Annotated in this window: 36 protein-coding genes (1 of these 36 running past the window's edge); 15 read left to right on the plus strand and 21 right to left on the minus strand. The window is 43.1% G+C overall.

The genetic code is table 11. The features are described from left to right. Positions 1 to 255: 255 nt before the first annotated feature. The 8 genes from BUC01_RS05130 to BUC01_RS05165 all read right to left on the minus strand — a co-directional run bounded on the left by BUC01_RS05130 (position 256) and on the right by BUC01_RS05165 (position 14,833). Positions 256 to 2,280, minus strand: a complete 2,025-nt coding sequence (locus BUC01_RS05130; protein WP_073312930.1) for a glycoside hydrolase family protein — start codon at positions 2,278 to 2,280, stop codon at positions 256 to 258. Between the two features lie 34 nt (positions 2,281 to 2,314). Then, on the minus strand, positions 2,315 to 4,249 hold the full coding sequence (locus tag BUC01_RS05135) for a glycoside hydrolase family 127 protein (protein ID WP_034524660.1): 1,935 nt from the start codon (positions 4,247 to 4,249) through the stop codon (positions 2,315 to 2,317). 12 nt (positions 4,250 to 4,261) lie between these two features. Then, the gene (locus tag BUC01_RS05140; protein ID WP_025834505.1) at positions 4,262 to 5,239 is read right to left on the minus strand and encodes a family 43 glycosylhydrolase; all 978 of its coding nucleotides are present in this window, start codon (positions 5,237 to 5,239) and stop codon (positions 4,262 to 4,264) included. A 4-nt stretch (positions 5,240 to 5,243) separates the two neighbouring features. After that, positions 5,244 to 6,542, minus strand: coding sequence for a glycosyltransferase WbsX family protein (locus BUC01_RS05145; protein ID WP_025834503.1), 1,299 nt, complete (start codon positions 6,540 to 6,542; stop codon positions 5,244 to 5,246). Between the two features lie 50 nt (positions 6,543 to 6,592). Then, positions 6,593 to 8,383, minus strand: coding sequence for a RagB/SusD family nutrient uptake outer membrane protein (locus tag BUC01_RS05150; protein ID WP_025834500.1), 1,791 nt, complete (start codon positions 8,381 to 8,383; stop codon positions 6,593 to 6,595). 74 nt (positions 8,384 to 8,457) lie between these two features. After that, the gene (locus tag BUC01_RS05155; RefSeq protein ID WP_025834498.1) at positions 8,458 to 9,930 is read right to left on the minus strand and encodes a sulfatase; all 1,473 of its coding nucleotides are present in this window, start codon (positions 9,928 to 9,930) and stop codon (positions 8,458 to 8,460) included. A 16-nt stretch (positions 9,931 to 9,946) separates the two neighbouring features. After that, positions 9,947 to 11,743, minus strand: coding sequence for a RagB/SusD family nutrient uptake outer membrane protein (locus BUC01_RS05160; protein WP_083595438.1), 1,797 nt, complete (start codon positions 11,741 to 11,743; stop codon positions 9,947 to 9,949). A 15-nt stretch (positions 11,744 to 11,758) separates the two neighbouring features. After that, a complete protein-coding gene (locus BUC01_RS05165) occupies positions 11,759 to 14,833 on the minus strand; it encodes a SusC/RagA family TonB-linked outer membrane protein (protein ID WP_244895731.1) in 3,075 nt (1,024 codons plus the stop codon). 406 nt (positions 14,834 to 15,239) lie between these two features. On the opposite strand from BUC01_RS05165, the gene BUC01_RS25410 reads away from it, so the two are divergent. Further along, positions 15,240 to 15,416, plus strand: coding sequence for a hypothetical protein (locus BUC01_RS25410; RefSeq protein ID WP_159106530.1), 177 nt, complete (start codon positions 15,240 to 15,242; stop codon positions 15,414 to 15,416). 216 nt (positions 15,417 to 15,632) lie between these two features. Here BUC01_RS25410 and BUC01_RS05170 read toward each other — a convergent pair whose 3' ends face one another. From BUC01_RS05170 to BUC01_RS05225, 12 genes are all read right to left on the minus strand, one after another. Then, positions 15,633 to 18,587: a glycosyl hydrolase 115 family protein gene (locus BUC01_RS05170; RefSeq protein ID WP_025834494.1), complete on the minus strand. Its 2,955-nt coding sequence runs from the start codon at positions 18,585 to 18,587 to the stop codon at positions 15,633 to 15,635. A 7-nt stretch (positions 18,588 to 18,594) separates the two neighbouring features. Beyond that, complete coding sequence (locus BUC01_RS05175) at positions 18,595 to 21,507, minus strand: glycosyl hydrolase 115 family protein (protein WP_073313034.1); 2,913 nt, start codon at positions 21,505 to 21,507, stop codon at positions 18,595 to 18,597. Positions 21,508 to 21,735: 228 nt separating this feature from the next. Next, complete coding sequence (locus BUC01_RS05180) at positions 21,736 to 23,160, minus strand: L-fucose/L-arabinose isomerase family protein (protein WP_025834493.1); 1,425 nt, start codon at positions 23,158 to 23,160, stop codon at positions 21,736 to 21,738. A 31-nt stretch (positions 23,161 to 23,191) separates the two neighbouring features. Next, positions 23,192 to 27,208 (minus strand): hybrid sensor histidine kinase/response regulator transcription factor, encoded by a 4,017-nt coding sequence (locus BUC01_RS05185; RefSeq protein ID WP_073312931.1) that lies wholly within the window; start codon positions 27,206 to 27,208, stop codon positions 23,192 to 23,194. A gap of 169 nt (positions 27,209 to 27,377) precedes the next feature. Next, positions 27,378 to 29,195, minus strand: a complete 1,818-nt coding sequence (locus BUC01_RS05190) for a glycoside hydrolase family 2 protein (RefSeq protein WP_073312933.1) — start codon at positions 29,193 to 29,195, stop codon at positions 27,378 to 27,380. A gap of 487 nt (positions 29,196 to 29,682) precedes the next feature. Continuing rightward, positions 29,683 to 30,051 (minus strand): DUF3244 domain-containing protein, encoded by a 369-nt coding sequence (locus tag BUC01_RS05195; protein ID WP_025834491.1) that lies wholly within the window; start codon positions 30,049 to 30,051, stop codon positions 29,683 to 29,685. A 148-nt stretch (positions 30,052 to 30,199) separates the two neighbouring features. Beyond that, positions 30,200 to 31,852, minus strand: a complete 1,653-nt coding sequence (locus BUC01_RS05200) for a hypothetical protein (protein ID WP_244895732.1) — start codon at positions 31,850 to 31,852, stop codon at positions 30,200 to 30,202. Between the two features lie 89 nt (positions 31,853 to 31,941). Further along, positions 31,942 to 32,715, minus strand: a complete 774-nt coding sequence (locus tag BUC01_RS05205; RefSeq protein ID WP_025834487.1) for a PP2C family protein-serine/threonine phosphatase — start codon at positions 32,713 to 32,715, stop codon at positions 31,942 to 31,944. Positions 32,716 to 33,117: 402 nt separating this feature from the next. Further along, a complete protein-coding gene (locus tag BUC01_RS05210; RefSeq protein ID WP_083595439.1) occupies positions 33,118 to 33,792 on the minus strand; it encodes a double zinc ribbon and FHA domain-containing protein in 675 nt (224 codons plus the stop codon). 78 nt (positions 33,793 to 33,870) lie between these two features. Next, complete coding sequence (locus BUC01_RS05215; RefSeq protein ID WP_025830858.1) at positions 33,871 to 37,203, minus strand: AAA family ATPase; 3,333 nt, start codon at positions 37,201 to 37,203, stop codon at positions 33,871 to 33,873. Between the two features lie 15 nt (positions 37,204 to 37,218). Beyond that, positions 37,219 to 40,626: a protein kinase domain-containing protein gene (locus BUC01_RS05220; RefSeq protein WP_073312937.1), complete on the minus strand. Its 3,408-nt coding sequence runs from the start codon at positions 40,624 to 40,626 to the stop codon at positions 37,219 to 37,221. 42 nt (positions 40,627 to 40,668) lie between these two features. Further along, positions 40,669 to 41,658 carry a zinc ribbon domain-containing protein gene (locus BUC01_RS05225; protein WP_081795747.1) on the minus strand — a complete coding sequence of 330 codons (990 nt, stop codon included), beginning with the start codon at positions 41,656 to 41,658 and terminating at the stop codon, positions 40,669 to 40,671. 149 nt (positions 41,659 to 41,807) lie between these two features. Between BUC01_RS05225 and mnmG the strand changes: the two genes are divergently transcribed. The 6 genes from mnmG (at position 41,808) to deoC (ending at position 48,126) form a co-directional block, all read left to right on the plus strand. Beyond that, positions 41,808 to 43,682: a tRNA uridine-5-carboxymethylaminomethyl(34) synthesis enzyme MnmG gene (mnmG, locus tag BUC01_RS05230; protein WP_073312939.1), complete on the plus strand. Its 1,875-nt coding sequence runs from the start codon at positions 41,808 to 41,810 to the stop codon at positions 43,680 to 43,682. Positions 43,683 to 43,739: 57 nt separating this feature from the next. Beyond that, positions 43,740 to 44,264 carry an adenine phosphoribosyltransferase gene (locus BUC01_RS05235; RefSeq protein WP_025830856.1) on the plus strand — a complete coding sequence of 175 codons (525 nt, stop codon included), beginning with the start codon at positions 43,740 to 43,742 and terminating at the stop codon, positions 44,262 to 44,264. Positions 44,265 to 44,298: 34 nt separating this feature from the next. After that, the gene (gene uvrC / locus BUC01_RS05240) at positions 44,299 to 46,128 is read left to right on the plus strand and encodes an excinuclease ABC subunit UvrC (protein ID WP_073312941.1); all 1,830 of its coding nucleotides are present in this window, start codon (positions 44,299 to 44,301) and stop codon (positions 46,126 to 46,128) included. A 318-nt stretch (positions 46,129 to 46,446) separates the two neighbouring features. After that, positions 46,447 to 46,899, plus strand: a complete 453-nt coding sequence (dtd, locus tag BUC01_RS05250; protein WP_025830854.1) for a D-aminoacyl-tRNA deacylase — start codon at positions 46,447 to 46,449, stop codon at positions 46,897 to 46,899. Beyond that, positions 46,899 to 47,237 (plus strand): nucleotide pyrophosphohydrolase, encoded by a 339-nt coding sequence (locus BUC01_RS05255; RefSeq protein ID WP_025830853.1) that lies wholly within the window; start codon positions 46,899 to 46,901, stop codon positions 47,235 to 47,237. The genes dtd and BUC01_RS05255 overlap by 1 nt, the downstream gene beginning before the upstream one ends. Further along, positions 47,224 to 48,126 carry a deoxyribose-phosphate aldolase gene (gene deoC / locus BUC01_RS05260; RefSeq protein WP_025830852.1) on the plus strand — a complete coding sequence of 301 codons (903 nt, stop codon included), beginning with the start codon at positions 47,224 to 47,226 and terminating at the stop codon, positions 48,124 to 48,126. The genes BUC01_RS05255 and deoC overlap by 14 nt, the downstream gene beginning before the upstream one ends. 97 nt (positions 48,127 to 48,223) lie before the next feature. Here deoC and BUC01_RS05265 read toward each other — a convergent pair whose 3' ends face one another. Beyond that, entirely contained in the window at positions 48,224 to 49,198 is a 975-nt protein-coding gene (locus BUC01_RS05265; protein ID WP_025830851.1) for a polyprenyl synthetase family protein, read from the minus strand. 86 nt (positions 49,199 to 49,284) lie between these two features. Between BUC01_RS05265 and polA the strand changes: the two genes are divergently transcribed. The 8 genes from polA to lgt all read left to right on the plus strand — a co-directional run. After that, positions 49,285 to 52,110 carry a DNA polymerase I gene (polA, locus tag BUC01_RS05270; protein ID WP_073312943.1) on the plus strand — a complete coding sequence of 942 codons (2,826 nt, stop codon included), beginning with the start codon at positions 49,285 to 49,287 and terminating at the stop codon, positions 52,108 to 52,110. A 279-nt stretch (positions 52,111 to 52,389) separates the two neighbouring features. After that, a complete protein-coding gene (locus BUC01_RS05275; RefSeq protein WP_025830850.1) occupies positions 52,390 to 52,782 on the plus strand; it encodes a DUF3836 domain-containing protein in 393 nt (130 codons plus the stop codon). Positions 52,783 to 52,962: 180 nt separating this feature from the next. Next, positions 52,963 to 53,991: a PDDEXK nuclease domain-containing protein gene (locus BUC01_RS05280; protein ID WP_025830849.1), complete on the plus strand. Its 1,029-nt coding sequence runs from the start codon at positions 52,963 to 52,965 to the stop codon at positions 53,989 to 53,991. A 10-nt stretch (positions 53,992 to 54,001) separates the two neighbouring features. Beyond that, positions 54,002 to 54,622, plus strand: coding sequence for an HD domain-containing protein (locus BUC01_RS05285; protein WP_025830848.1), 621 nt, complete (start codon positions 54,002 to 54,004; stop codon positions 54,620 to 54,622). Positions 54,623 to 55,009: 387 nt separating this feature from the next. Then, positions 55,010 to 56,113, plus strand: a complete 1,104-nt coding sequence (gene ychF, locus BUC01_RS05290; RefSeq protein WP_044534838.1) for a redox-regulated ATPase YchF — start codon at positions 55,010 to 55,012, stop codon at positions 56,111 to 56,113. A 73-nt stretch (positions 56,114 to 56,186) separates the two neighbouring features. After that, positions 56,187 to 56,348 (plus strand): hypothetical protein, encoded by a 162-nt coding sequence (locus BUC01_RS25070; RefSeq protein ID WP_243462307.1) that lies wholly within the window; start codon positions 56,187 to 56,189, stop codon positions 56,346 to 56,348. Positions 56,349 to 56,359: 11 nt separating this feature from the next. Continuing rightward, entirely contained in the window at positions 56,360 to 57,283 is a 924-nt protein-coding gene (locus BUC01_RS05295; RefSeq protein WP_025830847.1) for a ketopantoate reductase family protein, read from the plus strand. Positions 57,284 to 57,304: 21 nt separating this feature from the next. Then, positions 57,305 to 57,671, plus strand: the 5' end (the start) of a protein-coding gene (gene lgt, locus BUC01_RS05300; protein ID WP_025830846.1) for a prolipoprotein diacylglyceryl transferase. 476 nt of this gene lie beyond the right edge of the window; only the first 367 of its 843 coding nucleotides appear in the window; it begins with the start codon at positions 57,305 to 57,307; its stop codon lies off the right edge, out of view.

Genomic DNA, 57,671 nt, shown 5'->3' on the forward strand with positions numbered 1-57,671 from the left:
CGTTTTTTGGGGGGAATGCTTAAAGATACAAAAAAGGCAACTAACTCGCAATGAATTAGTTGCCTTAAATTTTATTATTTTAGGAATATCCCTATATAGATGGGACGCGCTGGATATATAGATGGGATACGCTGGAACTATATACCGGACATGCAGGATATATAGATGCAACGTGCATGAGTTATATCTCCTGCACGTTGCATTTTTAGTTCGTCTCCGCATGATTCCTCAAATGCAAAGATGCATAACCTCCCTTTATTTCTGCAAGAACTCTTCTGCCCGTCCCGGAGAAAAGAGTTCCCATAAAGAAGCGACCGTCCAGCCCGGAGCGAAGATATTATTATAATATCCTTTTCCATTGCGTCCATAGTCCCAGTTGGTGTGCTGCACTACTTCGGGATAATAACCCACTTTGGCAATGCCGCACATATGGCCTTCATAAGGCAACAACTGACGCATAGAAGTGGAAATCACCTTAGCAAAATCCGAGAAACGAGTCTCGTTATATTCTTTGGCAAGCCAGCGCAATACATCCGCAAATTCAAAAACAAACACGTCAATGTGATTATTCTCAACTGATACGTTACCCCAACCGCGAGTTTTCAAACCAATGTCACCCAACATTTGTCCTTCTGCAAAAGGAACGTCCCAAGTATAATACCAGGACAAAGCGAAATAAGCAGCTTTCTTTGCCAGCTTTGCATAATGGGCGCGTTCTGTTCCTTTAGTAACCAGAGCCAGATAATACGTAGCTGTAGCAGCATACAAAGAAGCCTCTTTATCTTCACAATTAGCGTCCAATGTTGAAGAGAAATAATCGGATTTGGTAATCAGTTCCTTCTCCAGATAGTCTACCGTGCGTTTTGCACTTGCCAGATAGCGCTTATCCTTAAAGTATTTGTAGGCCATTACCAAAGGCAGAGTAGCCGAAGGAGTGCTACCACCGCTCTCGTCTACGATAGAGAAATCGTCCTTGAATTTACGAGGGAAACTGCCGTCTGCATTCTGCAAACGCAGGAAACTGTCCAGCATACCTTTGATGCGTTTCTCCCATTCAGGATGTCTACGCTTTTGTTGCTTCTCGTAGTTCAAATAGTTCAGTACGGCATATACGCCTTCCGACTGACGACGGATGCTATGAACAGGATCTTTCGATTCACGGTTGTAGTGAACGACTTCGTTAATAAATCCGGCTTGGGAAAAACCATTCTGAAGATAAGTATCGAAAACACTATTGGCATTATCCACCAAATCCGAACGGTTTTGTTGCGCCCCATACTCCAAAGCGTTGAAAGCATTGAGCAATGTGCGTCCAACAAAGCCAACTTCGGCAACATCCGTACTGGCACAAGTGGCTGTTTCCAACTCTACACCGGAGTAATAGTGGGTAGATGTATTATCCACATAGCTTTCTACAAAAAAGTTGCTCATCACTTCTTTCATCCGATCTACCGTATAATGCGTATTGACAGGTTGCGGACGATTAGTATCATAGCTATACTCCCAAGTGCGCTGTACACATTCGGAGAAGTCAGCCACATTTATTTCCGCCAATTCCCAAGTCAATGAAATGCTATCGCCCTTGCGAAGCAACTGGAAAGCCTCAACAGCAGGAGCCAATGTCAGCTTGCGAATATAGGTCTTCGGAGCTTCCTTATATGGAAAGCCAAAAGAGAGCACGCTCACACCTCCGATATTCTCAAAACCCGTATAGCCAATAGAAGTTTCACCGGATACAATCACTTCACCTTCCTTATGAGTGACCAATGCGTCCTTATCGAACTTATCGATACGGATCACTGACATTGCTTTCCCGTTGACCGGGTTGAAAATAGCTGTCAACGGAGTACTTAAACGGTCCTCACGAACCAACCAACTATCAGAGGTATGGAATGAAGGCGCCTTTTCCGGAGAACGCAGATTACGGCGATACCAGAATCCCGGCATATAGAATTGGCAGTCGACATGTTTATAACCAGTCTTTACTTGCTCTCCATAATTGAAATACACATTCTCCAAAGCCTTAATCACAACATTGACACGTTGCTTTCCGTCTTTCCCTGTTACTTTACGGGTAATAAGCAAGGGCAATTCTTCATTTGCCTGGCAATTGTATGTGCTGCCATCTTGCATCTTCTGCAAAGTCAATGAATAGCGCTTAGCATTATTCCCCGGCACCTTTAGAGAAACAGAAATATTCTCCGAAACATAGTTTACCGCTCCTACTTGGACAATGCCCACTAAAAGCATTACGCCTAAAAACAATCTTTTTAACCTCATATTCAATCTTCTTTTTATTATAATTTAGAACGTTTCAACGTTCTGTCAACCAATAAATAATGTATCGTTCAAAATGAATCTTATAAAAAGGTTCAATCGTTATCTCCTTAGTTCCGTTCATTGGCAGAGAAAAACGCAGCGGGTTTCGGCTTATAACCTTTAAATTATCTGCAACCGCGTCCGCAACATATGCCAAAGACGGTATCTCTTTCAAGTCCAATTCCCTTCTTGCCGTATTGTTCATTGTACTCCAAAAACTATCGGGCAGATTTTTCTTCCCAAAACGTCCGGCCAAGACATAAGGACCATATAATAGTGCCACATATTTATCTGACTTTTTCAATCTCTCAATATAGGGCTTCATAGAATACTTCAAAACAATTTTATTATCATGTGCCCATACTCTGTCAAACAGGCAATAACCGGAACTATCCGTAACTAATTCTTCTTCTTTACCATTGATAATGAAAGTCGGATTCTTCATCCACTCAGGTTTCCGAATACGGAGCACGAAACGTTGCTCCCTCCTTGCCTTTAATCTAAACTCCACTTCGTCAGTTTCAAGAAGATTACAATGTTGCGTCAGCTCAACTCCTTTATCTTTCCATGAAAGAACCGATGGAATAAACAAATTGACTCTAACTCCGTCGCTATCATGGCTATAAATAAACTTCCCCAATTTAGCGGGACTTTCCAGTCCCGTATGTCCGCAACACCAGAACGAGCTGTCTCTGGAAGCGTATATCCGATAATGTCCCGGACGCATCGGGGTGAAGTAACAACACATACCTTTTTCAGGATCGTATGCAGATAGAATATGGTTAAAGAGCACCCGTTCATAATAAGCAGATTTCTCAGCGTCCGGGCGAAGACTGAAAAGGCTTTCTGTCAAACGTAACATATTGACGGAATTGCACGTTTCAGGTCCGCTAAGAAGTAGCATCTTCTTCTCAAACTCCTCTTCCGGAAAGAAATGTTCTCCTACACTATTTCCCCCTATCACCCAGGTATGATTATGAACCACGATATTCCAAAAGTTCATTGCGGCAGTCAAGAAGCGCTCGTCTCCCGTATACAAATAGTATTTCTGGAATCCGGTAAATTTAGGAATCTGAGTATTCGCATGCCATCCGAAAAGGATGTCCTTTCCTTGCGACAAAGGCATCCACATCGCTTTGTCATGCAGTCTGCCCGCCCAGTCGAGAAAACGTTTTTCACCCGTTAATGCGTAGACATCTGTAAATGATTCGTTAATAGAACCATGTTCGCAGACCAATAGTCGTTGTACCTGTTCGTCAGTTAATTTGTCCAATACCTGAAACCCAAACCAGTCTGCCAAGCGAATCAGCACGGACAGCGCTTCCTTACTGCCACACTGAGTATAAGCCGCAGAAAGACCAAGCATCATCTTATTTATTAGATAAACCGGTGCCCAAGCGCCATTAACAGTTGGATTATTAGTTTGTATCCTCCCAGAAGCCACTTCACTGAACAATTTCCGTCCATCCTTAATTCCTAAGATAAAACCGTCTTTCCCCGCCTTCTGGCAACGCGCCAACTCCTTTACCACATACTTCAACCTTCTCAGCAACTCTTTATCGCCCGTAGCTTGCCACATCATCGATGCCGACGAGAGATAAAAGCCCAAGAATCCTCCTCTGAGAGGTCCCGCTCCCCACACATCTTGCGACTCCCAGCCGGCATACGCCCCAGCTTTTGGCGGCAATCCCGCTTCAATCCGATAAAAATGAAGAAGAGAATCAGGATTTAACCAAAGAAGATACTCTTTCCCCTTTTGTTGAAGATCTAAAAAAGGACTATCAAGCAAACGGATATCTTTCAATGGGAAATAAACAGTTTCTTCAGGAACCGGTGCTGGAAGGGATTGAGAGAATGCAAATACACCTCCCGCACCCCATCCCGCCAACAAGAGCATCAATCTTTTTATAAATCGATTACAGGTCTCCATTATTCAAATTCTTTAAAATAAAGGTTTCTTTGCCTTTTTGGAAGCTGAATTCCCCTTGACTGTTGGCCAGCCTTCTTTCCAAATCACCTTGTCCAGCAATAAAACCCTACCGGAAGGATTGGCAACGCTGACTCCATGATACAAAACCCAGTCATCACCGTTTTTATCCGCCACGAGTTCCGCATTATGTCCGGTACCCACAAAATCCTTGTTCTTATGAATCAATATTTCATGATTATTTTCGAGCATTAGGTTACCCTTCTTATCCACATAAGGCCCCCATAGGTTATCAGAACGTCCTACGACTGTCTGGTATGTGCTCTTCAGCCCTTCACAGCATGTACCGGTAGAAGCAAACAGATAATAATAGCCGTTCCTTTTATGAATATAGGTTCCTTCATACGCTGTTCCGGCTATTTGTTTCTTTATCGCTCCCGGAGCTACGGCAAGTCCATCCTGACTCAATTCTATCCCGTAAATTCCCCGGAAACTTCCCCAAAACAAATATTTCTTCCCATTTTCTTCAATATAAAAAGGATCGATAGAATTTTGTACGCCAATATCACTACTACGGAACATCATTCCGTGATCAATAAAAGGACCTTCCGGCTTTTCTGCGGTAGCCACTCCAATGCCGCAAGTCCATTCTCCTCCCCAACGGGACATCGAATAATAGAGTATATATCTATTGCCTATTTTATTGATATCCGGAGCCCATAGTCCACCTTTAGGTTCAAAAGTAGGACGCGTTTCTTTGGTGAAAACCGTACCGACAGATTCCCAGTTTATCAGATCTTTTGAACGATGAATAGGCATGTTACGAATATCCTCAGTAGCATATAAATAAAAATATCCATCATCCCCCTTAATTACCGTAGGATCCGGAAGACTATAATCTACTACCGGATTCTTGTAGCTTTTGACCGGACCTCCTGCCATAAGCAATACGCTTATGGCAGGAAATACCAATGCCAGAAATAATCTTCTCATAGACCTATTTCCCATGTTTTTGATGATTACTTCCTTTACCCAACGCTTCTCCCAACGCATCAAGCATGCCATATCCAAAACGGTTGTCAGGCAGCAGATAATGGCCTTCGGACCACTCGTTGAAACAGGCAATAGTGAGAATACGGGGAACTTCAGGATGTTTATTCAGATATACAAACGAAGATTGGACAAAAGCTTTAAACGAAGCCGGATTCTCATTCTTAAAGATAGTGCATGCCGGCCATTGGCTGCGATTCGGTTTCTCCGGACGACTTTGCGGGGCGATGTAGCGCGGAGTAGAATCCCATCCCGGCGCCAAAGCAGGAATATAAGGAATGTCAAACTGGGCATGATGCTCGTCCCAAAGCTTGAATGCAACATCTGCAGCCACTGTTCCGTAATCAGGCAATTCGATTTCTTTCGGCTGGAAACGTCCGGCAATCCAGTCCATCGGATTATACGAACCAACTGTGCTGTATCCTTCTTCCTTCATATTCCCGCAACTGAAACCTGTGACGTGGAAATGAAGTCCTTTATGCCCTAACTTCTTCGCATATTCGGTCAGTTCCGCAAACAATTGCTTTACCCCCGCAATGCCTAATTTAGATTCCAGACGACGGGCATCCCAAATACATATAACCGGCTTACCGTCAATTTTCCAATAGTTTTCAAGATGGCAATATCTGGAAATCATGTATGAGAGACTCTTCCAGCACTCTTCCTTTGAGAAGTCGGGCGCATCATAACTTGGAGGATAGGCATTACTTCCATCGGTTCTTTTCGTCGGATATAATACATACCAGGGATGGTTGGTCCACATACAGGCGAACTTCACATCGTTCACATTGTTGGATTCCAAAAAGCCGTTCTCCAAAGCCTCATGAAGGCAGGGCTTGCCATCATACCAGTACCAGTCCCAAATCAGTACATCAATACCACTTTGCTTACAAAGCTTATTGTAAACTTCCCATGTGGAAGGTTTGCTTTCATCCAGTTCACCCAGCAAAGGAGTGCGCGGCTGTTGGTGACCATCAAACCAGGGACGTGCACTTCTGATCAGATTGTACTCCGTCCACCCTTGTGCATATAGTTTGTTATGCAAGGCCGAAGGATGATAATTCGGAAAAGCATAAGCGGCAACAGTCAGCCCCTCCGGCTTTTTCAGCAAGTCCGGATCTCCGGCAAGCGTTTCCAAGTCATCAGGGAGACGATAGACTTTTTCTTTCCCCTTTTTCTGTGCATAAGCAGGCATCAAACCTATTAATAAAAGACATATAATAAGTTTACCTACGCGATTTCTCATTTTTGCATTCATCGTTTTTACTATTTAATTGTTTTGATTGTTATTCAGACTTATTCCACCGGTACATTATCCTCAGCTCCAAAATAACCAATATTCTGGTTAATCCGTCCTTGGGTGTTTGAAGTTATAGCTGTCAGAGGCACCGGCCATAAAACATGGTAGGGTTTCATGACAAAGGCATTGGTAGAATAGAAGTACTGGGATGCAAAGAAATTGTTTTTCTCCATCACACGGTCATAATACCAATTCTTCTCTGAGAAATTTTGAAGAGAATATCCATCCTTACCCAATTGTGCCTTTAAGAAAGCGATACGGGTCAGTTCCACCTTGCGATGTTCTTCTATATAAAGCTCTCTTCCCCTTTCATCCAAAATATCATCCAATGATACGGTAGAAAGTTCCGGTGCCTTGGCACGCTTGCGTATCTCGTTAACGTCACTTGTCGCAGCTGGGATATTGCCCAACCAATAGTTAGCCTCAGCCCTCATCAGATAAGTTTCCGCCAGGCGGAATACGTATTGGTCGGTAAATCCACCGGCCGGAGCCTTCCCTTTATTCAGGTCATCCTTATAAATAAGCACTTTGACTGTCGGGAAAGAGAAATAGCAACGCATTGTATCTGAAACAAATTTACGTTCAACGGGCTTTCCAAAATAGGTTGCACTCCCTCCCTTGGAAGCCGGACGATTGTAAGTGAGCCGGGAAATATCATACCAATTGTTTTCATTATGACGCAAATCAGCACCACAATTTTTCCAAAGTGCATACTGTCCATAATTGGTCGGACGGATTTTAGCAATGCCTCTCCCCAATTCTTCCACCTGTTCATATCCGTCATAAGGTGCTGCATCATAAGTTGTTCCGTTTTTCCCATCAGGTGTCTTTACAGCAGCGCCATTGCTCCAATAAGGTACAAAATTGCGCATACGGTTCGAGCCTTTAGGAGCCACATTTCCTTCTATTCCGTATCTTTCCTGAACTACAAAAATGGCTTCCTTGTTTTCTATCGCACTGATATTATCCTCCTGAAACAAATCATTAAAAACATCCAGTTTCGGATTAGATGCATTTACTCCGAAACGTTCACGCATCAGATGCAGCCCATAATCATTGATGCATCGCGTCGTCGCTTCTACAGCCAGCTGAAAGTCACCGGTAGACAAATAAATCTTTGCCAACAAGTGTTCTCCGGCAGCTCTACTTACACATCCGCGTTCTACATTGACAGGCAACCATTTCACTGCGAATTCCATATCACTCTTCATCTGTTGCAGAATACTCATTCGCGAAGCCGAATTAAAATCAAGTTTAGGCTCGGCAACTTCCTCCAATATCAAAGGTACATCCCCCCACTGATGAACCAATAAATAATACCAATAGGCTCTGTGGAAATAACCTTCAGCCAAAAGCTGGTTTTTATCTTCCTCGTTAGTTATGCTAGACTTTGGAACACGACTAATGACAGTATTAGCATATTTTATCCCATTCCATGCCAGATCCCAGTATCGAAGATGCAAGGCCATATTGGTGGTTGGCGTAAGCTGAGTTTCTAGGTTATGTATTTCCTTTACTTCCGGTGCTCCTATCACTGAAAGGTCGGACCAAGCATATTCGTAAACAAGCGGTGTCTCACAATAACCTGCGTTAAAAGCATCACCAAACCACTCCCACTTGATTTGCTTTCGGGATGTGATAAGCAAAGCATCCAAACCTTCTTTATCCATAAAAGTATTCTCTGGAGCAAAAAAGGACAAAGGTTCCGGGTCAAGATCAACACATGACATCAAGCCTGTCAGCAAAAAGACCGGAATATACCGAGCCATTTTTTTTATCTTTCTCATATCAATAACTATTTCATAATTCATATACAATATTTTCAACTAACATATACTGTTCTAAATATATATTTTTACACTTAGAAGGCAGTATTCATACATCCTTCTTTCAATATCGGCAATAAAGACTTTACAATTTTACTTTTATTCTTACTTATATCCTTTCTTTCAAAAGTATCTTTGTTATACTGATAAAGCTCTAATACACTGTCATTATCATGCCAATATTGTATTAAACGATATTTAGGTACCCTAACGGAAACTGCATTATTAAAATAACTATAAGAGACATCTTTCCAATCCACATCTTTAGGGTCATTAAGTAGCTCTATCAGGCTGTTCCCATCTAACCTCTTGGGGCATTGTACCCCACACAAATCCATCAAGGTAGGATAGATATCAACTGAGTTCACAATTCTTTCATTTTTGACACCTTTTTTCATCATAGGCGCTTTTATAATAAGAGCACTACTAAGAGCGGTTTCATATAAAGTATGCTTTCCCCAGATTCTATGATCACCTAAATGCCAGCCATGATCACCCCATAACACAATGATGGTATTATCAAACTCTCCCGTATCTCTAAGCACATCTAATAATTTCCCAACTTGAGCATCAACATAACTGATACATGCATAATAAGCATGACGCAATTTACGAGCATATGCATCTGATACTCTTTGATTTAATGATGCCTTTTCTTCACCCAGTAAGTATCCATTAAATTCATCACTGTTGTGAAATCCTAGTTTAGAGCAACCATCTGGCAGATCAGGAATTGGCGATAATAGAAGTTTCTTTTCATCGTACATATCCCAATACTTTTGAGGAGCTGCGAAAGGAAGATGAGGTTTAAAAAAGCCTACCGCTAAGCAAAAAGGTTGTTCTCTATTCAAAAGCTCCTTAAGCTTACTAACAGCCAAATTAGCAGTCAATCCATCAGGGTATCCGTCGTCTGGCACATCTGCACATTCATAGGGTTTAACTTCCTTACTCCGACTTTGACGATTAGAGCCATCCGAATAACCAAAAAAAGCATTCCAACCGGTTCCCCATTTTCCCGCATCAAAGAGCATTTCACTCCAACTATAAGGCAATTCCAGTTTCTGACTCACCGGTTTTGAGTATCCATAAAGATAACCATCAGCATAGTGACTGATTTTACCAATGCCAACTGTGTAATAACCGTTTCTTTTTAATTGATGAAATAAAGTTTCCGGTTCATCTCCTTCCGCCTTACTCGAAAGCCTAATTTTGCAAGCTTCATTTGATAAATCATTTTTGTTCTTAGGCAAGCATCCTGTGAGCATACATGCTCTGGATGCACCACTCGTAGGAACCTGAGCATAATGATGAAGAAACAAACTTCCTTCTGCTGCTAATCCATCGATATTAGGAGTTATAACTTCCGAACCATATACCCCTAATTCACGGCGCAAATCATCAATACAGATAAAAAGAACATTAGGCCTTTTCCTCTGCTTGCATTGAGCATTGATGTGTAAGGCAGTAACTAACAAACAAGTATATAACAATAAATATTTTTTTCGCATAAGCCTATCTGTTTAACTATTCAACAGGGATATTATCCTCAGCTCCAAAATAGCCAATATTCTGATTAATTCGCCCTTGAGTATTTGAAGTTATTGCAGTCAAAGGTACTGGCCACAAGACATGGTATGGTTCCATTACATATGGATTACTTGAATAAAAATATTGGGTTGCATAAAAATTATTTTTTTTCATAATCCTATCGAAATACCAGTTCTTATTCGAGAAGTTATTCAAAGAATAACCTTCAAGCCCCATCTGCGCCTTTAAGAAAGCAATCCGCGTCAACTCCACCTTTCTATGCTCCTCAAGATATAACTCTCTTGCCCGTTCATCCAAAATATCATCTAATGAGACTGATGACAATTCAGGGGCATTAGCTCGTCTACGTATTTCATTTACATTATTCTTCGCTTCGGAAATATTACCTAACCAATAATAAGCTTCTGCCCGCATTAAATATGTCTCAGCCAACCGAAATACATATTGATCAGTAAAACCACCCGTAGGAGTTTTTCCTTTATTAAGATCATCCTTATAAATCAAGACCTTATTAATAGGAAAAGAAAAATAGCAACGCATCGTATCCTTGACAAATTCTCTTTGCACTTGCTTTCCAAACCATTTAGCACTTCCCCCTTTAGATGGAGGCCGATTATACCACAAACGAGAAATATCATACCAGTTATTACGATTATGTCTCATATCCTGCTTACAATTATTCCATATCTCATACTGTCCATAATTTGTAGGACGTATCTTCGCAATTCCCCGCCCTAAAGTATCGAGTAAAGAATATCCATCATAAGGTCCTGCATCATATGTCGTCCCGTTCTTCCCGTCCGGAGTCTTAACATCAGCCCCATTGCACCAATAAGGCACAAAATTACGCATCCTGTTAGAGCCCTTAGGTGCAACGTTACCCTCTACTCCGAAACGTTCCTGAACTACGAATATAGCTTCTTTATTTTCGCTGGAACTTATATTCTCTTCATTAAACAAATCATTTATCACATCTAACTCAGGGTTAGCCGCATTAATACCAAAACGTCCTGTCATTAAATGTAATCCATTCTCCTTTATGCAACGAGTGGCAGATTCAACGGCATCCTCAAAATCTCCCGTTGATAAATATATTTTTGTAAGCAAATGTTCACCTGCCGCTCTACTCACACATCCTGGTTTAACTTCTTTTGGAAGCCACTTTACTGCAAATTCCATATCAAGTTTCATCTGTTGCAGAATTTTCATCCTCGGAGTTGAGTAGAAATCAAGCTTAGGCTCTGATATCTCCTCCAATATAAGAGGTACATCCCCCCACTGATGAACCAACAAATAATACCAGTATGCTCTATGGAAGTAACCTTCAGCAAGAAGTTGATTTTTATCCTCCTCGCTTGTGATGTTTGATTTAGGGACACGAGTGATTACACAATTAGCATACTTAATCCCATTCCATGCTAAATCCCAGTAACGAAGATGCAATGCTGCATTCGTTGTTGGAGTCAACTGAGTTTTTAAATCATGTATCTCTTTTACAGGCGGAGAACCTATAACGGATAAATCAGAAAAAGCATATTCATAAACAATCGGAGTCTCACAATAACCAGCGTTAAAAGCATCACCAAACCATTCCCATTTAATTTGTTTACGCGATGTAACAAGTAAAGCATCCAACCCCTCTTTATCCATAAATGTATTCTCTGGGGCATAAAATGATAAAGGTTCCGGAGTAAGATCAACACAAGATGACGTACTACTTATTACCAACAAACTGGCAGTAATAAATCTAACAGTTATCTTTATTATTCTCATTTTATTATAAATTTATTATAAAGTCACATTCACTCCCAAAGTCCAAATACGAGGACAGGTTCCCATATTCTCCGGATCATAATAGTTCCACTTCGTCAAAACAAACGCATTATCGACATTCAAACTGACCTTCAGATTTTCAATTGCAAATTTCTTTAAGAGAGTTTTAGGGAATGTATATGCAAGTGAAATATTCTGCATACGAACAAAATCCCTCTTCTTAAATATCAGGACGGAAGGATTACCACAATTAGCTCCTAAACGAGCATACTCATTATTGGGATTCCAAGGTGTCCAATATTCAGTCATGATAGAGTTGGAACGATCAAAGAAACGATTATCCTCATTTCTTCTCAAGTTGTCCTCACCCAAGAAATTAAATTCTCCACGAAGAACAAAAGAAAAGTCCAAACAATCGAATAGATTCAAATCACTGCGTAACGACATACGATAACGAGGAGTCCGTGAACCTAACCACACTTTATCATCCTCCGTGATCTTACCATTCTGATCAACATCGAGAAGTTTAGGATCACCCGGTTGCTTTCCGTATTTTTTAGCCTCCTCTTCTTCGCCAAGCTGCCAAACCCCTGTCCATTTATAGTAATAAATATCTTTAATGCCATGACCTATATACCAGCCATTCTGTACGTCATCATCTTCACGCTCGCCAATCACATTGCCTTCCGCGTCTTTCACATCTACCATTTTCCCATACAAATGTTTAATCGTATTCTTGTTAGTAGAGTATATAAACGTAGTTGACCAATGCACTTTCTTGGGAATACTAACATTAACACTGGTGAGTGTCAGCTCCAAACCCTTATTATCAACCTGCCCAAGATTAGCAATAACACTACTAAAACCAGTTATCGTTGGCAATGAACGGTTAACAATCAAATCAGTCGTTTTATTATAATACATATCCAGTACACCGGATAAGCGGTTACCCAACAATCCAAAGTCCAATCCCAGATTCATGGCTCTGGTCCTTTCCCATTTCAACTTACCATTAGCCAAATTGTTAGTATATACACCTTTTATATTTTCTCCTCCAATGATAGCGTCTGTCACTTTCAGACGTGACAGAGCAGCATAACGACCGATGTCCCGATTACCATTTTCTCCCCAAGAAAAACGTAATTTCAGATTGTCCACAAATCCCAGTTTCTGAATAAAATCCTCTTCAGACATACGCCATCCAAATGCAAAAGCCGGATAAGTTCCATAAGGGTTTTCCAAACCAAAGGCAGAGAAGCCGTCCCGACGTACAGATGCGGTCAACAAATAACGGTCCATCAACGAATAATTTAAACGCGCCAACAAAGCATTGCCTGTTTGCGCTTCATCATTCGAAGACGTAACAGGATTAATCCCGGCATTCATATTATGAAATCCTAAAACTCCACTCGGGATAAAGCCCTCGTTGTTGGCAACCGTATTCCAGAATTGATATTTCTCCGCACTATACAAAAGAGTGACATCCAGATTATGGATCTTTGCAAGGGTATAATTCCATTTTAACATATTGTCAATCACCCACTCATAATCAGAGTATTCATCGCGACTCGCTTCACCTCCTTCTACAATACCAGGTTTAATGTCAGGTTTATAATAATACTGCTTTCTCCAGCCATAACGAGTATTAAAATTTGTCTGAAAACTCAGTCCATAAGGAAGAGTCAGTTTACCGTAAATTGTAGATGTCAAAGTTTGAGTTTTATAAAACTTTTGATCTACCTGATTGGACAATAACGGATTAACAATTCGAGCATCATCGGTCGGATATATCTTCAAACTACCATCCTCTTCATACATCGTACCATAAGGACTCATTACATCAGCATTACCCGTGTCAGCCACAACATCTTTATTACCTCTGTCTGCGAACTGGGCATTAACACCAACTTTCAACCATTTAGTTATTTCAGTATCCAAATTCACTCTGGCTCTAACTGTACGGAAACTATCTCCCACCTTATATCCTTCATTATTAGTATATCCCAGCGAAGTGTAATAATTAGTCCGAGACGATTTTCCCGAAGCAGACAAATTATAATCTTGACGGAATCCTGAACGATAGACGTGATCTCTCCAGTCGACAGTTTTTCCTGCCTTATAATTCTGAATTTCAATATTTGCCAATTGGAGACGGGTTAACCAAGTTTCAACGTAATCGCCTGAAAAGGACGGGTCATAAGCAGCCCATTGTTCCTGAGTCACTCCATCCGGAAGATTATTCGGGTCATCATAATATCCAAGTCCTTTCTGATCGGCAGAAGGTTTAAAATAGTCAATGGTTTTCCAGTAATCAGCGCGCCTTTGTATGTACTGCTGAGGGGTGGGAAGATCAGGAATATCCAGTAAAGTCGCAATACCGACCTTAGCGCTCAAATTGATAACCGGTTTCTCCGAAGTTCCTCTTTTTGTAGTAATCATCACTACACCTGCAGATCCCTTAGAGCCATAGACAGCCGTCGAGCTTGCATCTTTCAGTACATCCATACTTTCAATGTCGTTCGGATTGATATCACTGATATTACCATAATAGATGTTTCCATCCAAAACTATCAAAGGAGAAGTTGAAGCCGTCAAAGAAGCAGGACCACGCACTTGGATAGATCCTCCACCTGATGCATTATTATCTACACTAATATTAACACCAGCAATGTTACCCTTCAGGAAGTCAACTGCATTGGTAGCCACTTTAGTTTCCATTATTTCTTTACCAATATGAGAAACGGAACCTGTAACATCTTTTTTCTTCATCGTGCCATATCCGACCACAACAACCTCTTCCAGCAGCTCCGTATCTTCTTCCAAAATAACATCTAATTTAGCGATACCGGAGGGCACTGCTTTTTCTAACGTTTTATACCCAATAAATGAAAAGACAAGGATTCCTTTCTTATCAGGTATTTTAAGAGAGTAATTACCATCTATATCAGAGATAGTACCAACAGTAGCGTCGCCTTTGAGCACTACATTCACACCAATAATTGGTTCACCGGCAGCATCTTTTATTACACCGGAAACATTCTTCGCAATTTGCCCATAAGCATAAGCCGAAATTGCACATAGGAAAAACAAACATGACCAAAACCGGCCAACAAGTACTACTACTTTTTTTCTGTTTACCATAGCTTTTTAAAATAAAATTAACAAATTACTATATAATCACCAAATCCAGTTATATTATCTTATTCTTAAGACTTACTCCAACAATTTCGGAGTGATATCCTGATACAAAGGTAGCGAAATACACATTTGACAGATGTAACAAGTGTCCCATTAAATAGAAAAAGCGTCTCAATCGACCATTATATATACTAAAATCTGTTCAGAGTGAGATATCCGTCCTATACAAGTAATTTTTCAAGCGTAATGACACATAATGGCGTAGTTTTAAAGATTCGGACAGGAGGCAAAAATAGAAGCGCATGCGTTTTCAGGATGATTGCAAATCCTAATACACAATTCCGACGAGAGGTGATAAATGAAACGGTACTCTGCCGTTTCATCTACCACCTCCAAAATTGAAAAGCAGCGAACCATCCTTGCTAAGGCATTTAAGCAACTAACTGATTATCAGCAGATAGTATTTACACGCTATTTACCTTATAATGTAAAAGCATTTACCGCAGGATGTAACGACCTTTATCCTTTATTGTAACGGCCTTTACCCCTTATTGTAACGACCTTTACCTCGGCATGTAAATGAAGTGATCATTTGGGGTAAACAGAATTTTCACGAGAGGAAACAACCATGTACTTATAAGGTAAAGAAAGATGTTCACATCGGAAAGGAATGAAGCTACGGGCTACAAGTAGCTGCGCTATATTCCGAAAGGTACTTGTAGCCCATAGCTTGTAACTGATTTGATATGCACTATTTTGTTTTAGTTGGTCTGGGACCAAGGTATGAACGCTGCATACCCCCAAAATCTAATACAACTTTCTGTAGAACGGTGCCCGGATCTCCACACAACACTTTCACAGTATGTTTGCCCGGCTCATTAATATGCAATGTCGTTTTATTTATTCGACAATTCTTCAACACGCTCTCATACCATATTTGCGCATATTCAAAAGAAGAGGTGGAAGGATTCATCACCGGACCATCGTCAATGCAGACTCCATACTTTGTTTCAATATTTGTAGCCTCATGACCTGCATAATCCTTATCGGTGCTCAAAGTAAATGTAGGCAGCACATACGTATATACATCTACAGAACCTTGCCCAAAAGCATAAAAGTCATATTCAACACGCGGCACGGTGCTGTTGCCCGTTCTCTGTACCGGTGCTATGGGATTACCCAGTTGTACTGAAGCATCTTCAAAGCCTAAGTTCGGAATCAGTTTAATCTTAATATCCTCATTTTCAACTTTTCGATGATAATCAGCCGCATTAATGGAAACATATCCATTATGTTCCACGAACAAGGTATCCAGTTCTTGCAAAGAGGGAGAAGATGGATTGAAGACCGAAACATATATTTTATCTTTTCCGGCATTTCCGGCCATCACATCAATCACTCCTGACACGCGTTCTCCTACAGGTACCCGACTCCAGTCAACAGACACCCAAATACGTTCTTCCTGCTTTGTTACACCTTCTTTTCTATTAACAATAATCCAATCGTCAGAAACTTCAAGGTTCCACTCCAACGGGGCAAGGCCTTTATTAAATAAGTCAAAATAATAAGATTGACGGAAATATGTGTTGAAAGCAGGTAAAGTGCGAATACTGCTCTTTCCCCGAAGCACATCCTCTCCCTCAGTCAACACTCCCAAAGACGCAGCTGCAGGCAAACTGACATCCAACAGTTTCGGGAGTTCAAAATAGGAAGCCGCAAAACCCTGGCGTGTCGTCATTACCGGATTCCACTTCCCGTTCAACAGCGAATTGTATCCTTGGGTTATTATTTGCAAACTATCATAACAGGCTTTCGCCTCTTTAGCTATACTATCCGTAGCTGCCCTTCCCTGCAATGCGTACCAGCGGTTTTTCTGTCCGTAAAGCACCATTTTGTTTAAGTATTCACAACCTTTCACCGGATAATACAGGAGTTGATAGAACCCGGCTTTCTCACTTTCCGGCAATTGTTGCAAAATGGAATCCACTTTTGTTCCGATGCGGTCATATTCCGCCAAACGGGTATCTGCCTCACGATAGTTCGTGAACGAGAAATCGGTATCAGTATTTCGCTCCTTGCCATGCTTATTGGTGGACCACTGATATCCCCACCCCATGAGTTCGGGCTTACGGGAAAAGGATTGGTGGTAGAACGTGGTGGTTATATCCCGAAAATCTTCATAATACTCCTGTCCGAACATGTCGGCCAGCCAACGGGCCTGACAGGTAGATATATTATGATAACCGAACGCATTAATATCGTAAGCCATGGACAAAAACAGATTCATTGAGAACTCACAAGACTTTATATCACCTACATTCAAAAGCCATACGCGGTCTGCTGTCGCGTCGTACGCTTTACGGAGTTCCTCATACATCAATGCAGGGGATATGGTACTCATCCATAAGTAGTCATGCGGCTTTCCCAGATATGAAACATGGTAATAGACACCTGCACGACCGGAGCGTTTCTGTTCACGCGGACTGCTCAGGCGTTTCATATAACCGTAATTGTCATCAGGCCAAATAATCGTAACATCATCCGGCAACTCAAGCCCGGCATTGTATACATCCAACACCTCTTTATAAGGAGTAAAGGCTTGCGGGATTTCATTGGCTGGCTTCTTTATCACATCAACCAGCAATTGCCGTTGAGCATTCAACGCATCGCCCAGAAGTTTGACACGCTCCTTCATGTCACTGCTTCCGCCCATAGCCTTATCATGCAGACCACGTAAGGCCAGTGTATACACATTCTCATAAGGAGAATTATCTACGACCCTTTGCCTCAAAACCCTGTCAAGCATTTCTTTGTTATTCACATAGTCCCAGTCTCCCATGGTTTTCTTATCCCACTCACTGGCATTGTTGAACAATAACGGTTCACAGTGCACAGACCCCATCACAATGGCAAAGCTATCTGCTACCAATTTATTTTCAGGAATCTTATTGAAAGCTGTGGAGGCTTCATGCATTGCAGGACAAAGATAGTTCGCTTTCAACCGCAAAAGGAGTTCACAAACTTTGGCATAAGTTTTAGGACCAATATTACCACGCTCTTTCTCGAAATTTGTTTTAGCCCATCGGAGCAATCCCCAATCCTCATCATTTATAAATATGCCACGGTATTTTACTGTGGGTTCTTCGGAAGTCATCTTTTGAACTTTAAGACACAATTCTTTCCGTTTCGCTACGGGAGCATCCGCCCACCAGTACCACGGAGAAACGCCTATCGACTCTGAGATTGAGAATAAGCCATAGGCCGTCCCCCTGCGGTCACTTCCAACCACAACCAATGCTTTCTTTACTCCGGGGAAAGGGTTACGGACTACTTCTATATGGAAGCTCTCCCATTTGTCTTTCAAAGTGCTTACATCCAGTTTCTTTTTGAGAATAAGCTTGTCTATCAACTCATTATGTCCCAATGTACCCACAATTATACAATTCGAAGACATCTCTTCCACAGCCTCGCTAACTGCTATTTCGCGGTCGGTCACCAACCGTACGTCATTACTAAATAGATGAGCCGATTTCTTTATTACTTCAAAATCCCGGATATCGTAATAAAGCTTGGCTGCCTTCCCCGACTTTACCAATTCAAATTCATCAGCTCCACTTCCACCTTTCGTCAATGAAACTTGAGCCCAAACTGTTGATACACCTGACAGACATGCCACCAGGATTAAAATCACTTTTAATTTCGTCATATTCCTTTCAATTTATTCTTGTTGTTTCCGGTCCCATATAGGAACGTTTCAAGCCTCCGAAATCCACAACTATCTTTTGCAGCATCATTCCCGGATGGGCACAATAGATTTTTACGGTGTGCTTTCCCGGCTTATTAATGAAATGGGTAGTCTTATTGATTCTACAATTTCTCAACACACTCTGAATCCACGGAGTACTATAATATGTCGCCCCCGCTTCCGGCAAATATACCGGACTGTTATCTACCATCACTCCATAGCGTGAACCATGCTCATTATCTAACGGGAAGATAGGCATCATATAGGTATAAACATCTACCGGCCCCGTCTGAAAAGAATAGAAATCATACTCCAAAACCGGATATTTATCGCCACGCACCGGAGCTACATAGTTAGAAGTCAGTATCAGCCCATCCAGATAGGGCGTCTTTGCAAATGCATCTCCTAAACGCATCACTTTATTATCAAATCCCAATCCTTCGACCACGTCAAATTTTATATTCGCATCCTCACGCTTCCGGTGAAAACCTGTAGCGTCAATAGAAACATAACCATTATTTTCCACATATAGTCCTTTCAACTCTTCCACCGAAGGAGTTTCCGGATTAAAGACTGATACAAACACTGTCTGCTTTTCACCACTCCCTGAAGAAATATCAATAGATCCTGAAACAGACTCTCCAACAGGAACTTTGCTCCAATCTACAGATACATTGATACGCTCCTCTGAATATGTCGCCCCGCTCTTTTTATTAACCAATATCCATGGGTCAGAAGGAACAGCTTTCCACTTCAATTTTCCCATGCCGCTATTAAATACATCCACATAATAAGATTGGGGTAGATATTTATTAAAGCATGGTATCACATGCACATTGGAGACTCCTTTCATATTGTCCGCAGCTTCACAGGAGACTCCCAAAGTCGGTACCGGACTCAATGAAACGGAATCAGTCCGCGCACGCTCAAAGGAACGCGCTCCACCATGAATCAAGGACATCATTCCCTGCCATTTGCCATTCAACAAGGAGTTATATCGCTTCGTTATAATCTCCAGGCTATCGCCATAGGCTTTCACCCGACTCCGCAGTAAATTAGCCGCAGATCTTTTTTGCGAAGCATATAGCCTATTTTTCTGGGCATTAAGAGTCATTTGGTTAACTAATGCCGCTCCCTTCACATTGTAATATACCAACTGGAAAAATGCGGGTACGGCTTCTTTATCCAATTTATTCAAGATAGCCTCTGCCTTTGCTGATATACGCTCATAAGCTGCCAAACGCTTGTCCGCTTCCCGATAGTTCTGAATGGAAAACTCAGTATCTGTGCTTCGTTCCATATATTCCGGTTTGCGGGCAAATGCCAATTGGAAATAGGTCTGTTGGATATCTGACAAATCTTCTCTATACTCCTCTCCAAACATCCGACAAAGAAAATCTACACTGTGCGTATTTATATTATTGAAATTAAAACGCTCTATATCATAAGCCATATCCATAAACAAAGTGATGTGGTATTCCGCAGGCTTAATATCACCGACATTCACCACCCACAGCCTGTCGGCCGTGGCACGATACGCCTTTTCCAGTTCCTCATACATCAGCGCAGGAGGAGTAGTTGCTATCCATAAATAATGCTTCGGAGGTCCCCAATAAGAAACATGATAATAGACTCCGGAACGACCGGAACGCTTACGTTCTTCTGAGTTACTTAATCTTTTTATATATCCGAAATCATCTTCAGACCATACAATAGTCACGTCATCCGGCAAAACCATTCCGTGATCGTAGGTTTCCAAAACCTCCTTATAAGGGGTAAACGCTTGGGGTATCTGATTGGCCGGTTTCGAAATTTCACTTTCCAAAATATTCCGTTGGTCGTCAAAAGCCTTTTCAAGCACGCGCGCCTGCTCTTCCAACGACAAATTCCCTGCCATCACCGCATCATGAATGCCTCGCATTGCCAATGTATAAACATTCTCGAACTTTCCATTCTCCTGTACGCGTTTGCGCAATACCTTATTAATGCCATCACGGTTCTTTACGTAATTCCACTCGCCCATAGTACTTCTATCCCATTCACTTGCATTGTTAAATAACAGAGGCTCGCAATGTACCGACCCCATCACAATTGCAAAACTGTCCGCAACCAACTTATTCTTAGGATAATGATTGAAGGCTTTTGTGCAAGAGTGCATTGCAGGACACAAGTAATTTGCTTTCAGACGAAGCAACAACTCACAGATCTTAGCATACGTTTTAGGACCTATATCACCGGTTTCCGGTTCAAACACTTTTGAGGCCCAAGGTTTTAATCCCCAATCTTCATCATTAATAAAAATTCCTCTATATTTTACCGAAGGCTCTTTCGACACAATAGTATTTACTTGCAAACGCAGTTCTTTCTTTTTAACCACCGGAGCATCCGCCCACCAATACCACGGAGATACTCCAATGGCTTCTGAAACAGAGAAGAGACCATAAGAAGTTCCTCTACGGTCACATCCTGCTATCACCAACGCTTTTCCGACACCGGCAAACGGATTATTGATTATAGTAATTACATATTGTTCCCAACCATTTTTAATTGAGCTTATATCTAGTTTACCTTGGGCAACCAACTGATTGATATATTTATTTTTCCCTATCATCCCAACAAGTATGACATCCTTGCCGGAAGGCATTTTCTCCTTTAATTCCAACCGTTTCCCTGTAACGCGTTCAACATCTTCTACAAACAGCTTCACTGTTTTCTTTACCGATTCTTCATCCGACCTGTCATAGCATACTACCGATTTTGAGGCTGAAGTGACAACAGGAAAGACATCCTCCCCTTGTTGTTTATCTACTAAAACAAGCTGAGAATAACTACTCACAGTGAAACTGAATAATAACAATAATAATAAACTGATTTTCTTCATCATACTTAATAGTATTAGGGTTTGACTTATTCTCAGAAAGCATATAATACTATAAAAGGAATATGTTTTCATAGCATTAACTTAACTCTGAGACTCCATTAAATGGATGTGGCAAATTTAGGTCCTCTGCCTATTCAGTCATAAAAGAAATATCCCAATAAATAAAAGAAACGTCTCAAACTCTCAAAAACCACATTCATCGCATGAGAATATAATATTCGCCCATTTTTATTGAATAACCACAAGAGGAATTCCTAAGATAAAAGCAATTTTTTTCAACTCCTTTACTTTATGTCCTACGCCGATAGCACAATGGTGTGAAGGTCCTGCCTTACTCCACTGCTCCATAAAATGACGAGCTCCACAAGGAAAACGGTAACGACTATTAGTATTGCCAATGTGTAATGTTTCTCCCGGAACAGCTTCTCCTTCAGTTGCCAGTAAGAAAAATCCATCCACTCCTTCACAGACAGATAAAAGAGTTACTTTTCCTTGTTTCACACTCATCTGTATAGATAAGCCCTTTCCCGGTTTCCCATGATACAACGGAAGCGGAACCAACTTGACCTGACCTTCGGCAATAGCGAAATGAGCCGGACCATCATGTCCTAACAATATGACATCATCGTCAAAATCCATAGCATAGAATTCCGAAAAGGAACCTCCCGAACCTAACAACGATAATATTTTCATCGCTTGTGCATTTTTCACCTCGCACTCACCGGCAACGGGTATACCGTATCCAGTTAAAAGCGTATTGCCTGCTATAACCGAAGTCACAATATTCTCATAATCGTTCCCTTGAAATCCTTCATAATAATACGCCATCGCAGTCAATCGATGGGATTTTACCAGTTTATCCAACGCAACAGAAGTCTTAGCCGCCCTCGTCAGTTCGATAGATTCACACAATGAAGACACTTCAAACTTTTCATGAAACTCTTTTAATTTCTCATTCATTTCCATGTCAGTCACTTCGTCTCTCAAAGCCTTCAACTCACACATTTCCAACATTTCTATATGAGTGCCGAAAGTTGCGCTCAAACGCGTCACATCCGTATAAACGTCAAGCATTCCACAATAATAGTGGCCTAAAATGCCCAGTCTGTTATTACGCAATCCATAAACTACGCGAGACGCAGCAACCCAAGAGGTCACTTCCTCCCAAACCGATTCATCAGACAGATAGCCGGTGACAATGTCATACTTAATGCCAGCTCGGTTGAACACACTCGCAAATTCCGGAACAGAACATGCCTGACAATGCGCCAACCACTCACCGGTCATCTTCCCTCTGTCAGACATTGAATTTACAAAAGCATAATCAATAGCCGAAGTCGGCTGCACATTCAGCATCACAATAGGTTTGCCAACTACCTGTGCTACCGGCAATATTGTGGAAGACAGAGCATAAGTAGAAATAAACAAAAATACGACCTCGACATCCGCCTGTTTCAAAAACATTGCGCTCTGTCTTGCCTTCTCCGGTGTATCCACCATTCCTACATTTATAACTTCGGCATCCATTGCACCTATTTGGGAGGATATGCTGTCCTGATAACTCAACAAACGGGCAAGAAGCCCATCAAATTGCTTCCAATATGTATCCAGACCTACTCCTAAAAGACCAACTTTTACTTTCTCTCGTGTCATGATTCTTCTTTTTTATAATTAATTCATAAGTTTATCCCACAAAATCTTTCGGCAAAACACCGAATTGTTTCAAAAAGCACTTAGCAAAATAAGATGGCGAATTAAACCCAACGCGGTAGCAAACCTCATTAATACGGTTCTCACCTTCCTTAAGCAATTGAGCAGCCTGTTTCAGACGCTCCAACCGCAAATATTCATTCGGACTCAAATCCAGAATTCCCTTTATTTTCCGGTAGAAACTGGAACGGCTCATGTTTAGGATATCCGCGATATCATCCATGCCAAAATCCGGATTATGCAGATTGGCGAGAATTATCTCATTCAAGTGCTTGATAAACTCTTCATCCGCTTTCGTTAAAGCCATTGTATTAACCGCAACGAATGGAGACTTTGCAAATGTTTGACGCAATTTTTCCCGATTGGCTATCAGGCTGGAAATGCATGCATACAGGTATTCTACCGAAAAAGGCTTCTCTATATAGGCATCCGCACCCAGTTCCAGACCTTCGATTTTCGACTGGATATTCGTCTTCGCAGTAAGCAAAATAACCGGAATATGGCTATAATCAAGTTTTGACTTTATCGTCTTGCAAAGTTCGAAGCCATCCATTACCGGCATCAGTACATCACTTACTACCAGATTTACATAATTGTCATCCAAAGTCCGCAAGGCTTCTTCTCCGTTGGAGGCAGTCAAAACGGAATAATACCCTGATAACTGGCGAGTAATAAATGCCTGCATATCCGAGTTATCTTCTACTACTAAAATAGTAGCCTGATTACTCTTATTATTATCCAATACCCCTCTCTGTTGCTCCACGACTTTATCCGCATTGACCGACATTGTTTCATGCGCCAATGTAATTGCAGAATCTTGTATCATAGGTAAAGTTAAACAGAAACTATTCGTCAGTTCTCCCTTATCCATTTGCAAGGTACCTTGATGGAATTCAGCCAAAGAACGGGAAAGAGCAAGTCCGATTCCTGTGCCTGTAGCCACTTGCCGCTCTCCCTCTTCAGTAAAGCGTACAAAAGGCTGGAATATTTTTTCTTTCATAGCATCCGGAATAATTGCCCCGTCATTTACCGTACGAATCCGGAATACGTTCTTCTCAGCTCGCTGATCTACTTCGAGGGAAATTTGTACATAAGACTCAGAATACTTCACTGCATTATTCAACAAATTACTTATTATCTTCGTAAGGGCTTCTTTATTGACATGAGCCAACAAATCTCCTTCCGGCAATTGCAATTTGAAATCCAGCCCTTTCTGCTTTGCCAAAGAAGTAAAACGTAAATAGGTTTCGCGTAAAAGTTCTGTAATGTTACATTCGGCAAAATTCAAACGGAATCCCTGTGTTTCCGTCTTACGGAAGTCAAGTAGCTGATTTGTCAAGTTTAACAAACGTTCGGTATTCTGCTTCATAATGTTCAAGTCTTCCCTCGTTTCAGTATCGACTTGTTTTTTCAGAATAATATTTTCCAAAGGTCCCTTTATCAGAGTCAGCGGTGTACGTATTTCATGTGCCACATTAGTAAAGAAATCTATTTTTGCATTATAAACTTCACGTTCCTTTTTCTGTTCGAACTTCTCCATCTGTCGACGATGTTTACGATTGTTGCGGCGCTTAAAATAAAGAATAGCATAGACAGAGCAGCCTATAGCCAGCAATGCATACGCAAGATAAGCCCATATTGTGAGGTAAAAGGGGGGAAGAATATGAACTTCTACAGCAGCCTCTTCTTTATTCCAAAGTCCATTTCCATTAGAAGCTCTAACCCGAAATGTGTAGTCTCCATAAGTCAGGTTAGCATAAGTAGCCACCGGACTTTCACCTACGGGCAACCATTCTTTGTCAAAACCTTCTAACTTATACATAATTTTATTCATCCTCGGAGCTTGATAACTCAATGCAGCAACTCTGAAAGAAAAAGAATTCTGATTATGCTTCAACACTATTTTATCAGTAAAAGTGATGTTTTTGGTCAGCGGAGAATTTTGTTCGCCTGCCAATACTTCTTTTCCAAATAGAGAAAAATCAGTAATTACTGCCGGAGATAAGTATTTATTTTCTGTAAATGTAGTTGGTTTGAACGACACAAAACCTTCGATTCCTCCAAGATAAATCGTTCCAGACTCATCTTTATAACTGGACTGATAATTGAATTGGTCACAAAGTAACCCGTTAGCTGTAGTAAAAACTTTCATGTGTTCTGTAGTAGGGTCGAAGCAGACCAATCCAGCATTTGTAGTCAACCAGATCAATCCGGAATTATCTTCCACCATTTGGTAAACGACATCATTAGGTAACCCCTTGCGAGAATTGTAGCCAACAAAACTCTCGTCTTCACGATTAAATCGACAAAAACCACCCCCTTGAGTAGTCAGCCAAATTTGTCGGCGAGAATCTTCAAAAATGCTCGATACCTTATTATAAGACAAACTCTTTTTGTTTCCTTCATCGTGCAGATAGTTTTTCCATTTCTTCTGATTGACATCATAGCAGAACGCACCGTTTGCATAAGTAGCCAACCAAAGATTTCCGTAAGAGTCTTCCTTTACATCATATACAAAACAACCGTTCAATTCAGCGATTTGGTCAAAATCATCTGTTTGCAAATTATAATGTAATAATCCAAACATTGTGCCCAAATAAATTTCTCCTGCTGCCGTCCTGCAAATAGAAAAGACACTATTATCTATCAACGACCCCGAGCTACTGTCTTTCATATAGGTTTTCAGCACTCTACCTGTATGAGTATCTACGATATGTAAACCTTTCGAAAAGGTTCCTACCCACAACTTATCATCCACCAAACATAACCCGTGAATATTGGTAAACTCGGTACTAGGAGCAAAAAAATGAAACTCTTTAGTACGAGGATCAAAACGGTTTAATCCGCCATCTTCTGTCCCTATCCAAAGAATACCTTTGGTATCCATACAAAATTCACGTACCCGTTTCCCATGCATACCATTTTTATCATTTACGGGATAATATTTTTCAAAGTAAGTATAAGAACGAGGGTAATAATTTATCCCTCCAAAGTACGACCCAATCCAGACCCCACCTTCTTTATCTTTACACAAAGAATAAATGGCATTATCCGATAAAGAGTAAGGATCATAAGATGAACTACATAGATGAGTGTATTTATCAGTACGAAGATTATAAATATAAATACCGGATTCAGTGCCTAACCATAATTCATTATCCGACATCAACATCAAATTCCTACAATAAATAGCCTCTCCATTCTCATCTTCCGATAAAAGATTGCGCATCTTGCCGGAAGTCAGATTCAATTCTTTCAAACCTTCTTTAGCAGAACCTATATACAAACAGTTATAAGGTCCTGAAACGATATCAGAGACAACGTCATTTACATACTCAGAACCATCTTCCTGACCGCAATAAGGCAAAAGAGTCTTCAAATCATCTTTTGAATAAAACAACCCATCGCCATAGAAACCTATCCATAAGACACCACTATTATCAAACGTGAAGCTCTTTATATTTGTAGTTATATGAGGATAATCGCTTAATGGAAAATTAGATAAAGAATGGGTGTCCAAATTATAACAAAACATACCTTGCGCCTCAACCGCTATCCAAATCTGCCCGTCAGCATCACTTGAAATCATAGATATGGCTCTATCAATCCCTATATTTGTAGAAGTTTGTTCTACAAAGTGTTCAAAGACATCTCTATCCGGATAATAAATATAAAGCCCCACATCCGTACCAACCCAAATATTTCCTTTCTTGTCCTCATAAAGAGCTGTCACAAAATTATTACCGATACTTTTATTATTAAGTTCATCATACTTAAACTTGCGGAAAGAAAAACCATCATAGCGATTCAGACCATCTTTAGTACCGAACCACATAAAGCCTTTCCTATCTTGCAAAATAGAAGTAACAGAGTTTTGAGACAGCCCATTCTGAATATTAAGACTTCTAAAATAGTAATGCCCTTCGGCAGCTTGTAGGAAGTAAAATACACTTTCCAACAGACAGAACAAAAAAATAAATGCGTTTCTCATAAAAATAATTTTTCAATAAGCAGATAAACACACCTCAAAAATAGACAAAATCCAAACCCAACAATGAAAAATTCATCTCAATGAATAAAAATATCATCTCATTCTGTTTTAACAAGAAAATAATTATAATATAGGTAGCACCTCAATAATGCTACCTAAATCTGGAAGATTATTTTTTCAATGAATTGCAAATACGCGCATTTATCTCTTTGACACGCTTTTCATCCAGTTTTATCACCTTGCGGTCATAAGTTATCAGACCGTTCACTTCCACCTCTACGTCAGTGGTCTGTGTATAAACGGCTGCTGAAAATCCTCTGTCTATCATCTGATACAGCATATCCGCATACTTCACATATTCATCCGTAGCCTCTTTGGAAGAATTAAACTGAACATATCCCCAGTTACGGTTCGGTTCCCAAAGATGGTCTTTCAAAACGAGGCCGATGCCACCGTACTCACCCAAGACCGTCGCACGCTGCGCATCATACAGATACATCTCCGGCGCAGGATAATTATGAAGATCAAGCATATCTCCACAAGTGTAATGATTACCGCCGCTTGCCGGATTCACAAAACGGGTAGGATCATATTGTTTCGTCCATTCAGCTATCTCAACAGTCTTGAATTGTCCCCATGCCTCATTGAACGGCACCCAAGTGCCAATGCAGGGATAAGAATAAAGACAATCCATAATTTCTTTCCACTCTTTCCGATAATAATTCTCGGATTCCGCAGAACGTTTCATCTCAGTACCATCAAAATATTTGCGGTTCTGCCATTGCGGGCTACGGTCTCCACTCGGCATATCCTGCCATACAATGATTCCAAGCTGGTCGCAATACGTATACCAACGGGCAGGTTCCACCTTGATATGTTTACGAATCATGTTGAAACCAAAATCTTTCGTTTTCTGGATGTCATACAGCAATGCCTCATCCGTAGGAGCTGTATATAAGCCATCAGGCCACCATCCTTGGTCAAGAGGGCCAAACTGGAATAAAGCCTCATTGTTCAGTTCCAAACGTACAATACCATTGGCATCCCGACGGGTAGAATATTTACGCATGGCGGCATAACTATCCACTTTATCTACCACCTTTCCATCACTCTTCAAAGTCACCTTCAACGTATAAAGAAAGGGCGAATCAGGACTCCACAACTTAACAACCTCAGGCATGGCTACTTCTACAGCCTCTCCATTGATACTTTTACCCGTAGCCACCAGTTGCTTACCATCGTAAACATTCACCTCTACAAAATCAGACGCACAGTTTGCATTCAGTTCAGCCTTTACAGTCAGCTGGTTACGGTCAATATCGGGAGTGATACGAAGATTCTCAATATGTTTTCCGGCAACAGGTTCCAACCATACAGTTTGCCAGATTCCGGTTACAGGAGTATACCAAATGCCTGCCGGTTTGTTGACCTGTTTACCACGTGGTTGAGGTCCTTTGTCCGTAGGATCCCAGACTTTCACTACCAGGCTATTATTTCCTTTAGCGGTCAAAGCAGGGGTTATATCGAAAGAGAACGGGGTAAATCCTCCAGTATGGCTTCCAACCTTCACATCATTCACCCATACATCTGTTTTCCAATCGACAGCACCAAAATGCAACAAAATCCGCTTGCCTTTCCAACTTGATGGTATTTCAAAACTCCGTTGATAAATCACTTCCTGATTCTCTGTCACTCTCTTTGCTACTCCGGACAAGGAGGATTCCACTGCAAACGGAACAAGAATTTTACCCTCAAAATCAGTTGGAATGCTTCCACCTTTATCAATAATGGCATAATCCCACAAACCATTCAGGTTCTTCCAATCATTACGTTGCATGATGGGTCTTGGGTATTCCGGTAATACTTCGGATGGATTAATCTGTTCGGCCCAATTTGTCTTTATCCTATCACCGGCAGGTTTCCATTGAGCCAGACTCTCTAAAACAAAAAACGTTACTAATAATAATGAGATGAATAATCTTTTCATGGTATCTAACTATTTAAATGTTCGAAAGCAAAGCTAACCATAAATTCATTTTTCAAATAACGTAATTGACTCAATAAATGCAATTATCTTTTCATTTTAACGTGTTAATCAGAAAGAGGGGGAACTTTTTCATCGCAAATACACGGGATAGCCGCATTTTCCTCCACATTCCGCAAGGAGAATAAGTTCAATGTAGGGATTGATTGCGTCAATCTCCTATATTTTTTAAGTCTACTACCTATGTTTCTTATATTCGGAAAGCACAGGGCAGACGCATTTTAATGCGCCTACCCTGTGAGTGCAAAGATAAAGGAAAGCCTATGTAAAGGCAAAGAAAGTGCGATGTGTAGGTACACAAACGGTGACCATCTTCATATCCGATGGCCACCGTTGCGAAAGATTGCACAATTTAATTGTCTAAAGGAAAATTGCACATGAAAAAGAGGAAAGATGCTCTCTATAAAGAACAGATAGAAAGAACATTTGCTTATACGATTTCTACCGTATAAGATTCTCCCGGATTAGTTAAGTTTATTGTAAGAGTGGTACCGGTAAAAATGCCGGAATAGACGATTTCACCGGATTCGGTGTCTTTAACTATTAAATATTCATCTTCAACAGGTACCCGAAAACAAATGAAAAGTTGATTGTCCTCAATATAACCGGGGACTACGGGCAATATAGAGCGAGTGTTTGTTTCTCCCTTCAATAAATGAATATTGGCTGGCTTCCTGATTTTTTTCTTCTCAGTGGGAATAGATAAGATTTCAGTAACTATGGCTGATGCGTTTAAAGACAGTATAGTCGGTTGCAGTAAGAACAGACTTCCTAACAAAACAAATGATAATGCTTTCATGTATCTCGCGCATTTTAAAGGATTAATAATACGCCAAAGTTAGCCACATAATAGCAAGGAGAAGAATAAAAGCGATAACATTCGCTATTTACAAAAGACTGTAAATCAATATATTAAAATACACAACAATAACATTTTCATCTATAAATCACTGGGCCTCAGACTTTTGTTTTATTCGATGCCTTCTTTGGGCGACAATTTGCTTATTTACATTGCCAAAGCAAAAAGCGATGGTGAAATCATCCCAGCCACAAAGCGAAAGACACAGGAATATATAGTCGTTCTCGGTATATTTCGGATAGGTTTCACGCAAGTAAGCTATATAATCTTTATATATGTCCATAATGGTCAACCGAAGTTGTCTTTGTTCGTCTTCCAGCAAAATACGCAAATCCTGCTTCTTCTTCGTTTTTTCCTGGCGGCTCAGTTGCTCTACTTTCCTGTAAATAGGCGTTTTTTTGAAGATCATATTGCATAATTCCGCCTTTTCATCGGCCAATTTCCTTATTTCACGTTCTTTTTCCGATATCTTTGCTTTGTCTTGTTCCTGCTTCATACGTAATGAAGCTATATAATATTGAAGTCCTGCAATATCAGCTTTTAATGAAGCTACATCACGCTCATACTCTAATTGCAGGATTTTCTTACGGCGCCTTACCCGCTGAACATACCAAACGGCGAAGACAATCACGAGCAAACAGAAAATAATAAGAAAAAGATGTCTTCTTTCCATCTCTACTTTGTCCTTATAGAGCTTCATTTCCGCCTCATGCTCATAGATTTTCCGTTCTGTTTCAGAACTTTGTTTATGGAAATAGATAGAATCCATCGCAACCGAGTAATCTTCCAAGTATTCCAGTGCTTGCCGAAGTTCTCCTTCCATATCCATCACATCTTTCAAGCCATACAGGGCCAAAGCTCTTGTTTCAATCAGTGTATCACGCAAAGCCTGCCTGAAATAGTACTCCGCAGAATCGGGATGTTCTTGATTCAGGTATGCATACCCTATCATAATAGCGGATTTTGAGGCCAAACTTTTACTGAAAGCTAAAGACTGTTTTCCATAAAAGAGTATGGAATCCATATCTTCGTAGGAACAGCTCAGATTATGATAGATTGTCGCAATAATTGCGGAATCATTCTGTTCGAGAGCAAATTCCAGTCCCTTTTTCATGTGTTCGCGGGCAAGCGGAGCATTACCCTGCAACAAGTAATTCCAACCTGCATCATTAGCCACAGAAGCCAATCCCGCCTTGTATGCACACCGGGCAAAGCAATCCTCAGCTTTTTGAAACATTTCGGTCGACTTTGCAGTCAGCACCTGATCGGAGTACAGATTGCCCAAATCCTCATAAATCATCCCTTTTATCCGCAACTCTTCTTTGTCTGTTTCTCCAAGTTCCTTCAACGCCGCAAAGTAATTCTCCATAGCCTCTTTATGCATATTCATCCGGGATTGCAGACGCCCTTTATACATCAGAGCTTTCGCACGCTTCAGACCTCCGTTATAGTAACGGATAGCCTCGTTCAGCAATGAGTCACAGGGTAAAAGAGAAAGATACTTTTTATCTGTCGCCTCGGCTAAAAGCAATCCGTAATGCATCTGTTCTGACTTAGAAAGAGTTTCGGAAGAGACGGATCGGAGAATCCGGTAGCTGCTGTCGGGAGAAGAAGCCATTAAAGCTTCCGCACGAAGCAGTTGACCGTCTTCTACTTTTTTCTCATTGCAGGAGACAAAAATCAGAATGCCCCAAAAGCCATATAGTAGATTATTCAGCCGGTTAAACATAAAATAATTCATAATTAAGCGACAAAGGAAACAAAAAGGAAAAGATATAGCAACAAATAAGTTCAGAAAGTTCAGACTTATCTATGATGAAACACATTGAATCAGACTACTTCGGCTTCATCTGTTTGCTCCGTCACTTGCAGAAGCACAACACTTATGTTATCTCTGCCACCTGCCGCTTTTGCCGCTTCTATCAGATGGACGGCGGTAGGGGTATATTGAAGGAGCTCTTCTATCTGATCATCTGTAAGCATATCGCTTAACCCGTCAGAACAAAGCAGGAAGAGATCTTCGTCCAATAATTGTCCCGTCAGCTCGATGAAATCGGCAAAAGCGGACGTTCCGGCACCCAAAGAGTTATATATCATATTGGAGGGAGCAGACTCATCTCCTGTCAGTTCGCGCATGGAATGGTCTGCAGACAGTTGTTTTAAGATGCCGCTGCGATAACGATACAGGCGGCTGTCCCCGATATTCATCATATAAACCCTGCCTTCATAGCTGAACATACCGATAAAAGTAGTCCCCATACCCTCGTATTGCGGCAATTCAAGACCTTTGTTGACTATCAAGGCATGGGTTTCATCTACCCAGTTTTTTATTTCACGAGAAAGCGTTTCATGAGAAAGCCCGGAAGGGAGGTCGGTAATAAACCGATCGAAGGCCTGGGTAGCCAGTTCACTGGCAAATTCCCCCCCCTCATGTCCGCCCATACCATCCGCCACAAAAGTGGTGAAACGGGCCTGGGGAGCAAGTTCAAACTTCTGTTCGTACCTTTCGTCACGATAAAGCCCGCCGTTGAAGAGTATCATGTCTTCGTTGTTGGTACGCAGGCAACCCATGTCACAGGCAAGCTGGCATTTCAATAATAACATAAGGCTATTAGTTGTTAAATTTATTACTATCTTATGCGAATCAGTAGTTGAATTGGTGCATTATTATTAGGTTATGAATGAAACAGATGATTATTGCGCAGCTCAAGGCTGAAAGCCTTTCATCTTACAGCCCAGGGCGTTGCTCTGGGCTGTAAGTAATGTTTATCCCCGCGCCCTGTAAGGGCATAACAGCACACATCAGCTTTTGCCCTTACAGGGCGTAAGATTGTGGGGAACGATTCATTCCCAGGGCGTTGCCCTGGGCTGTAAGATGAAAGCCTTTCAGGCTTAGGCTGCGTTAAATTATCATTTGATTCCCTTTTTATCAGTTATGAACAATAAATTCAACTACTAATTCGCATTATTTACTATTAAAGCATTCTTATTTCATCCTATATTGCGTTATTCGACTTTGAAATCAAGATTTGCGATACGAACGATATCACCGACACCGAACGTAGCCGGAATATTAGGTGAAAGGCGATTCCCATTGATAAATGTCCCGTTGGTAGAATTCAAATCAGTGATTTCCCATTGGTTAGAGACATTCTTTTGCAACCGGGCATGAGTTCCCGACACATAGCCCTGAGAAGCAAAAGCTGATACGTAATCACCATGACGACGCCCGATAACTGCACCGTCACCTAACCCTAAACGTATCCCCGCAGCCGAACAAACCAGACGAACCGGCAACGGAGCCACAGGCGCTCCCGGACGCATGGTCTTTTCAGGTTCGGGAACCGGAGGTGTACTTGTAGATTTGGGGGTCGGAGGGGTCTTTTCCGCTTCAGGCATCGAAGATGCCACAATCTGTCTCAGAGGGTTCTGCACAGCAGGGTTGTATGACTCAGCAGGCTCAGGAGATGAAGGTTTTGCCGAAGAAACCGGGTGCACCGCGCCCTCTCCTGCCGCCTCTTTTGCAGAGACCAGCGGCTGGCCACATTGCGTGCACCTCTTTCCTTTACCAAACACATGACATTTTGGGCATATATACAGTTCAACGCCGCATTGGTCGCAATAGTAACTATCGCTTTCTATCTCTATCCTGCACTTGGGACAGTTGACTAATGTACTCATTTCTTTAATGATTAATATTAATGATTAACGGTCAATGATTAACACCCCCACCACCGTTTCCCTCTTAATTATCAATTGTCAATTATTCACGTCTTCCTGCAACAGTATGCCATAGCTTGCCGGATCAAAGTCAGGACGTTCCATCTCATGGCGGAGACGTGAACTCTGATTCTTCTTCACCCGGTCGAAATAGTTGTTTACTTCGCGGGCATTGGCAAAGTTGCGGTCACGACGATTATACAATTCTTCAAAATAAGCATGCATGGCATTCTCCGCTTCAGGGGTCAGGGTGAGTTTGTCCTTCTTTGCTTTCATCATGAAGATTTGCGCCAATTCATCGGGATTATAGTCCTCGAAATGGATCACTTTGGTGAAGCGTGACTCCAAACCGGAATTTGTATCAATCCACTGACGGATTTCACGCGGATAACCGGCTGCAATGCAAACCATCTTACCCTTATAATCAAGCATCATGGGCAAAATCGTATTGGTTGCTTCCTGGCCAAAATTATCTCCCATCAATGAGTAGGCTTCATCAATAAAAAGTACTCCACCCACCGCACGTTTCACCACGCGCGCCGTTTTTTTAGCGGTTTGTCCCACATAGCCTTCCACCAAATCTTTCCGCGTCACTTCGAGCAGGCGATTGCTGGGTAATACTCCCAAAGAATAGAATATATTCCCCATAATACGCGCCACAGTGGTCTTTCCCGTACCCGGATTTCCCACAAAGAGGTAATGGTCTACCACTCCCTGGAACTTCTTGCCCATCGCTTCAGCCTTCGCACGTTCCACTTTGATGTAATCGACAATTTCTTTCACCTCACGCTTCACACCCGTCAGCCCAATTAATTGGTTGAGTTCAGTCATACATTCTTCCTCGTCAATCATCTTCGGCGGATCATACGGAATATCTTCCGCCTCAATGGTCAGATACAGTTCACGGGTTAATGTCTGCCCGCCGGCATGCAACTGAGCCAAACGATTGGCACGACGGCTCTTGGTTTTCTCGAAAAGCTTCACCATTTCACCGGCATTTCCGAAATTCTCATCCTTGGACGCCAACATCTCATCCACCAGTTTCGTCAGCACCTCTTCGGCTTCAGGAGTTAGCGTATTGCCTTTCTTCCTGATAAGAGAACGATAGATAGCTATCAGCTGGTCCGCCGTATAGTCCTCTATATGCAGGAAGTTGCTGAAACGACGGCGGAAACCCGGATTAGCATTATTGATGAATTCCTCCATCTCAGTCCGGTAACCGGCACATATCACGACAAACTTTCCGGCATCTTTCACCATACGGGTCATCAGAGCCTCCACAGCCTCCACTCCCGTCTGATCCTTGCTGCCTCCGGCACTGATAGGCATCAGAACGTATGCTTCATCGATGAAAAGGATGCCTCCCATAGCTTCATCACAAGCCTTGTCCATCAGTTTGGCAGTCTCATTCTGATAGGTGCTTATCAGACTTTTCCGCTCCCGCTCTATCACTTTATCGGTAGGCAGCAAGCCGATAGCTTTGAAGATTTCACCCAGTTTACAGGCAATGGTCGTTTTGCCGGTCCCCGGATTACCTGTCAGAACGATATGTACGGGTGTTATTTCAGCATCGGCAATGCCCATCTCCATCATTTCCTTATCCATTGCTATCTTATTTGCCAATGCCCGTATTTCAGCTTTCACACTATCCATGCCGACAAATTCATCCAACTCGGCAAGTACAGCATCAAGGCTCTTTACATTCTTGCTTTCCTCACCTTCGATATCGGCACGCGTCAGCACGTGTACCATAGAAGTATCATAATCCGGCGTACCTTTCAGTTCCAGCAAACGCACTCCCTGGTTCTTGATGGCACGGTCCAGCGCATTCCTCATTTCACGGGCATTACCGAAATTGCGTGTACGTGTCAGATACATCTTCGAGAAGTAATTACGGATAAATACCTCAGCCTCTTCATCCAGCGTCAGATGCTCCTTTTTCACCTGCCGACGGAAGATTTCCGCCAATTCATCGGCTTTATAATCGCGGAAGTTCACTGTTTCATTGAATCGGGAAGCCATACCGGAATTGGAGCTCAGGAACTCTCCCATCTCCTTCGTATATCCGGCGGCAATGGCAACGAATTGCCCGCGCCTGTCTTCCACCAGTTTCAGCAATGTATCAATCGCTTCCTGCCCAAACTGGTCATTATCTCCCTGTTTCAACGTATAGGCTTCATCAATAAAGAGCACACCGCCCATAGCCATATCTACATATTTCTCCACAGCCAAAGCTGTCTGTCCTACGTATCCGGCCACCAGTTCTTTACGGGAAACTTCCACTAACTGGCCGACAGGCAATACTTCCAGTGAATTAAGTATATCGGCGAAGATACGGGCAATCGTAGTCTTACCCGTTCCGGGATTACCGAGAAATAAGAAGTGATCCTTCACTTCGCGCCGGGCACCGTCTCCCTTCCGGTCGCGTTCAAAATCTATTTTATTAATGATTTTCCGTACCGTTGCCTTGATTTCATCGATTCCGACAAATTCGTCCAGTTCAGCCATGATTTCTTCATAACTCTTCTGCCGGAATTCCTTGCCGGGAACATCCGCCGCAACAGCAACCGATGCATTCGGATCACGCTTGATAGTATTCGCAAAAATATCCGCCGCCTTTTTCACTGCCAGATGTCCGTTGCCAAAGTCATCAGATTTCTGCCGCATCTCTTGTTTGAACACACGCTCCAGCTTGGCATCCGCTTCTTCATCCAATGTTATTCCATAGCGGTTCTTGAGTTCATTGACGCAAATCTGTTTCAATTCGTCCACGCTGAAATCTTTCAGATCAAAGTAATACTCAAAGCGGTTCCGTACATCCGGATTAGAAACCAGAAACTCTTTAAACGCCGATGAAAGCCCGGAAAGGATAACAATCGGGTCGTTATTCCACTTGTCCATACAACTGAATAACTTATCGAGTTTATTGATGTCATTGGCAGCCCCCGAAGGCAGAAGTTTCTGTGCATTCTCAATACAGAGAATACCTCCTTTTAAGTCGGAAGTGTTCTTATCCCACTCTTTGGCAAACTCTTCATAATCCACCGCATCAATCACTTTCATAGCAGGTTTCTTGATGATGCCACTGGAATACAGCAGCTTTTGCAACACAGCCGCCAACTTCGTCTTACCCGTTCCGGTATTTCCCGTAATAATCATATCCATTCCCAAACGGATGGCGATTCCACTACTCTGCGCACGTAAGGTAAGCGACTCACAAGTGTTCACCAAATCCTGCAACTGATTCTTCACGGTCTCCATACCCACCAGTTCGCGCAGAGGCTCGGTAGCTTTGGTCACTACATGGGCGCCACACCATTTACAGAAGACTGCGCTTTCACGGTTCGGTTTATTACATTTCGGACAATTCATACTTATTCGCTTTTATCAGTTCCCGACAGCCGCTTTTGCTTTCGTAAAACTGAATTTCACTTGTTTTTTAGTCGTATAATTCTCGTAAGTTCCTTCAAAAGCATCCATTCCATCGCCGGAGAATGAACCATTGTACTGGCCGTCAAGCGTGCCGTTCTTGTGTACATCGTCAAAATGAATGGTATTCGTAACCGTATTCACGCTACCCTTCAACTCTTCATTAGTGAGGTTTTTATATTGTACATGTATGGTTGCTTTCAGTCCCTCCGAACTTGCATTCGTAATATTCAGTGTCGCATCGCGTCCCTCAAACGTACCTGTCCATGTGCCCACCAGCTCTTTAATCTTACCGTCATTCTGCAAAAATCGAGAAGCATCCAAGCCAAATGCAGGAGTGTATTGCATAAACAGATAGGCCAACCATCCCACCACTACCATTGAGAGTATAGCCCGATAGGAAAATTTACGGATACAGTCTTTCAGGTATTTGGCATATTGCGCGGATTCACCGCCAATAGAAGACTCAAAGTGGCTTCCCACATCCGCCTTAAAAGCAAAGTGTAACGGCTCCAAACCGGTCTCTTCAAAACCGGGATTCAACAGATGCTCATGCGACCTCCGTTCAACCGGAAGCTTCAGATAACAACTCTTCATCAGATAATAAGCCAACAGAAGCAAAAGTCCTGCCAAGACATAATGTGCGTATGGCATAATCAGATTCAAGACAAAATACACTGCATAGTAGACAATTGCCCCCACAATAAAGCCCAGAATCACACTTCCGATAAGATTCTCGAAGTCAGAGGTCACAAAAATGAGAATACCCAGAATAATACCCATCGTCACAATAGCGCCCAGCGAGAAGCCCGGCAATGGGTTCTCGGTAAACGGGAGCCCATAAAAACACAATGCGGCCGCAAAAGAAAGTATGGGAATAAAGCAAAGCACTCCAAGCAACACACGCATTATAGTCAGTGTGCGGCAACGCAAACGTACTTTTCGGATATTCTTATTCACAAAATCCGTAGCGATGCGGAAGTTAGAGACATCTGTATCCTTACTGTCTATTTTCTCGATGAATTCGAGGTATTTTACCGTTTCCTGTTCATAAGCAAACTTGGGTGACAGGTTCTTAAGCGGATTTTCCTGGAAGAAGGAGGTCAGCCAGTCTCTTAAATACCCGTTTTCCAGTTCATTCTTCACTTCCTTCGATGGAATGGACTTTAATTCGCTTAAATCAGTGATACTCTTATCGCTACCTTTGAAGTAATAGTAAGGTTGAGCACCCAATCCTTTAATAGCTTTAAACGTAGCGATAATCCAGTTGTAAGGTCCTGCCTTACGGAGATTGTCTTTGGATTTCAGTTCGAAGCAATAGTCTATCCACTTAATCTTATCATCATATACTCCTTTTGATTTCAGATAGAAGTAGAGGCGTGAACCTTTCATGCCGGACAGCATTCCGAGAATGTAATCGGCATATTCATGGTCCGAATCATTCTTGGGTGTGTTCTTGTAAATCATCAGTTGCTGATTGATGAATTGGGCTATTTGAGTATGCGTAAAGTAATAATTGCTTGCCGTTTCATCCATTTGCAGGGTAAAGGACACCTTCGGACTCAAATTATAAAGTACGCCATAAGTGACGGCCGCATTAGAGGCATTAAAGCCTTTCAGCTGGGTACGTATTTTCCCCACCAAGCCCTTGTCACGAGCTGCCAGCCACACCAAGAAAGAATCTTCCGCCAAATCATTCCATGAATCGGCACTAAGCATATGGTTATAAGCGTAATGCAATACATCTTCCGGAGTGTTGCAACGTCCCAGATTCCCCTTTTCATCGATCAATTCATAAGGGCGTGAGGGATCAAGCTCGTAAATCAAGCGCCACAAAGCTTCCCGCTGGCGGTCTTTCTTATTAAACAACGGAACAACATCGTCCGTAAGCCGCTTCAAATCATGCGCATTAAAGAAAAGGAAAAGAGGGTCATTGGAATTTGCCAATGTCGACTGATAAGTACCGAAATTCTCGACGAGCGACTGGGCTATTTCTTCGGCAGTAGTCCGCGGACGGCCTTTGATATCATAATAAGGCATATCCACATTGAGCATATAACACGCCGCATACAATCCGGCTGTCTGATCTTTCGGATAGCGTTTTTCGACAATGTCTTCAATCTCCGTAGCCAGTTCAGGACGCTGATTATCCGTCAACCATTTAGTCAACTTCCCCGTATAGAGATATTTAATGGCAAGACTTTGGTCTTGTCGCATAAAATCGGCCAATTGCTCGGGAGAATGGGCTACCTGATTCTTTCCGGCATTAAAAATAATGCTGAAGCTACGTCTGCTCTCCTGTCCTGCAAAGTCACTGAATACATCTTCTCCGCGTGCCCAACGGACAATCTCCATAAAACCGCAACGTTTTTCCGGTTGTGGAGCAGTCAGTGCCTTTATCAGCTTCAATGTACGTCCGGACAAGTCCGCCGGAAAGGGCAAATCACCGGTACGCTTGCGCTTCATCAGCTCAAATTCTCTTTCTTTGAACTCTTTTTCTCCCATCCACAGACAAAGCAAAACCATGCCAAGAGAATAAAAGTCACTCTTCGTATCAATTTCCACCCGATTTTCTCCCGGAACGGTGTAGTACATTTCGGGTGCCGCATAAATACGGGTACGGGCCTGGTCGGTACGGGCAATACCGTTTTCATTACACCTCACCGAAATACCGAAATCTCCCAGCAATACTTGTTTCTGTGTCTCATCGGCAAAGAAAAAGTTACCCGGCTTTATATCACGGTGAATGAAACCATGCTTATGACAAAAATCAATGGCAGCCGCCGCCTGTTTAGCTATTTCACAAAGTTTACTTTCATTTCCACGCAAACTTATCTTATCCAAAGAACCACCTTTGCAATAGTTCATTATCTCATAATGCCTCAATTCACCGTGAACACGGGGATTATCCCACTGACCGTGATCTATTATATCCACCAATAGTCCGGAGCGAGGAGATTGTCTGATAATTTCAAGTATCTGATGATTAGGAGGAGGTTCAATACCAACATAATAGAGTTTCAGAACGTATTGCTTTCCCTTATTCTCTACCAAGAATATCTGGGCTTCTCCAGTTCCGTCCGAAATAGCCTTTATCACCCTGTAATTCAGCCCTTTAATCAGATACTCGGTATCATATTGACGAGTGATTGCCTCAATCACCTTTTGTTGTTCGGCACGCAGAGTGGCATCATTGGCTGACGCCGGACGCAGAGTCTTATCTTCTACAGCACCGACATGCAAAGTCTTATCGATACCTGCCGCGCCGGGACGCAAGGTTTTATCAACATTGGCAACACTTGGGCGCAAAGTTTTCTCCCCCTCGCCAGGGCGCAGTGTTTTATCACTGTCTCTCAAGTCGCTCATATATTATACAGTTTTAAATTGGCTTATCGGTTTCCACCAGAATCAATCATCCTGATATTCAAAAGTCTTCGTAACAGTTACCACATCTTCATAAATCCATGTACCTCCCAGTTCCGGCTGCGCACATTCACTCGGCTGATTATGCTGGCAGCCGCAAAGATTGCATACCCAGCAAACAGGAGCTTTCGAAACCGACTTCCGCAAAACAGGCAGTTTTCTTGCTGAATAATAATTCCGTTGCATTTGCGGAGTCATATCTCCTTCCGGACGAAGTTTTTCCATAAGACCCCGCATTTCTTCCAACTTCTCTTTATACAATTGCTTCGCCTCGTCGAGATCCACTCTTTTCACATTCAATTGTATTTTGGGACGTGCCTGCACGGGAGTTTCTTTGAGGGGTTTGGGTTTGGGAATGGAGATTTCTTCCAAAGAACCGCTACCGGCAAAAAGGTCTTTATATTGCTGTATCAGTTTTTTGTCGGCTTCACTCAGCTCAAGCTGTGGAGGTTCCGAATCTTCTTCGGATATTTCTCCGGAAGGAGTGTCCAGTATTCGTTCTTCCAAATCGGCAAGTTCCTGTGCCAACGCCAGCATTTCCTGAAAGACCGGATCATGCTTGGCTTTCTGCATTTCCTGCATAGCCATTTCATTCAGCGGACGATTACACTTCCGGCAGAAACTGCGAAAATTCAAAGTATTGCAATCCGGGCAGATAATTCCTGTGCGCGGATTACCGCAGTCGGGACAAAAGGAATCATCCGCTTCCATCGATGCCCCGCAAAAAGAACATAACTCTGCATGCAGACTTTGCCCGCAATGGGGACAAATCTCCCAATCTGCTTGAATCGGGACACCACAACGAACGCATGATTTCCCCTTCAACGGCATCCCACATTCCTCACAGAATTTATCACCACTGTGGCAGGGCGTCCCACAATTAGGGCAACATTGCGGCTGTTCCGCTTGCTTTTCCGTAGTTTTTTGTTGCGTCTTTACCTGCTGTTCCGATAAAGACTGATGTTGTTGTTCCATAAACCGTATTCAGACTTTAAGTTGACTTACCAGATTTTAAGTTTCCAAATATATCAATTTATTCAGTGAATAAAGTGGCAATACGTAAAAAAGATGGAGGAATAGCTGTTTTTTTCGTAACTTTGCACGGTTTTAAATACATTGAATGAATGGAGTTTAAATACGACGTTATTGTAATTGGCGCCGGACACGCCGGCTGTGAGGCTGCCGCTGCCGCAGCAAATCTGGGTTCAAAAACCTGTCTTATCACCATGGACATGAACAAGATAGGACAGATGAGTTGCAATCCTGCCGTAGGTGGTATTGCCAAAGGGCAAATCGTACGCGAAATAGATGCATTAGGAGGATACATGGGGTTGGTTACCGATCAAACCGCCATCCAGTTCCGCATACTAAACCGTTCTAAAGGTCCCGCCATGTGGAGCCCGCGTGCGCAATGCGACCGCAACAAGTTTATCTGGACATGGCGCGAAATCCTGGAGAATACTCCGAACCTGCATATCTGGCAAGATACCGTACGTGAAATCCTCGTTGAAAATGGAGAGGTAGTAGGCTTGACGACTTTGCTGGATGTTACTTTCCGTGCCAAATGCATTGTATTAACCGCCGGAACTTTCCTGAATGGTTTAATGCACGTTGGGCGCACCAAACTTGCCGGTGGCCGTATGGCAGAACCTGCATCCTACGAATTAACCGAATCCATCGCAAGACATGGCATTGAATACGGGCGTATGAAAACCGGCACTCCCGTCCGCATTGATGGTCGGAGCGTGCACTATGAATATATGGAAATACAAGATGGAGAATCTGACTTCCATAAGTTCTCATTCATGGACACCAGCGTCCGCCACTTGAAGCAACTTCCATGCTGGACTTGCTTCACGAACGAAGAGGTGCACCGTGTGTTACGTGAAGGGCTACCAGATTCTCCCCTTTTCAACGGACAAATCCAAAGCATCGGCCCCCGCTATTGCCCCAGCATTGAAACTAAAATCGTCACCTTCCCCGACAAAGAGCAGCACCAACTTTTTCTGGAACCCGAAGGAGAAACAACGCAAGAACTTTACTTGAACGGCTTCTCTTCTTCACTCCCGATGAATATCCAAATCGAGGCATTAAAGAAAATCCCGGCATTCAAAGATTTGGTTATATACCGCCCGGGCTATGCCATCGAATATGACTACTTCGACCCTACCCAACTGAAGCATACGTTGGAAACGAAGAAAATCAAAAATCTGTTCTTTGCCGGACAAGTGAACGGAACCACCGGATATGAAGAAGCGGCCGGACAAGGAATCATCGCCGGCATCAACGCACATATCAATTGCCACGGCGGCGAGCCATTTACACTGGCACGCGACGAAGCATATATCGGCGTATTAATCGACGACCTCGTCACGAAAGGAGTAGACGAGCCTTATCGTATGTTTACTTCACGTGCTGAATACCGCATCTTATTACGCATGGACGATGCCGACATGCGCCTTACTGAAAGGGCATGGAAACTCGGACTCGTCAAGGGCGACCGCTACGAACTGTTGAGACGGAAGCGTGAAGCCATCAACAGCATTGTAGAGTTCACCCGCAGTTATTCGATGAAACCGGCGCTAATCAATCCGGCATTAGAAAGATTAGGCACTACTCCCCTGCGTCAAGGATGCAAATTAGTAGATCTGATAAACCGTCCGCAAGTGACTATCGAGAATATGGCGGAACACGTCGATGCCTTCCGCCGGGAACTGGAGAAGATTACCGAAAGAAAAGAAGAAATCATTGAAGCCGCCGAAATCCTCATCAAGTATGAAGGGTACATCGGACGCGAACGAATCATTGCCGATAAACTGGCCCGACTGGAAAGCATCAAGATAAAAGGAAAGTTCGACTATAATTCTATTCAATCCCTTTCCACCGAAGCCAGACAAAAGCTGATGAAGATTGACCCGGAAACAATCGCTCAGGCAAGCCGAATTCCGGGAGTATCACCAAGCGATATAAACGTCCTGCTGGTACTTTCGGGCAGATAGCGCGGGACGTTCCACGTGAAACAAAAGAATTCAATAAACGCATTAAAAATACTGATTATGAGCAAAGAAACTCTTGCGAAAAGCATTCGGGAAATCCCCGATTTCCCTATACCGGGAATCCTCTTTTACGACGTAACAACATTATTCAAAGCCCCTGCCAGACTGCAGGAACTTTCGGACACCATGTACGAAATGTATAAAGACAAAGGCATCACGAAAGTCGTAGGCATTGAATCAAGAGGGTTCATTATGGGACCTATCCTTGCCACCCGCCTGGGCGCAGGTTTCATCCCCATCCGTAAGCCCGGCAAACTCCCCGCAGAAACAATAGAAGAAAGCTACGATAAGGAATACGGCAAAGACACCATTCAGATACACAAGGATGCATTGGATGAGAACGACGTCGTGTTGCTTCACGACGATTTGCTTGCAACAGGTGGAACAATGGAAGCAGCCTGCAAGTTAGTGCAGAAGATGAACCCGAAGAAGATTTATGTAAACTTCATCATCGAGTTGAAGGAATTACATGGAAAAGATTTATTCAGCAAAGACGTAGACGTGCAGTCGGTACTTTCTTTATAACCGGCTTCTTAGCCCAAACAGACTAAAGAAATCCATGGAGAATAACCCGGAACTGAAAACCAGCGAATATCTGAAAGGGATCGTGTTGAACCTCCCCGAAAGCCCCGGTATTTATCAATATCTGAATACCGAAGGGGTTATCATATACGTAGGCAAAGCCAAAAACTTAAAGCGAAGGGTTTCCTCCTATTTCAATAAAGAGCACGAACCGGGAAAAACAAGGGTACTTGTCAGCAAGATTGCAGACATACGTTACATTGTCGTTAATTCCGAGGAAGACGCACTATTATTAGAGAATAATCTGATCAAGAAGTATAAGCCGCGCTATAACGTGCTTTTAAAGGATGATAAGACTTATCCTTCTATCTGCGTGCAAAACGAATACTTCCCGCGGATATTCAAGACACGCAAGATCATACGCAACGGTTCTTCTTATTTTGGTCCTTATAGCCATGTGCCTTCCATGAATGCATTGCTCGATCTTATCAAGCATTTGTATCCGTTGCGTACTTGCAACCTCAACCTCTCGCCCGAAAACATCAACGCAGGCAAATTCAATGTTTGTCTGGAATACCACATCAAGAACTGTGCAGGCCCCTGTGTAGGCAAACAATCACTGGATGACTACATGAAAAACATCGGTGAAATCAAGGAAATCCTCAAAGGGAACACGCAGGAAATAGAACGGATGTTATTCCAACAGATGCAGGTACTGGCGGCTGAAATGAAGTTTGAAGAAGCGCAAAGGGTCAAGGAAAAGTATATGTTGATAGAGAACTACCGTGCCAAATCAGAAGTAGTGAGCAATGTACTGCACAACATTGACGTATTCTCTATAGAGGAAGACAGCGATGAGAAATCAGCTTTCATCAATTATCTCCACATCACAAATGGCGCCATCAATCAGGCATTTACCTTTGAATACAAAAAGCGGCTGAACGAGACGAAAGAAGAGCTTCTGCAATTGGGTATCATCGAAATGCGCGAACGCTACAAGAGTCTTTCACGCGAAATCATCGTACCTTTTGAAGTGGATATGGAACTGAAAGATGTCGTCTTCACCATTCCCCAAAGGGGAGATAAGAAGAAGCTGCTGGATCTTTCCATCTTGAACGTGAAACAGTATAAGGCCGACCGATTGAAACAGGCTGAAAAGCTGAATCCGGAACAGAGAAGCGTCCGGCTAATGAAAGAAATACAGGATGAGCTGCACTTGGACCGACTGCCTATACAGATAGAATGTTTCGATAACTCGAACATTCAAGGCTCCGATCCCGTAGCTGCCTGTGTAGTATTCAAGAAAGCCAAACCCTCCAAACAGGACTATAGAAAATATAATATAAAGACGGTAGTAGGCGCAGACGATTATGCTTCTATGAAAGAAGTCGTCAGACGCCGCTATCAGCGCGCTATCGAGGAGAAAGCATCCTTACCCGACCTTCTTATCACCGACGGCGGAAAAGGGCAAATGAGCGCCGTAAAAGAGGTGCTGGACGAACTGAATCTGAACATTCCTATCGCCGGACTTGCCAAAGACGGTAAACACCGCACATCAGAGCTGCTCTACGGCTTTCCACCGCAAACTATCGGATTAAAGCAAAACACCCCCCTTTTCCGGCTTCTGACGCAGATACAGGACGAGGTTCACCGTTTTGCCATCACCTTCCATCGCGACAAACGCAGCAAGCGGCAGATTGCCTCCGAACTGGATGAGATAAAAGGCGTCGGCGAAAAAACGAAATCAGCCCTACTCAAAGAGTTCAAGAGCGTGAAACGCATCAAAGAAGCATCTTTAGAAGCCCTCACGGCAGTGGCAGGAGAAGCCAAAGCGAAAGTCATTAAAGAGCACTTCGGGATGGCTTAACCGCTACGATTTATTTGTTAAGTGCCAATACCTTGCCATGCGCTTGGCAAGGTTGTGCCATAAGCTTGGCAAGACAGTGCCACAGGCATGGCAAGACTGTGCCATAGGCATGGCAATGTTGTGCCAATGCGATGGCAAAGACAAAGGGATTAATGCCGGTAAAACGCCCCTACAAGCGGGGCAAATTCACATAGACGCGAACAAATCCCCATCAATAAGTGTAGTAGTGAATAATCATACGCCCAAATTACAGGCAATCACGAATTTATTCGTAACTTTGCAGTCCGGAAAAGATTAAAAAAATTAGGATAAAAGAACATGAGAATAGTCATACAACGTACCGGACACGCATCCGTTACAATCAATGGAACTTGCAAATCTGCTATTGGAAAAGGACTTTTGATACTGGTAGGCATTGAAGAAACAGACGGGCAGGAAGATATCGACTGGCTCTGCAAAAAGATTGTCAACCTCCGCGTCTTCGACGATGAAAACGGAGTGATGAACAAATCCATTCTTGACATCGACGGAGAAATATTGGTAATAAGCCAGTTCACCCTCCACGCCTCCACTAAAAAAGGTAACCGTCCCTCGTACATACGGGCAGCTAAACCTGAAATTTCCATCCCGCTGTATGAACAGTTTTGCCAAGAATTGAGTTCTTCATTAGGTAAAGAAATAGGTACTGGCGAATTTGGCGCCGATATGAAGGTAGAATTATTGAACGATGGTCCTGTGACCATCTGTATGGATACAAAAAATAAGGAATGATGACATTAGAAGAAGCTCAGCTACAAGTAGACAGCTGGATTAAAAAGTATGGTGTACGCTATTTCAGCGAACTCACCAACATGGCCGTCCTTACCGAAGAGGTAGGCGAACTGGCAAGAGTTATGTCCCGCAAATACGGCGACCAGTCCTTCAAAGAAGGAGAAAAAGACAATATCGATGACGAAATAGCGGATGTCCTCTGGGTACTTCTCTGCATTGCCAATCAGACGGGTGTAAACGTCACAGAAGCCTTTGCCCGCAACCTGGAGAAGAAAACCAAACGGGACAACACCCGACATATCAATAATCCTAAATTGCATGACCATGGAGAAGAATGAACCCACACAGAACAAGTATGATGCCGCATTGGCAAAGTACAACACCCAGCTGAACGATGCGGAAGTAGCCGCCAAAGTAGCAAAACTCATCGCAGAAAAAGTGCCCGGAAACCATACGGAAGAAGTCAAAAAGTTCTTGTTCCACTGCATCGACCTCACCACGCTGAACACCACGGACAGCGATGAAAGCGTGATGAAATTCACGGAAAAAGTAAACCAGTTCGATGATGAGTTCCCCGATTTGGAGAATGTTGCAGCCATCTGCGTCTATCCTAATTTTGCGGAAATCGTAAAGAGCACCCTGGAAGTGGAGGATGTAAAGATAGCCTGCGTTTCGGCCGGATTCCCCTCTTCACAAACCTTTACGGAGGTGAAAGTTGCAGAAACCGCTATGGCACTGATGGAAGGTGCGGATGAAATAGACATCGTCATTTCAGTGGGAAAGTTCCTGAGCGGAGATTACGAGAGTATGTGCGAGGAAATACAGGAACTGAAAGATGTCTGTAAAGAACATCACATGAAAGTCATACTGGAAACAGGTGCCCTGAAGACAGCTTCCAACATCATGAAAGCCTCTATCCTATCCATGTATTCGGGTGCGGACTTCATCAAAACCTCTACCGGAAAACAGCAACCTGCCGCAACGCCGGAAGCCGCCTATGTGATGTGCCAGGCCATCAAGGAATATTATGACATGACCGGTAATAAGGTAGGTTTCAAGCCTGCCGGAGGCATTAATACTGTAAATGATGCGGTTATTTACTATACCATCGTTAAAGAGGTGCTTGGCGAAGAATGGCTTGACAATCAATGGTTCCGCCTGGGTACCAGCCGTTTAGCCAATCTTTTGCTTTCTGAAATCAAAGGGGAGGAAATGAAATTCTTCTAAGAAGAAGCATATTCAGTCAAAAATAAAAGCGAAGGGCTCATCCTCTTCTTACTGAGAAATGAGTCCTTCGCTTTATTTTTGAGGCAATATCTTATAGTTACTTATCTCTGTCCACCACAAAATCCAGATAAGCCACGAGAGCGGCTTTCACATCTGTATCAGCCAGGGTCTCCAGCAAAGATAAGGCCTTTTCTTTATACGCGTGCATTGTCTTTATCGCATATTCAATGCCCCCATACTGCTTGGCGAACTCGATTAAACGGGCGATTTCATCGGATGTAGCACTTCCATCCTTTACCTTCATAGCGATTTCTTCAGCTGCCTTGTCGCAAGTTGAGTTCAAAGCATAGAGCACAGGGAGGGTTAACTTGCCTTCAAGCATATCGTTGCCCGTAGGCTTGCCTATCTCCTTACTGTCGTAATAGTCGAAAATATCATCCTTAATCTGGAAACAAAGACCGATATATTCACCAAACAGGCGCGCAAATTCAGCCTGTTCATCGGTCACTCCCACCGAAAGAGCACCCGCTTTGGTGCAAGCCGCAAAGAGCACAGCCGTCTTCTTACGGATTACATCGAAATAGATTTCTTCGGAGAACTGGAGATTGCTTACATTGGAAAGCTGAAGAAGCTCCCCTTCCGACAGGTTCTGTCCGAGGCGGGAAACCACGTCGATAATAGCATAATTATGCGTCTTGCCCACCTGCACAAGCGAGGTTGCCAACAGATAGTCGCCCACCAACACCGCTACCTTATTATTATAAATAGCATTCACCGACAACTGCCCCCGACGTTCGGTGCTTTCATCCACCACATCGTCATGAACCAGACTGGCCGTATGCAATAATTCAAGGGAAACCGCCGCATGAAGGGTCTCCGGACAAACCGGACCATATAATTTGGCTATAAGCAAGAGCAACATCGGACGCATCATTTTCCCGTTCTTTTTCCGAATGTGTGAGATTGCTTCATTCAGTAAAAAGTTGGAACTGGTAAGTGAAGTGTCGAACAGCTTCTTAAATTCATCCAGTTCTGCCGCTATCGGAGATTTTATAAGTGATGAGTTGTCCATGCATCGCTATTTTCCCACAAAAATAGTAATAAAACAGTTAATACCGTATTTTTTTGTACTTTTACCATGAAAAAAAGGATAAATATATGAATTCTGACGATAAACTGTTTCTTCTCGATGCCTATGCATTGATATATCGCGCCTATTACGCGTTCATCAAAAACCCGCGGACCAATTCCAAAGGGTTCAATACCTCTGCCGTTCTTGGCTTTGTGAACACGCTTGAGGAAGTGCTCAAAAAAGAAAATCCAAGCCATATCGGCGTCGCTTTCGACCCTGCCGGACCCACCTTCCGCCATGAAGCATATGAACAATATAAGGCACAACGGGAGGAAACTCCGGAAACCATACGGCTTTCCGTACCTATTATAAAGGATATCATCCGCGCATACCGCATCCCTATCCTGGAAGTACCGGGCTATGAAGCCGACGATGTTATCGGCACGCTTGCCACGGAGGCGGGGAAGCAGGGCATCACCACCTACATGATGACCCCTGATAAAGACTACGGCCAGTTGGTATCCGAAAACGTATTTATGTACCGACCCAAGCACACAGGCGGCTTTGAGGTCATGGGCATAGAGCAGGTGAAAGCCAAGTTCGACATCCAGTCCACCCGGCAAGTCATTGATATGCTCGGACTGATGGGTGACGCCTCCGACAACATTCCCGGTTGTCCGGGCGTCGGAGAGAAAACCGCACAAAAGCTGATCAGCGAATTCGGCAGCATCGAAAATCTGTTGGAACATACCGACCAACTGAAAGGCGCCCTGAAGACCAAAGTGGAGAACAACCGCGAAATGATTACCTTCTCCAAATTCCTTGCGACCATCAAAATTGATGTTCCTATCCAGCTTGATATGAAAGCACTCGTTCGCGAAGAACCGAATGAAGAAGAACTCCGGAAAATTTTCGAAGAGATGGAATTCCGCACGCTCATCGACCGCGTACTTAAAAAAAGCAATTCCCCCTCCCCTTCTTCCGAAACTCCCGACCTTTTCTCAGCAAGTCCGCTTTTTGCCCAAAATAATGGTCCTGTCCAAGGCAATTTGTTTGAAGAATTTGCGCCCGACGGGACGGAAGAGCCGAAAAAATCAAATCTCGCGCGTTTAGAAACGCTTAATCCGGACTATCAACTCATTGATACAGAAGAGAAAAGAGCGGGAATTATTAAAAAGTTACTTACAACGAAAATTCTCTCAATAGATACAGAAACCACTTCGGCCGAGCCAATGGAGGCAGAATTGGTAGGAATGAGTTTCAGCGACACCGAAAATCAGGCTTACTATGTTCCGGTTCCGCCCGAACGGGAAGAAGCGTTAAAAATAGTAAATGAGTTCCGCCCGCTTTACGAAAATGAAAATTCGGTGAAGGTGGGACAAAATATCAAGTACGACATTCTTGTCCTCCAAAACTATGAAGTGGAAGTGAAAGGCGAACTTTTCGACACAATGCTTGCCCATTATGTGTTGCAACCCGAACTTCGTCATAACATGGATTATCTGGCGGAGATTTATCTGCAATATCAAACCATCCACATCGACGAGCTTATCGGTCCGAAAGGAAAGAACCAGAAAAACATGCGCGACCTTCCGCCGGAGGACGTTTATAAATATGCCTGCGAAGATGCGGACGTAACCCTGAAATTGAAGAACGTACTCGAAAAGGAGTTGAAGGAGCAAGGCGTGGAACATCTCTTCTATGAAATAGAGATGCCCTTGGTGCGCGTGCTTGTCAATATGGAAAGTAACGGAGTCCGTATAGACACCGAAGCGCTGAAACAGACGTCCGAACACTTCACCGCCCGCCTGCAAGAAATTGAGAAAGAAATCTATGAGCTGGCAGGAGAGACTTTCAACATCGCCTCGCCCAAACAGGTAGGTGAAATCCTGTTCGACAAACTGAAAATCATTGATAAGGCGAAAAAGACCAAGACCGGGCAATACGTCACCTCCGAAGAAGTACTGGAAAGCCTGCGCAACAAGCATGACATCATCGGGAAAATTTTGGAATACCGTGGACTGAAGAAGCTCTTGGGAACATACGTAGATGCTCTCCCTCTATTGATTAATCCACGCACAGGGCGCATCCATACCTCTTTCAACCAGGCAGTCACAGCCACCGGACGGCTCAGTTCCAGCAATCCGAACTTACAGAACATCCCCATCCGCGACGAAGACGGCAAGGAAATCCGTAAGGCTTTTATTCCGGACGATGATTGCGAGTTCTTCTCTGCCGACTACTCACAGATAGAGCTGCGCATTATGGCGCATCTGAGCGAAGACAAAAACATGATTGACGCATTCCTCAGCGGATATGACATTCATGCCGCCACCGCCGCTAAAATATATAAGATAGATATCAAAGACGTCACCTCCGATATGCGCCGTAAAGCCAAGACAGCCAACTTCGGCATCATCTACGGCATCTCCATCTTCGGACTGGCAGAACGTATGAACGTAGACCGTAAAGAGGCCAAGGAACTGATTGACGGATACTTTGAAACCTATCCGCAAGTACGTGAATATATGGATAAGAGCATACAAGTAGCCCGCGAGCAAGGTTATGTGGAGACCATCTTCCACCGCAAACGCTTCTTGCCCGACATCAATTCAAGAAACGCAACCGTGCGCGGGTATGCAGAGCGCAATGCCATCAATGCCCCCATCCAGGGAAGTGCCGCCGACATCATCAAAGTTGCCATGGCGCGCATCTATAAACGCTTCCAAGCTTACAATCTGAAAGCAAAGATGATTTTACAGGTTCATGACGAACTAAATTTCAGCGTTCCAGAGGCTGAAAAAGAGTTCGTGCAACAAATTGTAATCGAAGAGATGGAACGAGCATATCGTATGCACGTACCTCTGAAAGCCGATTGCGGGTGGGGAAAGAACTGGCTTCAAGCCCACTAAACCATCTTATAACTTTATTTAACTTACAATCAGAAAGCAACCGAAGCATTTCATTCAAAATACAGTTTGCTCACCAGAATATCCGGCAACATCACTGCCGGATATTTTTTTGTCATCAATATTGGCAAAAAGAAAGAGTAAGCAACTACGCACTCCTAACATTTTGACTATATTTAAACTATTTATTGCATTTATGTCAATTTAATCCGTACCTTTGCGGCGGTTTTAATGACATATTGATAAAAAACAGTAAGAGATAACTTAAAAACATATAGAGCCATGAAAACAAAAGTATTTTTAAAAACAGTTGCTTTGTCAGCAGTAATTCTGTTTGGTAGCATTGTAGCTTCTGCAGCTAACAAAAACAACCTCATTTACAATTCGGAAGAAAAAGACGGAGTGATGGTAGGACAGACCGTTTACAAGATGGACGGCAGCACTTTAGCAAACTATATGAAGTACAGCTACAAGTATGACGACCAGAAACGCATGACGGAAAGTGAAACGATGAAGTGGAACAGCACAAAGAACGCTTGGGAAAACGATCTCCGCGTTTGCTATGTTTACCAGGGAAAAAGTCTCACTACTACTTACTACAAGTGGAACAGCAAACAAAAAACATATGTCCTTGTTCCTGACATGACAGTTACAATGGACAATCCTAATCTGTAAAAGACGACAGATTCTCTCTTAAAATTCTAACAAATTGAACAAACCGAAACCTTTATAAGTTTTGTACACCAAGTGAAAGCCGGAATACGTGATGTATCCCGGCTTTTTTCATAACTTTGCCGCCCATAGACTAAAAGTTAAGTTATCTTTGTATCCCAAAAAGAAATAGCCGACAATACAATGGAAGATAAAAATATAACTACCGAATATACCTGCTTCCTGAATGAGATAACCCTTCGCATCCGTTCTGCCCAATATGAAGCACTGAAAGCAGTCAACAAAGAAATGATTGCCCTTTACTGGGAAATAGGCAAACGAATTACAGAACAGCAAGCTATCTCAGGATGGGGAAAATCTGTAGTAGAAACTTTATCCCGGGATATACAGAAAGAATTTCCGGGAATAAAAGGTTTTGGTGTTTCCAACATGTGGGACATGGCCCGTTTTTATGCTGAATATCAATCAAATGAAATTCTCCAACCATTAGTTGGAGAAATCAGTTGGTCTAAACATATCGTCATCCTAACAAAATGCAAAGAGACACAACAACGCCAATTCTACATTTTGGCAACCAGAAAGTTTGGATGGACCAAAGATGTACTCATCAATAAAATAGAGCTAAAAACTTACGAGAAATATTTGCTCGGGCAAAACAACTTCGACAAGACCTTACCCGAAAAGATAAGAAACCAGGCTGTTCTTGCACTTAAAGATGAATACTCACTGAACTTCGCCGGATTGGACGAAGAGCATTCCGAATACGAACTGGAGCAATCTATCGTTAAGAATATCCGGTCATTCCTGATGGAGTTCGGACCGGATTTCTCATTCATTGGCAATCAATATAAGTTAGTAGTGGATGATACAGAGTATTTCATCGATTTACTTTTATACAACAGGCGTTTGCAGGCTATGATTGCTATTGAACTAAAAATCGGAGAGTTCAAACCGGAATACAAAGGAAAGATGGAATTCTACCTGAACGTACTTAACGATACCGTAAAACTCCCTCACGAAAACCCCGCAATCGGCATCATTATTTGCAAATCCAAGAAGAGAACAACTGTAGAATACGCCCTAAAGAGTTCTAATCTCCCTATTGGTGTAGCTACTTACAGCCTGTCGTCAGAATTACCGGATGATTATAAAAAGCTGCTCCCGGCACCGGAGGACATTGCAAAGAAATTAGAAGTACTGATAACTAAATAAAGGAAGAAACATGATACCTGCCTCCCTCACCCACTACATCGAAACGGAAATTATCCCGCGTTACGAGCATTTTGATAAAGCTCACAACCTTTCACATGTGCAGACAGTGATTGAAGAAAGCCTTTCACTTGCCGCGAAATATGACGTAAATGAAAGCATGGCATATACCATCGCTGCATACCATGATACAGGACTTTGCCGGGACAGAGCTACGCACCATCTCCTTTCAGGCGAGATTCTGAAGCAAGACGAAACACTCCGCCAATGGTTTAGTGAGGAAGAAATCGAAATCATGAAAGAAGCGGTGGAAGACCATCGCGCATCTGCCGAGCACGAACCACGAAGCATTTACGGTAAAATAGTAGCAGAGGCAGATCGTGTGATTGACCCCATCATCACCCTGCGCCGTACCGTACAATATGGCTTGAAGCAGAAACCGGAAGCGGAAAAAGAATGGCATTATCAGCGTTTTCATCAACATCTGATGGAGAAATATGCACCGGGCGGATACCTGAAGCTTTGGTTCCCGGAATCAAAGAATGCAGAACGGCTGAAAGAACTGCAAAAGATTATCGCAGACGAAGCACAGTTGAGGAGTATCTTCCAACAGTTGTTTGCCGAGAAAAAGTAATAAGCATGAATAACCACGCTTAATATATTCTTTACCTCATTCTCTTTAAACTATGCCCTCTTCTTCTTTAATACTTCCACTTACCAACACCCCCATGTTAGTAACTACGACACCCGGGTGTTAGTACTACTTACATCCCCATGTTGATATTACCAACACCCGGGTGTAGGTAAGTATATCTTAGCATAATAACAAAGACATCTTTAAAGGACATGCAGAGTATGTTCTACTCTCCATCCTTTCAAAAAGCTGAATCTACTTGCATTTACCACTAATCTTCAGATGAAAACAAATGCCCCCAATGGTAAAAAAGTACAATCCGTAAGGCAATAAACAGAAGAATACCTATCTTTGCAGGCAGAAAACAAAGTAATAACGAAATAGATAATGGCTTTACAATGTGGTATTGTCGGCCTGCCGAACGTAGGCAAGTCGACGCTTTTCAACTGTTTGTCCAACGCAAAAGCGCAGGCGGCAAACTTCCCTTTTTGTACAATAGAACCAAATGTGGGTGTAATCACCGTGCCCGATGAGCGCCTAACGAAGCTCGCCGAACTGGTACATCCGGGACGCATCGTGCCCACTACGGTGGAAATCGTAGACATTGCCGGACTCGTAAAGGGTGCCAGCAAAGGCGAAGGACTGGGTAACAAATTCCTCGCGAACATTCGTGAAACGGATGCTATCATCCACGTACTGCGTTGCTTCGACGACGAGAACGTGACACACGTGGACGGAAGCATCAACCCGGTGCGCGACAAGGAAATCATCGACTACGAGTTGCAACTGAAAGACCTGGAAACCATTGAAAGCCGCATCCAGAAAGTGCAGAAGCAAGCACAGACGGGTGGCGACAAAGCTGCCAAACTGGCTTACGATGTACTGGTGCAGTATAAAGAAGCACTGGAACAAGGCAAAAGCGCACGCACCGTGCAGTTCGAGACCAAAGACGAACAGAAGATTGCCAAAGAGCTTTTCCTCCTGACCAGCAAACCGGTGATGTACGTCTGCAACGTGGACGAGGCAAGTGCAGTGAACGGCAATAAATACGTGGAAATGGTGCGCGAAGCAGTGAAGGACGAAAATGCCGAAATCCTGATTGTAGCCGCCAAGACCGAAGCGGACATCGCCGAGCTGGAAACATATGAAGACCGCCAGATGTTCCTCGAAGAAGTAGGATTAAAGGAATCCGGTGTAAGCCGCCTGATTAAATCGGCCTACCAATTGCTGAATCTGGAAACCTTCATCACCGCCGGAGAAATGGAAGTGAGAGCATGGACCTATCAGAAAGGTTGGAAAGCTCCGCAATGCGCCGGAGTTATTCACACCGACTTTGAAAAAGGATTCATCCGTGCCGAAGTTATCAAGTACGAAGACTTCATCCAGTATGGCAGCGAGGCTGCTGTACGCGAAGCCGGAAAGCTGGGCGTGGAAGGCAAAGAATACGTGGTGCAGGACGGAGACATCATGCACTTCCGGTTCAACGTCTGATTTACGGAACTCATTATAAATCGCCCGCCGGATGGCGGGCGATTTAATCACAGAATAATACTGCAAACCAACCATGAAGCAATTCTTCCCTACCCTATTCCTCATGCTTCTGTGCAGTGTCGCCTATGCACAGCAACAAGACTCAGTGACCATCTCCGGTCGTGTGACAGACTATAAGAACGGTGACCGCGGCGAAGGGCTTTACTATATGGAAAAAGAAATCTACGTAAAATAGTACATTGCAAAATGGAGAACAATCATATGAAATACCTTATAGCCGGCACAGGTGGCGTGGGAGGCAGTATCGCCGCCTTTCTTTCCCTTGCCGGAAAAAATGTCACCTGCATTGCCCGCGGTGAGCACCTGGCTGCCCTGCGCGAACACGGGTTGCGTCTGCACTCCGATCTGAAAAGTGAACATACACTACCCATAAAAGCCTATACCGCCGAAGAATATACAGGCAAAGCCGACGTCATCTTTGTATGCGTCAAAGGCTATTCCGTAGACTCGATAACGGAGTTGATAAAACGTTCCGCCCACAAGGACACGGTTGTAATCCCTATTCTCAATGTCTACGGCACAGGTCCCCGCATCCAACGCTTGGTGCCCGGAGTGACGGTTCTGGACGGTTGCATCTACATTGTCGGCTTCGTGTCCGGCAAAGGGGAAATCACGCAAATGGGCAAGATATTCCGTCTGGTTTACGGTGCACACAAAGGTACGGTTGTTCCCCGTGGAACGTTGGAAACTATCCAACAGGATTTGCAGGAAAGCGGTATCAAAGCCGAAATATCTCCCGACATCAACCGGGATACTTTCGTGAAGTGGTCTTTTATCTCCGCTATGGCTGTCACCGGAGCCTATTACGATGTGCCCATGGGCGAAGTGCAGAAGCCGGGAGAGGTGCGCGATACGTTTATCGGACTGTCTCAGGAAAGTGCCGCACTGGGCGCTAAGCTCGGCATTGACTTCAAGGAAGACATTGTAGAATATAATCTTAAAGTTATCGACAAACTGGACCCGGAAAGTACCGCTTCCATGCAGAAGGATATGGCTAAAGGACACGAAAGTGAAGTGCAAGGGTTGCTCTTTGATATGATTGCTGCCGCAGAAGAACAGGGGATTGATATTCCGACGTACAGGATGGTGGCGGAGAAGTTTAAACAATAAACCATATAATCAGATATATTTATGCCATCACTGCTCACCATCAACTGGAATCCCGACCCCGAACTGTTCAACCTCTTCGGAATCTTCCCCCTCCGCTACTACGGGCTACTGTGGGGCATCGGCATCGTACTTGCCTGCATCATAGTCCAGCGTCAATACCGCGACCGAAAAATCAGTGAGGACAAATTCACCCCGCTCTTTTTCTATTGCGTAATCGGTATCACCCTCGGAGCAAGGTTAGGGCATTGTATCTTCTACGACTGGAATTACTTCCAGAATCATCTGATAGAGATGATACTTCCCATCAGGCAGTTTCCGGGCGAAGGCTGGAAATGGATAGGCTACAAGGGACTTGCCAGTCATGGCGGTACCCTCGGACTGATTATCG

Source organism: Bacteroides stercorirosoris (genome assembly GCF_900142015.1).
GTDB lineage: Bacteria > Bacteroidota > Bacteroidia > Bacteroidales > Bacteroidaceae > Bacteroides > Bacteroides stercorirosoris.

Excerpts from the sequence above, each read along its gene's own strand:
- BUC01_RS05130 (WP_073312930.1), bottom strand. The coding sequence starts at position 2,280 with ATGAGGTTAAAAAGATTGTTTTTAGGCGTAATGCTTTTAGTGGGCATT.
- BUC01_RS05135 (WP_034524660.1), bottom strand. The coding sequence starts at position 4,249 with ATGGAGACCTGTAATCGATTTATAAAAAGATTGATGCTCTTGTTGGCG.
- BUC01_RS05140 (WP_025834505.1), bottom strand. The coding sequence starts at position 5,239 with ATGAGAAGATTATTTCTGGCATTGGTATTTCCTGCCATAAGCGTATTG.
- BUC01_RS05145 (WP_025834503.1), bottom strand. The coding sequence starts at position 6,542 with ATGAGAAATCGCGTAGGTAAACTTATTATATGTCTTTTATTAATAGGT.
- BUC01_RS05150 (WP_025834500.1), bottom strand. The coding sequence starts at position 8,383 with ATGAGAAAGATAAAAAAAATGGCTCGGTATATTCCGGTCTTTTTGCTG.
- BUC01_RS05155 (WP_025834498.1), bottom strand. The coding sequence starts at position 9,930 with ATGCGAAAAAAATATTTATTGTTATATACTTGTTTGTTAGTTACTGCC.
- BUC01_RS05160 (WP_083595438.1), bottom strand. The coding sequence starts at position 11,743 with ATGAGAATAATAAAGATAACTGTTAGATTTATTACTGCCAGTTTGTTG.
- BUC01_RS25410 (WP_159106530.1), top strand. The coding sequence starts at position 15,240 with ATGAAACGGTACTCTGCCGTTTCATCTACCACCTCCAAAATTGAAAAG.
- BUC01_RS05170 (WP_025834494.1), bottom strand. The coding sequence starts at position 18,587 with ATGACGAAATTAAAAGTGATTTTAATCCTGGTGGCATGTCTGTCAGGT.
- BUC01_RS05175 (WP_073313034.1), bottom strand. The coding sequence starts at position 21,507 with ATGAAGAAAATCAGTTTATTATTATTGTTATTATTCAGTTTCACTGTG.
- BUC01_RS05180 (WP_025834493.1), bottom strand. The coding sequence starts at position 23,160 with ATGACACGAGAGAAAGTAAAAGTTGGTCTTTTAGGAGTAGGTCTGGAT.
- BUC01_RS05185 (WP_073312931.1), bottom strand. The coding sequence starts at position 27,208 with ATGAGAAACGCATTTATTTTTTTGTTCTGTCTGTTGGAAAGTGTATTT.
- BUC01_RS05190 (WP_073312933.1), bottom strand. The coding sequence starts at position 29,195 with ATGAAAAGATTATTCATCTCATTATTATTAGTAACGTTTTTTGTTTTA.
- BUC01_RS05195 (WP_025834491.1), bottom strand. The coding sequence starts at position 30,051 with ATGAAAGCATTATCATTTGTTTTGTTAGGAAGTCTGTTCTTACTGCAA.
- BUC01_RS05200 (WP_244895732.1), bottom strand. The coding sequence starts at position 31,852 with ATGAATTATTTTATGTTTAACCGGCTGAATAATCTACTATATGGCTTT.
- BUC01_RS05205 (WP_025834487.1), bottom strand. The coding sequence starts at position 32,715 with ATGTTATTATTGAAATGCCAGCTTGCCTGTGACATGGGTTGCCTGCGT.
- BUC01_RS05210 (WP_083595439.1), bottom strand. The coding sequence starts at position 33,792 with ATGAGTACATTAGTCAACTGTCCCAAGTGCAGGATAGAGATAGAAAGC.
- BUC01_RS05215 (WP_025830858.1), bottom strand. The coding sequence starts at position 37,203 with ATGAATTGTCCGAAATGTAATAAACCGAACCGTGAAAGCGCAGTCTTC.
- BUC01_RS05220 (WP_073312937.1), bottom strand. The coding sequence starts at position 40,626 with ATGAGCGACTTGAGAGACAGTGATAAAACACTGCGCCCTGGCGAGGGG.
- BUC01_RS05225 (WP_081795747.1), bottom strand. The coding sequence starts at position 41,658 with ATGGAACAACAACATCAGTCTTTATCGGAACAGCAGGTAAAGACGCAA.
- mnmG (WP_073312939.1), top strand. The coding sequence starts at position 41,808 with ATGGAGTTTAAATACGACGTTATTGTAATTGGCGCCGGACACGCCGGC.
- BUC01_RS05235 (WP_025830856.1), top strand. The coding sequence starts at position 43,740 with ATGAGCAAAGAAACTCTTGCGAAAAGCATTCGGGAAATCCCCGATTTC.
- uvrC (WP_073312941.1), top strand. The coding sequence starts at position 44,299 with ATGGAGAATAACCCGGAACTGAAAACCAGCGAATATCTGAAAGGGATC.
- dtd (WP_025830854.1), top strand. The coding sequence starts at position 46,447 with ATGAGAATAGTCATACAACGTACCGGACACGCATCCGTTACAATCAAT.
- BUC01_RS05255 (WP_025830853.1), top strand. The coding sequence starts at position 46,899 with ATGACATTAGAAGAAGCTCAGCTACAAGTAGACAGCTGGATTAAAAAG.
- deoC (WP_025830852.1), top strand. The coding sequence starts at position 47,224 with ATGGAGAAGAATGAACCCACACAGAACAAGTATGATGCCGCATTGGCA.
- BUC01_RS05265 (WP_025830851.1), bottom strand. The coding sequence starts at position 49,198 with ATGGACAACTCATCACTTATAAAATCTCCGATAGCGGCAGAACTGGAT.
- polA (WP_073312943.1), top strand. The coding sequence starts at position 49,285 with ATGAATTCTGACGATAAACTGTTTCTTCTCGATGCCTATGCATTGATA.
- BUC01_RS05275 (WP_025830850.1), top strand. The coding sequence starts at position 52,390 with ATGAAAACAAAAGTATTTTTAAAAACAGTTGCTTTGTCAGCAGTAATT.
- BUC01_RS05280 (WP_025830849.1), top strand. The coding sequence starts at position 52,963 with ATGGAAGATAAAAATATAACTACCGAATATACCTGCTTCCTGAATGAG.
- BUC01_RS05285 (WP_025830848.1), top strand. The coding sequence starts at position 54,002 with ATGATACCTGCCTCCCTCACCCACTACATCGAAACGGAAATTATCCCG.
- ychF (WP_044534838.1), top strand. The coding sequence starts at position 55,010 with ATGGCTTTACAATGTGGTATTGTCGGCCTGCCGAACGTAGGCAAGTCG.
- BUC01_RS25070 (WP_243462307.1), top strand. The coding sequence starts at position 56,187 with ATGAAGCAATTCTTCCCTACCCTATTCCTCATGCTTCTGTGCAGTGTC.
- BUC01_RS05295 (WP_025830847.1), top strand. The coding sequence starts at position 56,360 with ATGGAGAACAATCATATGAAATACCTTATAGCCGGCACAGGTGGCGTG.